We start from the raw sequence: 57671 nt of genomic DNA on the forward strand, positions 1-57671 counted from the left end.
GAAGCTGGCGACGCGTGCGGATATTGCGCTGCGGGTGGCGGGAGTGGTGGCTGCTGCGGTGTCGGGGGTGGTGGCAGTGATGGATTTTGTTGATGCGGCTGAGAGCGCACGTCAAGAAAAATGGGGCTTGAGATATCTCCAATTTCTTTCGGGGGGAATGGGTGCTCTTGCTGCAGGATTAGCAGGTTGGGCAGCATTTGCTGCGGCTGGTGGCGGCACGATGTTTCTCGGTCTGAGTTTGACTGGGTGGGGATTGATACTCGCAGTTTTGCTGGTGGGGATAGGTATGGCGATTGAGTATGTGAAAGGCAACCTTTTTTCTCAATGGCTTGAGAAAACCTACTGGGGCGTCCTGCCAGTCTCAAGTCGTTATGGAGAGTCCAAAGTCGAGCAGGCAGATTTCAACAAGATGATGGCGGGGGCGTGATGTTTACGACGAGCAAAAAGCAGCGTCTACTCACTGAGCAGGATCGTGAGTGGCACTTGTCCATCAAGCAACGTGCCGCTGATCCGCATGCATCGATGATGGCGATCCGGTTGAATTCGACCTATCTGGAATTGGTTGATGGCTATCACTCCAATCGTGGGCTGATGTCAATTATAGGGAGCGGAGCTGCCCTCCTGTTTTTATGGGCGGTTTTGTCTGGTTGGTATTCGATGGCGCGTGATTTTTTGGGGGCTGATAGATCGGCTTCAAATGATTGGTCTGAAAGAATATTCTATGAAATTATTTCTGATATCACATTGATAATTTTCTATCTTATTTTTGTTGCTTTTTATAGATGGGCGGGCGAGTGGTTTCGCTACACGCACTATCCGATCCGCCTGAATCGTCGGAATCGCACGGTCTACGTCTTTCGCGGTGACGGCACGGTGCTGAAGGCGTCGTGGGACGACGTGTACTTCGCCTTGCGCGTGAACGCACAGGTTGCCGGTATTCGAACGTTCGGCATATGCGGACTCGTGCTGAAGAACCCGACGACAGTCGAAGAAATGTTCGTATTCGGCTACGCATCCAGCAGCAAGGAATACTGCCTGCGCCATTGGGAGTTCATCCGCCGCTACATGGAAGAAGGGCCGCGCGCGGTACTCAACGCACCCGGACTCGATCTTTATCTCCCGATCGCGGACAAGCGTGAGACGTTGTACCAGGGCTGGATACAACTGGTATCGCACGATGCATGGAATCCGGTCTTCAAATGGGTGATGTTCCCGTTCCACGTGCTGTTCTTCATCGGCCGTCTGGTGCATCGCGCCACGAGCAAGGTACCGAAATGGCCGGCGGATGTGGAAGCCGAATGCCGCATTGAACCGGGCGACCCGTATGTGCGCGATTCCAGCTTGAACCCTCCGGGATATCAATAACCGACAGTGCGGATCTGCACTCAAATGACCACGGCGAAATTGAGCCAGGCGAAACCGGCGCTGCACCGAAGCTGTTGCCGGATTCAGTGGCGAGCGCGCTGACGCAGATTACGGACCCGTTGGCAAAAACGGCGAACCGTCGCACTCGATATCAGATAGAAACCACATCATTTATTAGACAAATAAAAAACCCGCTCGAAAGCGGGTTTTGGGTTTTCTTTCACCACCCCTTCAGATCAGCGACCGAGGGGGCTCAGAACCCCCAGTGCACGTCGGCCTGGCCGGCCTTCGCTTCGCGCAGCATCGTCAGGAACGGTGCGACGCGCTGCGCCAGGCTCGGCGGCACTTCGTGGTGCGCGTGGTCGGCTTCGTCTTCGTGGAAATGGCCGGCGTGCTCGGCGCGCTCCTGCTTCGCCTGCGCGACTGCGCCTTCCAGCTTCGCGATCGCGTGGTCCAGCTCGTCGTGCGTAATCACACCGCGCTCGCCCAGCTGCTTGCCGACGAGACCCAGCACATACACGGCGAAATCCTTCAGCACGTCGAGATCCTGTGCCGCCTTGCTCTTGAACGTAATCATGACAATTCCCTTTTCATCTTGTTGTGCCTGCGCGGCGAGGTTGGGGAACGCCGGCAGACCGGCGTCCGGCCTCGCGGACGCGGGCCGCCTGAGCGGCATATTAGCACCTGTTAAAATTCTGCGATCCCTGAAACGCGCGCTTAAAAAGCGCGCCGGCGGGCCGGCGTTTCCGGCCGCCACCAACGAAGCCTTCTACCAGCATGCTGCCAGCCCACAAACAGACCCTCGAAGCCCTGCTCGCGGATAGCGTCAAGCAGGTCGCACACGCGCTGAAAGGCGCCGACGCCGCGTTCGTCGCCCCGGCCATCACGCTGGAGCGCCCGAAGGTCGCCGCGCACGGCGACGTCGCGTGCAACGTCGCCATGCAGCTCGCGAAGCCGCTCGGCACGAACCCGCGCCAGCTCGCCGAGCAGATCGTCGCCGCCCTCACCGCCCAGCCGGGCGCGCAAGGGCTCGTCGAAGCCGCCGAGATCGCCGGCCCCGGCTTCATCAACCTGCGCCTGTCGGCCGCCGCGAAGCAGGCGGTGATCGCTGCCGTGTTCGAGCAGGGCCGCGCGTTCGGCACGTCGGATCGCGAGAAGGGCAAGCAAGTGCTGCTCGAATTCGTGTCGGCGAACCCGACCGGCCCGCTGCACGTCGGCCATGGCCGCCAGGCCGCGCTCGGCGACGTGCTCGCGAACGTGATCGCGAGCCAGGGCTACGCGGTGCACCGCGAGTTCTACTACAACGACGCGGGCGTGCAGATCGGCAACCTCGCGATCTCGACGCAGGCGCGCGCACGCGGCCTGAAGCCGGGCGACGCGGGCTGGCCGGAAGCCGCGTACAACGGCGAATACATCGCCGACATCGCGCGCGACTTCCTGCGCGGCGAAACGGTCGCCGCGTCGGACGGCGAGCCGGTCAAGGGCACGGGCGACGTCGAGGATCTCGACGCGATCCGCAAGTTCGCGGTCACGTACCTGCGTCGCGAGCAGGACATGGACCTGCAGGCGTTCGGCGTGAAGTTCGATCAGTACTACCTCGAGTCGTCGCTGTACAGCGAAGGCCGCGTCGAGAAGACGGTCGACGCACTGATCAAGGCCGGCATGACCTACGAGCAGGACGGCGCGCTGTGGCTGCGCACGACCGACGAAGGCGACGACAAGGATCGCGTGATGCGCAAGTCGGACGGCACCTACACGTACTTCGTGCCGGACGTCGCGTACCACGTGACGAAGTGGGAGCGCGGCTTCACGAAGGTGATCAACATCCAGGGTTCGGACCACCACGGCACGATCGCGCGCGTGCGCGCCGGCCTGCAGGGCCTGCACGTCGGGATTCCGAAGGGCTACCCCGACTACGTGCTGCACAAGATGGTCACCGTGATGCGCGACGGCCAGGAAGTGAAGATCTCGAAGCGCGCGGGCAGCTACGTGACGGTGCGCGACCTGATCGAATGGTCGGGCGGCGCGGCGGCAGGCCAGGAAGCGGCGCCCGACCTGATCGACGAAGCGACCATCACGCGCGGCCGCGACGCGGTGCGGTTCTTCCTGATCTCGCGCAAGGCCGATACCGAGTTCGTGTTCGACATCGACCTCGCGCTGAAACAGAACGACGAAAACCCGGTCTATTACGTCCAGTACGCGCATGCGCGGATCTGCTCGGTGCTCAGCGAGCTGAAATCGCGCTACAACGTCGACGTCGCGCAACTGCCGGGCGCCGACCTGTCGCAACTGACGAGCGCGCAAGCGGCGTCGCTGATGCAGAAGCTGGCCGAGTACCCGGACATGCTCACGCACGCCGCGAACGAACTGGCGCCGCACGCGGTCGCGTTCTACCTGCGCGACCTCGCTGGCGAATTCCACTCGTTCTACAATGCGGAGCGCGTGCTGGTCGACGACGAAGCGCCGCGCAATGCGCGCGCCGCGCTCCTCGCCGCGACCCGGCAGGTGCTCGAGAACGGTCTGGCGGTGCTCGGCGTGTCCGCGCCCGTCAAGATGTAACGCAGCAAGCGGCCCGACCGGGCAGCGAATGGCTGCGGCAGGAGCGCCCGCCGTCGGGTGCCCGCCGCAGCCTTTTCACGATTCTTTTTGCAGGTGACTCAAGCAATGGCACAACCACGCCGAACTTCGAAGCAATCGAAACAAGCCGGAGGGACATTTCTTGGAATCGTGCTGGGCCTGATCGTCGGCCTCGCAATCGCCGTGGTGGTGGCGCTCTACATCACGCGTTCCCCGTCGCCGTTCGTGTCGAAGGTCGCGCCGCCGCCGGCCGACAACGGCGCGAGCCAGCCGCAGCAGTTCGATCCGAACCGCGCGCTGCAGGGCAAGACGCCCGGCCAGCCGGTGCCGCAGGCCGCGCAGTCCGCGCCGCCGAACACCGCGCCCGGCCAGGCCGCGAACCAGACCCAGGGCGGCCTGCTGCCCGAACCGCAGATCGTCGAAGTGCCGCCGTCGGCCAACGGATCGAGCGGCTCGAACGACACCGGCAGTTCGGGCAAGCCGAGCGCGTCGAACAATGCATCGTCGGGCAACGGCGTCGCCGTCGCACCGAAGCCGGCCGACAACGTGCCGCCGCCGAAGAAGACGCAGCAGGCGCAGCAGCAACAGCAAGGCGGCGAAGACGACCTCGCACGCTTCGCCGCGCAGAAGCAGGCGCAGCAAGCCGCCGCGCAAAAGCAGCAACAGGCGGCGAACACGCCGAAACCGACGTCGTCGGCCACGGCCGCCGCGGCAGCGAAGCCGCCGACCGCAAACGACGCGAACACCGGCTACTTCCTGCAGGTGGGCGCGTACAAGACCGAAGGCGACGCCGAGCAGCAGCGCGCGCGCCTCGGCTTCCAGGGCTTCGAGTCGAAGGTGTCGAAGCGCGATGTCAGCGGCGTGACGTATTTCCGCGTGCGGGTCGGCCCGTTCTCGAAGTTCGAGGATATGAACTCGGCCCGCCAGCGCCTGTCCGATGCAGGTGTCGACACGGCGGTGATCCGTTTCACGAAGCAGTAAGCAACCGGCCGAGCCCACTCAGAACCCGTTACGTCCCGTAACCCGAGCAACTGATTCGACGTTCACAACATGAAAAAACTGCTTAGCACGCTCCTTCTGTCCCTGGGCCTGGCCGCCGGTCTCGCGCAGGCTTCGCCCGCCGCACCGGTCGCCGGCAAGGACTTCGAGGTGATGAAGTCGCCGCAGCCGGTGTCCGCGCCGGCCGGCAAGGTCGAGGTGATCGAATTCTTCTGGTACGGCTGCCCGCACTGCTACGAATTCGAGCCGACGATCGAGGCCTGGGTGAAGAAGCAGGGCAACAACATCGACTTCAAGCGCGTGCCGGTCGCATTCCGTGACGATTTCGTCCCGCACTCGAAGCTGTTCTACGCGGTGTCCGCGCTCGGCATCTCCGAGAAGGTCACGCCGGCGATCTTCAACGCGATCCACAAGCAGAAGAACTACCTGCTGACGCCGCAGGCGCAGGCCGACTTCCTGGCCACGCAGGGCGTCGACAAGAAGCAGTTCATGGACGCGTACAACTCGTTCAGCGTGCAGGGCGAAGTGAACCAGTCGGCCAAGCTGCTGAAGGACTACGCGATCGACGGCGTGCCGACGGTCGTCGTCCAGGGCAAGTACAAGACGGGCCCCGCTTACGCGAACAGCATCCCGGGCACTGCCCAGGTGCTCGACTTCCTCGTGAAGCAGGTTCAGGACAAGAAGCTCTGATCCCCGCCCGCGCGCCGGCATGACTACTCCGCTGAAGGTCTTCATCACCGGCGCATCGAGCGGCCTCGGCCTCGCGATGGCCGAGGAATACGCCCGCCAGGGCGCCATGCTCGCGCTCGTCGCGCGACGCACCGAGCCCCTCGATGCGTTCGCGCGGCGCTTTCCGAAGCTGTCCATCTCCGTGTATTCCGCCGACGTGCGCGACGCCGACGCGCTCGCGACGGCCGCCGCGTCGTTCATCGCGACGCACGGCTGCCCCGACGTCGTGATCGCGAACGCGGGCATCAGCCAGGGCGCCGTCACGGGCCAGGGCGATCTCGCGACATTCCGCGACGTGATGGACATCAACTACTACGGAATGGTCGCGACGTTCGAGCCGTTCGTCGGCCCGATGACGGCCGCGCGGCACGGCACGCTGGTCGGTGTCGCGAGCGTCGCCGGCGTGCGCGGTCTGCCCGGCTCCGGCGCGTACAGCGCGTCGAAATCGGCCGCGATCAAGTACCTCGAATCGCTGCGCGTCGAGCTGCGGCCTGCCGGCGTCGGCGTCGTGACGATCGCGCCCGGCTACATCCGCACACCGATGACCGCGCACAACCCGTACCGGATGCCGTTCCTGATGGATGCCGACCGCTTCGCCGCCCGCGCGGCCAAGGCGATCGCGCGGCAGCACGCGTTCCGCGTGATTCCGTGGCAGATGGGCGTCGTCGCGAAGGTGCTGCACGTGCTGCCGCGCTGGCTGTACGACCGTCTGTTCGAGAAGGCGCCGCGCAAGCCGAAGGCCGACACGCACTGACGCGCCGCGAGTGCCGGCCCGCGCGAAGCATCGCGGGCCGTCTCTCCGCTTAACCCCTCTCCGCTTAACCCCTCTCCGCTTCACCGCCTCTCCGCTCCTCCACCTCTTCGCCTCACCACCTCTCCGTCGCAGCGCCCCTTCAAAGCGTCGATTCACGGCAGGCCCGAACCGCCCCCGGCACCCACTCTTCCCAATCCGCCGCCCCAACACCCGTTCCGTCGCGAACGCGGCCGTTTTTCGGTCAATTCACCGCGTTCAGACGCCTTTTTTCACGCGTCGCGCGCTTTGACGGTATGCTATTCGCCAGCCGCGCCGGCCCTGCCCGCTTCCGGGCCGCGCCCGCATCCCGTCACCGAGCAAAAAACACAAGCCACGTGGGAGATCCTATGCAGGTCAAGCTGTTCGCCGCGGCAACACTCGCCGCCGCCCTCGCCGCCCCCGGCCTCGCCGCCGCGAAGCCGCTCACCGTCTGCACGGAATCGAGCCCGGACGGCTTCGACGTCGTGCAATACAACTCGCTCGTCACGACCAACGCGTCGGCCGACGTGATCTTCAACACGCTCGTGTCGTACGACGAAGCCGCGAAGAAAGTCGTGCCCGCGCTCGCCGACAAATGGGAAGCGAGCGCCGACGGCCTCACGTACACGTTCCATCTGCGCCCGAACGTCGCGTTCCAGACCACCGACTATTTCAAGCCGGGCCGCGCGCTAAACGCGGACGACGTGGTGTTCACGTTCTCGCGGATGCTCGACGACTCGAATCCGTGGCACAAGGTGGCCGGCACGAGCGGCTTTCCGCACGCGCAGTCGATGGGCCTCGTGAAGCTCGTGAAGTCGGTCACGAAAGTCGACGACAGCACGGTGAAGTTCACGCTGAACGAGCCGAACGCGACCTTCGTGCCGATCCTGACGATGGGCTTCGCGTCGATCTACTCGGCCGAATACGCGGACCAGTTGCTGAAGGCCGGCAAGCAGGCCGACCTGAACGCGAAGCCGGTCGGCACCGGGCCGTTCGTGCTGAAGAGCTACACGAAGGACGCGCTGATCCGTTACGACGTGAACCCGACCTACTGGGGGACCAGGCCGAAGGTCGACCGGCTGATCTACGCGATCACGCCCGACCCGTCGGTGCGCCTGCAGAAGGTGAAGGCCGGCGAATGCCAGATCGCGCTGTCGCCGAAGCCGCAGGACGTGCTCGCCGCGAAGGGCGAAAGCGCGCTGAAGGTCGTGCAGACGCCCGCGTTCATGACCGCGTTCGTCGCGCTGAACACGCAGAAGAAGCCGCTCGACAACGACAAGGTGCGCGAGGCGCTGAACCTCGCGTTCGATCGCGCGACCTACCTGAAGGTCGTGTTCGACAACACCGCGACGGCCGCGAACAACCCGTATCCGCCGAACACGTGGAGCTACGCGAAGGGCGTCGCGCCGTACGCGTACGATCCGGCGAAGGCGAAGCAGCTGCTCGCGCAGGCCGGCTTCCCGAACGGCTTCTCGACGACGATCTGGACGCGCCCGACCGGCAGCGTGCTGAACCCGAACCCGAAGGTCGGCGCGGAGCTGCTTCAGGCCGATCTCGCGAAGATCGGCGTGAAGGCCGAGGTCAAGGTGATCGAATGGGGCGAGCTGATCAAGCAGGCGAAGCTCGGCCAGCATGACATGCTGTTCATGGGCTGGGCCGGCGACAACGGCGATCCGGACAACTACCTGTCGCCGCTGTTCAGCTGCAACGCGGTGAAGTCGGGCATCAACTTCGCGCGCTTCTGCGACGCGCAGCTCGACAAGCTGATCGCCGACGGCAAGTCGACCGCCGACCAGGCCAAGCGCGCGAAGCTGTACGAAGCGGCGCAGAAGATCATCCACGACCAGGCGCTGTGGATTCCGCTCGGCTACCCGACCGCGGCCGCGCTCACGCGCACGAACGTGAGCGGCTATCACGTGAGCCCGTTCGGGCGGCAGAACTTCACGACCGTCGCCGTGCAGTAACGCGCCCCCGCGCGTGGCGCGCAAGCGACGGTGCGTCGGGCCGTCGCTTGCGGCCCGCGCGCCGCGCTTGCTACACTGCGCGCGCATTCCTCATACCGGACGCCAGCCAAAGTGAACAACTAAGCCTTCCCGAAATGTTTTCGCCGCCGTGCCACGCACGCCGCGCGCGAAGGTCTTCACGCATTTTCGGAGGTGCTGATGGCTGCTGCCACGCCCACCGGCGCGCTCGTCGCGCTTCATCACGTTTCCTTGCGCTTCGACGACGGCGTCACGCTGTTCGATTCGCTCGACCTCTCCATCGATCGCACGCCGACCGGCATCGTCGGCCGCAACGGCATCGGCAAGAGCCGGCTCGCGCAGCTGATCGCGGGGCGCTGCGCGCCAAGCGCGGGGACGATCGACCGGCGGCACACGCCGGTCGTCTACGTCGCGCAGCAGCATGACGACAACGCAGCCGCCGGCCCGCGGACCGTCGCGCAGATTGCCGCGCTCGATGCACCGCTCGGCGCGCTCGCGCGTGTCGCCGACGGTCGCGCGGAATCGCACGACTTCGACCTGATCGGCGATCGCTGGGATCTCGCGGAACGGCTGCGCACCGCGCTCGACGCAGCCGGCCTGCATGACGTCCACGCCGACATGCCTGCGCACGCACTGAGCGGCGGGCAACTCGCGCGCGTCGCGCTCATCGGTGCGCTGCTGTCGGGCGCCGGCCTTCTGGTGCTCGACGAACCGACGAACCATCTCGACGCGCAGGGCCGCGCATGGCTGCGTGCGGCGCTCGACGGCTGGCGCGGCGGCCTCGTGATCGTGAGTCACGACCGTGCGCTGCTCGCCGGCGTGCAGCGCATCGTCGAGCTGACGCCGCAAGGCGTGCGCTCGTACGGCGGCAACTACGCGTTCTACCGCGCGCAGCGCGACGCGGAAAAGGCGGCCGCGCAGTCCGCGCTGGACAATGCGCGTGCCGAACGCGGGCGCGTCAGGCGCAGGCTCGAACAGGAGCACGACACGATCCAGCGTCACGCGGCCGCGTCGCTGCGCGAAGCGAAGACCGCCAACCTGTCGTCGGGAGCCCGTCAGCGCCGCAAGGGCGCGGCGCGCAGCATCATGGGGCAGGTCCGGGGCCATCAGAACGCATTCAAGACGTCGCTCGACGAACGCGTGCAGGAGACGGCCGCGCGCGTCGAAGCCGATGCGCCCGTGCTCGTGTCGCTGCCGGGCACCGAGGTCAGCGCGCGCCGCCAGCTGTTCACGCTCGACCGCGCGCAACTGCCGTGGCGCATCGCCGGCCATGCGGACACGATCACGTGGTCGGCCAGCGGCCCCGTGCGCATCGCGCTGACCGGCCCGAACGGCTGCGGCAAATCGACGTTGCTGCGGATGCTCGCCGGCGAGCTTGCTCCGCGTTCCGGCGCATGCACGACATATGTGAGCGCCGCGTATCTCGACCAGCGGCTCGCGCTGCTCGATTCCGATCGTTCGATCGTCGAGCAACTGGGGCTGCTCGACACGCCGCTCGCCGAAGGCGATCTGCGCAGCCGTCTCGCGCTGCTGCAGCTCGATGCGGCGCGCGCGACGCAACCGGCGCGGCGGCTGAGCGGCGGCGAACGCCTGAAGGCCGCGCTCGCGTGCGCGTTGTGGCGCGGCACGCCCGCGCAACTGCTGCTGCTCGACGAGCCGACCAATCACCTGGACCTCGAATCGGTGCGGGCGATCGAAGCGGCACAGGCCGGCTTCCCCGGCGCGATCGTCGTCGCGTCGCACGACACCGCGTTTCTCGCGGCGCTCGACCCGACGCACACGATGCAATGGCATCGCGACGGGTGGCGCTACGAACCCGTCACATGAGGAAAACGCGGCGGTGTCAGCCGGCGGTACGGAACCGCAGCACGCCGTCGTCGCCCTGCTCGCGCACGAGTTCGCCCGCGAGCCACAGCAGGTTGAGGTGCGCGAGCGCCTCGCCGAGTGCGAACGTCATCTGGTGAATGTCGAGTTCGCGACGGCGGAACATGATCGGCACGATGTCGGCCGCGCTCATCGGCTTCTCCGCGCACGCGACGCGCACTTCGGCCAGGCGCGCGTCGTGGTGGTCGCGCAGTTGCGCGATGCGCGTGCGCACGCCGCGGAACGGCTTGCCGTGCGACGGCAGCACCAGCGTATCGGGCGCCATCGTCTCGTAACGGCCGAGCGACTGCAGGTACAGCGCGAGCGGGTTCGCTTCCGGCTCGAGGTCGAACACGGATACGTTCGTGGAAATGCGCGGCAGCACCATGTCGCCGGAGATCAGCACGCCGTCCGCGTCGCTGTGCAATGCGCAATGTTCAGGCGAATGGCCGAAGCCGGTCACGACGCGCCACGTGCGCGCGCCGATCGTCACCGCGTCGCCTTCGCGCAGGCGCCGGTAGCGCGGCGGCACGGCCGGCACGAGATCCGCGTAGTAGCTGCGGCGGTTGCGCAGCTTGTCGAGCGCGGCCGGATCGGTGAGCCCGTGGCGCGCGAAGTGATCGGCCGCCGCCGCGCCGCCCGCGTTCGAGCCGTTGCCGGCCGCCATCAGGCAGCCGAACATGTACTCGCCGAGCGTCATCCACAGCCGCACGTTCCAGCGGCCCTTGTCGCCGCCTTCGCACAGCCAGTTCGCGAGACCGAAGTGATCGGGGTGGCAGTGCGTGACGAGCACGCGCAGCACAGGCAACCCGTCGAGATGCGCGTCGAAGATCCGCTCCCAGTGCGCGCGGATCGCGTCCGACGAGATCCCGCAATCGACGATCGTCCAGCCGGCCTGCCCGTCGATCTCGTCGCGCAGCAGCCAGAGGTTGATGTGATCGAGCGAGAACGGCAGCGGCATGCGCAGCCAGCGCACGCCGGGCGCGACCTCGAACGTGTCGCCCGCAGCGGGCAGCGTGTCGGCGAAGGGATAGTCGAGTTGGTGTTCCAGTGCGTTCATCGGTGGGGCGTCTCGTCGTTATCGGTGCGAATGCGCGCCGGCGGCAGGCCGCGGCGGGCGGTGCGTCGATTCTATCGCCGTCGCGCGGAACGCGTGCCCGGCGCCTTTTCGCCCGTCAAAAAAAGTTCGTGCCAGAATCGGTCCCGTACCCGTATCTTTACGCGAAGATGCACCGAACGGCATCCAACGGCGGACAACCCGCCGCCTGCCGGCCAGCCGCGCCTCGCCGCAAAGTCCTTGAAACGCCCGCTTGGGCGCTAAAATGGCGAGTGCTTACAGCCCTCCCGAACGAGCCTGCACGCGATGAATCACTTCCCCAAACTGCTGTCCTCGCAGATCGGTTTCGACGTCGCCCAGACGATGCTCGAGAACTTCGACCGCCATTACCGGATCTTCCGCGAGGCGGCCGTCGAAGCGAAGACGCTGTTCGAGCGCGGCGACTGGCACGGGCTGCAGCGGCTCGCGCGCGAGCGGATCACGTCGTACGACGATCGCGTGAAGGAATGCGTCGAGGTGCTGGAAGACGAATACGACGCGGAGAACATCGACGACGAAGTGTGGCAGCAGATCAAGCTGCACTACATCGGCCTGCTCACGTCGCACCGCCAGCCCGAGTGCGCGGAGACCTTCTTCAATTCGGTGTGCTGCAAGATCCTGCACCGCTCGTACTTCAGCAACGATTTCATCTTCGTTCGCCCGGCGATCTCGACCGAGTATCTCGAGAACGACGAGCCGGCCGCGAAGCCGACCTACCGCGCGTACTATCCGGGCACCGACGGGCTCGCGACCACGCTCGAGCGGATCGTCACGAACTTCCAGCTCGAGCCGGCGTTCGACGACCTTTCACGCGACATCGGATGCGTGATGCAGGCGATCCACGACGAATTCGGCCACTTCGACGAAGCGCCGAATTTCCAGATTCACGTGCTGTCGTCGCTGTTCTTCCGCAACAAGAGCGCGTACATCGTCGGCCGCATCATCAACGCCGACCGCGTGCTGCCGTTCGCGGTGCCGATCCGCCACGTGCGCCCGGGCGTGCTGGCGCTCGATACCGTGCTGCTGCGCCGCGACCAGCTCATGATCATCTTCGGCTTCTCGCACTCGTATTTCCTCGTCGACATGGGCGTGCCGTCCGCGTACGTCGACTTCCTGTGCACGATCATGCCCGGCAAGCCGAAGGCGGAGATCTATACGTCGGTCGGCCTGCAGAAGCAGGGCAAGAACCTGTTCTACCGCGACCTGCTGCACCACCTGTCGCATTCGAGCGACCGCTTCATCATCGCGCCCGGGATCAAGGGCCTCGTGATGCTCGTGTTCACGCTGCCGTCGTTCCCGTACGTGTTCAAGATCATCAAGGATCAGTTCCCGCCGCCGAAGGAAACGACGCGCGCGCAGATCATGGAGAAGTACCAGCTCGTGAAGCGCCACGACCGCCTCGGGCGGATGGCCGACACGCTCGAGTATTCGAGCGTCGCGCTGCCGCTCGCGCGGCTCGACCACGCGCTCGTGCGCGAGCTGGAAAAGGAAGTGCCGTCGCTGCTCGAATACGAGGACGACAATCTCGTGATCAAGCACCTGTACATCGAGCGCCGGATGACGCCGCTCAACCTGTACCTGCAGAACGGCAGCGACGCGGACGTCGAGCACGGCGTGAAGGAATACGGCAACGCGGTGAAGGAGCTGATGAAGGCGAACATCTTCCCCGGCGACATGCTGTACAAGAACTTCGGCGTCACGCGCCACGGCCGCGTCGTGTTCTACGACTACGACGAGATCGAGTACCTGACCGACTGCAACGTGCGCCGCGTGCCGCCACCGCGCAACGAGGAGGACGAGCTGTCCGGCGAACCGTGGTATACCGTCGGCCCGCACGACATCTTTCCGGAGACCTACGGGCCATTCCTGCTCGGCGACCCGCGCGTGCGCGCCGTCTTCATGAAGCATCACGCGGACTTTTTCGATCCCGCGCTGTGGCAGGCCAGCAAGGACAAGCTGCTACAGGGCGAATTGCCCGACTTTTATCCGTACGACACCGCGCTGCGCTTTTGCGCACGCTACCCCGCGCGCTTCGGCGCGGCGGACCGGAACGATGACGCGGGCGGCGCGCAGCGCGCCGCCTGACGCCGATTTACCGCACCGATAGCGACCGATTTCCGCCAACGGAATCCACACCGATGAACACCCAAGACAATCCGCTTTCACACCTGTTCGACAACAACGACGCGTGGGTCAAACGCAAGCTCGAGGACGATCCGCAATTCTTCGCGCGCCTTGCCGACCAGCAGGCGCCGGAGTATCTGTGGATCGGCTGCTCGGACTCGCGGGTGCCGGCGAACCAGATCATCGGCCTGCCGCCGGGCGAAGTGTTCGTCCACCGCAACATCGCGAACGTGGTCGTGCACAGCGACCTGAACTGCCTGTCGGTGATCCAGTTCGCGGTCGACATCCTGCGCGTGAAGCACATCATGGTGGTCGGCCACTACGGCTGCTCGGGCGTGAACGCCGCGCTGCTCAACCGCCGTGTCGGCCTCGCCGACAACTGGCTGCATCACGTGCAGGACGTGCGCGAGCGCCACGCGAAGCTGCTCGACGAATGGCCGGTGGGCGAAGCGCGCTACCGCCGCCTGATCGAGCTGAACGCGATCGAGCAGGTGGTCAACGTGTGCCGCACGACGATCGTCAACGACGCGTGGGCGCGCGGCCAGTCGCTCACCGTGCACGGCCTCGTGTACGGCGTGCACGACGGGCGGATGCGCAACCTCGGGATGGCCGTGTCGAACTTCGACGCGCTCGACGCAACCTACAAGCGCTGCGTGGCCGCGCTGACCGCCGGCGGCCAACACGCACCGGACAACGACATGATCGCGGCGGACGCCGCGCGGCTCGAAGGCGTCGCGCAGGCCGTCGTCGCCACGCTGAAGCCGTGCGACGACGCGAAGTAACGCCGGCGCGCGGCCGCGCGCCTTCGAACGGATCTGATCCCGGCGCCGCCATCGCGGCGGCGCCAAGCAAAGGAGCGACGGGCATGAAAACCGTATTGATCGTCGGCGCATCGCGCGGCCTCGGCCGCGAATTCGTCAGGCAATACCGGCGCGACGGCTGGAACGTGATCGCCACCGCGCGCGACGACGCGTCGCTCGACGCGCTGCGCGCGCTCGGCGCGAGCGCGCATGCGCTCGACATCACGCAGCCGGAGCAGATCGCGGCGCTCGGCTGGAAGCTCGACGGCGAGCGGCTCGATGCGGCCGTGCTGGTGTCGGGCGTGTACGGGCCGCGCACCGAGGGCGTCGAGACGGTCACCGCCGAGGATTTCGACGCGGTGATGCATACGAACGTGCGCGGGCCGATGCAGTTGCTGCCGATCGTGCTGCCGCTCGTCGAGGACGCGCGCGGCGTGCTGGCCGTCGTGTCGAGCCGGATGGGCAGCATCGCCGAGGCGACCGGCACGACCGGCTGGCTGTACCGCGCGAGCAAGGCCGCGCTGAACGACGCGCTGCGGATCGCGTCGCTGCAGACGCGCCATGCCGCGTGCATTTCGCTGCATCCCGGCTGGGTGCGCACCGACATGGGCGGCGCGCAGGCCGCGATCGATCCGGAAACCAGCGTGACCGGCATGCGCCGCGTGATCGCCGAATCCGGCGCGGACGTGTCGCAGGCCAACGGCCGTTTCTTCCAGTACGACGGTATCGAGCTGAGCTGGTGAGCGGCCGACAACCTTTCGTCGTTAATTCCCGTTTCGCATGATTTTGAACCGACCTGACGCGTGCCCGTGCGGCGGCGCGTCTCCCGCTCCCGCCGGCAACGCACCGGCGCCGCGCTACGCGGCCTGCTGCGGCCGCTTCATCGACGGCGGCGAAGCCGCGCCGAGCGCGCTCGTGTTGATGCGCTCGCGGTACAGCGCGTACGTGCTCGGCGCGACCGACTACCTGCGCGCGACGTGGGCCGCGCGCACCTGCCCGCCCGACCTCGACGTCGACCCCGCAGCGCCCGACGCGCCGCGCTGGCTCGGTCTCGCGGTCAAACGCCATGCGCCGCTCGACGAACGGCACGCCGAGGTCGAGTTCGTGGCCCGCTACAAGGTCGGCGGCCGCGCTTACCGGCTCCACGAGACGAGCCGTTTCGAGCGCGACGAGCACGGTTTCTGGCGCTACGTCGACGGCGAAGTAAGTGAACGCTGACAAATAGTTGCTGTGTCAGACGCCGGGTAATTCCTGCATTGCACAACCCGAATTTGTCGGGCTACGATGGCCTCGTATTGGTCATGTTGCATGGCAGGGCTTACGAATGGCGTTCAGCAAGGTATTGGTGGGATGGATGGCGGCCTGCGCGCTGTCGGCCGCTCAGGCCGGTACGCTGCCGAACGCAAATACGGGGACGGGCGCCGGCGCCAGCGGGTCGCTCGCCCACGCCGAACGCTTCGACTACGGCGATTCGAACCTGCCGCCCGTCGCCGCCGACCTGAACGAACAGGTCCTGCGCATTCCGGCCGACGCATCGGGCGCCGTCACGCTCGAGGCCACGCTCTTCAAGCCGAACGGCCCCGGCCCGTTCCCGCTCGTCGTCTTCAATCACGGCAAGAACACCGGCGATCTCCATCTTCAGCCGCGCAGCCGGCCGCTCGCGTTCGCGCGCGAATTCGTGCGCCGCGGCTACGCGGTGATCGCCCCGAACCGCCAGGGTTTCGCGGGGTCGGGCGGCACGTACCAGCAGGAAGGCTGCAACGTCGGCAAGAACGGCCTCGCGCAAGCGGCCGACGTCGACGCGACGGTGCGCTACATGTCGCGCCAGCCGTATGTCGATGCGTCGCGCATCGTCGTCGCCGGCACGTCGCACGGCGGCCTCGTATCGGTCGCGTACGGGACCGAAGCCGCACCGGGCGTGCGCGGCATCATCAACTTCTCCGGCGGGCTGCGCCAGGACCTCTGCGACGGCTGGCAGCGCAACCTCGTCGACGCGTTCGACCAGTACGGCGCGCACACGGCCGTGCGGTCGCTGTGGCTGTACGGCGACAACGATTCGGTATGGACGCCCGGGCTCGTCGCGCAGATGCACGACGCGTACGTGTCGCACGGCACGCAGGCCCAGTTCATCGATTTCGGCCGCTACAAGGACGACGCGCACCGGCTGATCGTCGATCGCGACGGCGTGCCCGTGTGGTGGCCGGCCGTCAACGCGTTCCTCGCGCAGTTGAACCTGCCGACGTCGGTGCGCTACGCGGTCGCGAACCCGCACGAGCCGAAGGCGAGCGGCTTTGCGTCGATCGACGCGGTCGACGCGGTGCCGTACGTCGACGAAGCCGGCCGCGAAGGCTATCGCCGCTTCCTGAACCAGCATCCGAGCCGCGCGTTCGCGGTGTCGTCGGAAGGCGCATGGTCGTGGGCCGAAGGCGGCGACGACCCGATGGCGCTCGCGCTCGACAACTGCGCGAAGCAGGACGCGGGCGCATGCCGGCTGTATGCGGTCAACGACCGGGTCGTGTGGAACGCGACGCAGACGGCCGACAACGACGACGCCCACGCACGCGACACCGGTACGCCGGCGCTGGCTTCGCGCTAAACGCACGGCCGCATTTCCGTCCATTACCCGTCACGCCGACGCCATCGGGGCGTCGACAAGCGGGAAGCCTTCAAGCGGATGGTCTTCAACCTCGTCGTGAGCAACGACGAGGCCCTCGCTGCGCAACCACGGATCATCCACGCCTCCACGTCGATCAGGCAGCGCGAGACGCTCGATCTGTCGATCTCCCGCTGTCGCCGCACCCCACCCCCCTCATCATTCCCCATATTTCCGCGTCGTCGCGCACCGCCCGCCCCCACGATTTTTTTCGGTGGGGAAGGCTCACTCGAACGTCGTCATCTGCGGTCATTTCGGGATATCTGAACCGTACCGTTCCGAGCCGTCCCGATCTACGCCGAACTCCCGCCCAGCAAGGCTTTGCGGCGTTTGTAACCGGTAGTGCAACGGGTCGCGGAACACGCTAATCTCAGCGCGTTTCGTGTCCCGCCGCGCGGCATCCCTTCGATGCCGCGCGGCCGTTTTGTCCCCCGGAGTCGCCTTGAGTACGCCAGCCACCGACGACTGGGTCGCGCGCAGCCTGCGCGCGGTCTGGCATCCCTGCACCCAGATGAAGCACCACGAGCGCCTGCCGCTCATCCCCGTCGCGCGTGGCGCGGGCGTGTGGCTGTACGACCGTGACGGCCGCCGCTACTTCGACGCGATCAGTTCGTGGTGGGTCAACCTGTTCGGCCATGCGAACCCGGACATCAACGCGGCGCTGAAAGCGCAGCTCGACACGCTCGAGCACGCGATGCTCGCCGGCTGCACGCACGAGCCCGCGATCGAGCTCGGCGAACGGCTGCATGCGCTCACCGCGCGCACGCTCGGCCATGCGTTCTTCGCGTCGGACGGCGCGTCGGCCGTCGAGATCGCGCTGAAGATGAGCTTCCACGCGTGGCGCAACCGCGGCCGCGCGAACAAGCAGGAATTCGTCTGCGTCGCGAACGGCTATCACGGCGAAACGATCGGCGCGCTCGGCGTGACCGACGTCGCGCTGTTCAAGGACGCGTACGACCCGCTGATCCGCCATGCGCACGTCGTCGCGTCGCCCGATGCGCGCGGCGCGCTGCCGGGCGAAACGGCCGCCGACGTCGCCGGCCGCGCGCTCGCGGACGTGCGCCGCCTGTTCGCCGAACGCGGCGACCGGATCGCCGCGCTGATCGTCGAGCCGCTCGTGCAGTGCGCGGCCGGCATGGCGATGCACGATCCGTCATACGTGCGCGGGCTGCGCGCACTGTGCGACGAATTCGGCGTACACCTGATCGCCGACGAGATCGCGGTCGGCTGCGGCCGCACCGGCACCTTCTTCGCGTGCGAGCAGGCCGGCGTCTGGCCCGATTTCCTGTGCCTGTCGAAAGGCATCAGCGGCGGCTACCTGCCGCTGTCGCTCGTGCTCACGCGCGACGACGTGTTCGCCGCGTTCTACGACGACGACACGACGCGCGGCTTCCTGCACTCGCATTCGTACACCGGCAACCCGCTCGCGTGCCGCGCGGCGGTCGCGACGCTCGACCTGTTCGCGCGCGACGACGTGCTCGCGAGCAACGCCAGCAAATCGGCGACGCTGCGCGCGGCGCTCGCGCCGCTCGGCGCGCACCCGCAGGTGCGCCATCTGCGCGAACGCGGCACGCTGTTCGCATTCGACGTCGCGCTCGACGGCGACGCGGCGCGTGGCTTCTCGCGGCGCTTCTTCGAACGCGCGCTGGAACGCGAGCTGCTGCTGCGCCCGATCGGCACGACCGTGTACCTGATGCCGCCGTACGTGATGAGCGACGACGACATCGCGTGGCTCGCGCAACGCACGCGCGACACGCTCGACGCCACGCTGGAGGAAATCGGCCGATGACACGACCGCCCGCACACACGCTTCGTTCGCGGCTCCCCGACGGGGCCGCCGCTTCCGCAGGGACGGCCCGGCGGGACGCCGCGACGCACCCGCTGCTCGATACGCTGCAACGCGGCCTCGCCGATCTCGACGCGCAAGGGCTGCGCCGCGTACGCCGCACCGCCGATACCGCGTGCGATGCGCGCATGACCGTCGACGGCCGCGAGATCGTCGGCTTCGCGAGCAACGACTATCTGGGCCTCGCCGCGCATCCGGCGCTCGTCGCCGCGTTCGCCGAAGGCGCGCAGCGCTACGGCTCCGGCAGCGGCGGCTCGCACCTGCTCGGCGGCCATTCGCGCGCGCACGCGACGCTCGAGGACGACCTCGCGGCCTTCTCGGGCGGCTTCTGCGACGCGCCGCGCGCGCTGTACTTCAGCACCGGCTACATGGCGAACCTCGCCGCGATGACCGCGCTCACCGGCAAAGGCGCAACGATCTTCTCCGACGCGCTGAACCACGCGTCGCTGATCGACGGGATGCGGCTGTCGCGCGCGAACGTGCAGGTCTATCCGCATGCGGATACGGTTGCGCTCGCCGCGCTGCTCGATGCATCGGATGCCGAAACGAAACTGATCGTCAGCGACACCGTGTTCAGCATGGACGGCGACATCGCGCCGCTGGCCAAGCTCGTCGCGCTGGCCGAACGCCACGGCGCGTGGCTCGTCATCGACGATGCGCACGGCTTCGGCGTGCTCGGCCCGCAGGGCCGCGGCGCGCTCGCGGCCGCCACGCTGCGTTCGCCGCATCTCGTGTACGTCGGCACGCTCGGCAAGGCGGCCGGCGTCGCAGGCGCATTCGTGATCGCGCACGAGACCGTAATCGAATGGATGATCCAGCGCGCACGCAGCTACATCTTCACGACGGCCGCGCCGCCGGCCGTCGCGCACGCGGTCTCGGCCAGCCTGAAGGTGATCGCGGGCGACGAAGGCGACGCGCGGCGCGCGCATCTCGCCGCGCTGATCGAACGCACGCGCACGCTGCTGCGCAATACGCGCTGGCAGCCGGTCGATTCGCACACGGCCGTGCAGCCGCTCGTGATCGGCAGCAACGATGCGACGCTCAAGGCGATGCGCGCGCTCGACGCCCACGGCCTGTGGGTGCCCGCGATCCGGCCGCCGACGGTGCCCGTCGGCACGTCGCGGCTGCGCGTGTCGCTGTCGGCCGCGCATTCGTTCGACGATCTCGCGCGGCTCGAAGCCGCGCTGATCGAAGCCAGCGAAGGCGCCGACGTCGCGCTCGAAACGGCCCCGCGGGAGGCCGCAGCATGACCGCCCCGCTCTCGCTGTTCGTCACCGGCACCGACACCGAAATCGGCAAGACCTTCGTATCGGCCGCGATGCTGCACGGCTTCGCGCGGCACGGCCTGCGCGCAGCCGCGCTGAAGCCCGTCGCGGCCGGCGCGTATGAACGCGACGGCGTGTGGCGCAACGAGGACGCCGACCAGCTCGACGCGGCCGCGAACGTCGTGCTGCCGCCCGAGCTGCGCACGCCGTTCCTGCTGAAAGCACCGGCCGCGCCGCATATCGTCGCCGCCCAGGAAGGCGTGACGCTCGACATCGACACGATCGCCGCGTGCCATCGCGAAGCGCTGACGCGCGCGGACGTGGTCGTCGTCGAAGGCGCCGGCGGCTTTCGCGTCCCGCTGAACGACACGCAGGACATGGCCGATCTCGCGGTCGCGCTCGGCGTGCCGGTCGTGCTCGTGGTCGGCGTGCGGCTCGGCTGCATCAACCACGCGCTGCTCACCGCCGACGCCATTGCCGCGCGCGGCCTCAAGCTCGCGGGCTGGGTCGCGAATCACGTCGACCCGGCGATGTCGTTCCCCGACGAGAACGTCGCGACGATGCGCGACTGGCTCGCCCGCGAGCACGGCGCACTGCTGCTCGGCCGCATTCCGCACATGAGCCCGGCCGCCCCCGAATCCGCCGCGGCGATGCTCGACGTCGCCGCGCTCGTCGAGACGCTGCGCGCCGCGCAGCCTTGACCCCACCGAAACCGATCTCCCGATCCCCTCATCCCCGACCAGGACAGGAAAACGATATGACCCAAGCCCAGACTGCCGCCACCGTGCAACCCGACGCGATTCCCGTGGCCGCTCCGGCCACGCCGCGCTGGCGCGTCGCCGACGTCGTCGCGCTGTTCGAGCTGCCGTTCAACGACCTGATCTTCCGCGCGCAGCAGGTGCACCGCGAGCACTTCGACGCGAACGCGGTACAGCTGTCGACGCTGCTGTCGATCAAGACGGGCGGCTGCGAGGAAGATTGCGGCTACTGTTCGCAGTCGTCGCACCACGACACGGGCCTGAAGGCCGAGAAGCTGATGGACGTCGACGCGGTGCTCGACGCCGCGCGCGCGGCGAAGGCGAACGGCGCGAGCCGCTTCTGCATGGGCGCCGCGTGGCGCAACCCGAAGGAGCGCCACATGCCCGCGCTGACCGAGATGGTGCGCGGCGTGAAGGAACTCGGCCTCGAAACCTGCATGACGCTCGGCATGCTGGAAGACGAGCAGGCGCAGGAACTCGCGAACGCGGGCCTCGACTACTACAACCACAACCTCGACACGTCGCCTGAGTTCTACGGCCAGGTGATCTCGACGCGCACCTACCAGGATCGCCTCGACACGCTCGACCGCGTGCGCGACGCGGGCATCAACGTGTGCTGCGGCGGCATCATCGGGATGGGCGAATCGCGCCGCGAACGCGCGGGCCTGATCTCGCAGCTCGCGAACCTGAACCCGTATCCGGATTCGGTGCCGATCAACAACCTCGTCGCGATCGAGGGCACGCCGCTCGAAGGCACCGCACCGCTCGACCCGTTCGAGTTCGTGCGCACGATCGCCGTTGCGCGCATCACGATGCCGAAGGCCGTCGTGCGCCTGTCGGCCGGCCGCGAGCAGCTCGACGACGGCTTGCAGGCGATGTGCTTCCTCGCCGGCGCGAACTCGATGTTCTACGGCGACCAGTTGCTGACGACGAGCAACCCGCAGACGCAGAAGGATCGCGCGCTGTTCGAGCGCCTCGGCATCCGCGCGAGCGACGCGGACGCGATGTCGGCGAACGCGTAAGCGCAGCGCCCGGCGGATTCGTCCGCCTCATCGAGAAGCCGGGATGCGTCCCGGCTTGTTTGTGCGCGCGTTGCGCGCCCACGGTGTCCTGCCGTTACTTGATCGCGCGCGTCACACGTGCGATGCCGCGCCGTCGAGCGCCGCGCGCACACGCTCGACGCGCGCTTCGTCGACGGGCGCGAGCACCTCGCCGCGCGGGCGCACGCCCGAGCCGAAATGCACGGCGCGCACGCCGGTCGCGCGGACGAAATCGCCGACCGCGTCGATCGTGAGCCCGGAGCCCGCCAGCACCGTGCACGTCGAGCCCGCCGCCTGCCGCACGAGCCGCGTGATCGTCGCGACCGCGTCGAGCACCGACGGATGGCCGCCCGACGTCAGCACCGACGTGACGGCCGGCACGCGCAGCAGCGCGTCGAACGCGGCGTTGAGGTCGCGCGACACGTCGAACGCGCGATGGAACGTGAGCGCGCGGCCGTCGGCCGCGGCCGCGATGCGGGCCAGCGCGCCGAGATCGACGTCGCCGTGCGCATCGAGCGCGCCGAACACGACGCCGTTCGCACCGGCCGCGACGGCCGCGCGCACGTCGCGCTCGATCACGCGCAGATCGTCGGCGTCGTAGACGAACGACCGGCTGTGCGGGCGCACGATCACGTTGACGGGAATCGGCACGGCGGCCACGACGGCTTCGATCAGGCCGACGCTCGGCGTCAGCCCGCCTTCGGTGATCGCGGTCACGAGTTCGAGGCGGTCGGCGCCCGCGCGGGCGGCGGCCTTCGCATCGCCGACGGTCGTGGCGATCACTTCGAGGAGTACGGAGGAAGCGGCGTTTCGGTTCATGGGCGACCCGCGAATCGTCTGGACAATTCGCGCATCCTAGCCGAGCCGCGTGACGGACGCCAGCGTGCCGGCCACCGCGCGGTCAGTCGCGCCGGCGGTCGCACTGGCAGCCGGCCGCTCGCCGCCTTCGGTGCATCCGGCGTTCAGCCGGCGCCGGCTTCGTCGTCGTCCCAGTCGATGTCGCCGCACAGCACGCGCTGCGCATCGCCGACGCGCACGGCCACCGACAACGTCACGCACGGCTGCGCCTCGTTGATCGACAGGTACGGCCGCGTGACCTGCACGCGCCCCGGCTCGGCGATCGCCGAGCGGAAATACGGCCGGCGCAGCCAGTTCGCGCCCTGCGCATCCGCCAGCGGCGAGAAGCGCGCCTCGGCGAGCGCACGGTCGGCGCGCAGCACGACGTTGCGGCCCGACTGCCGGCCGTGCGCGTCGAGCAGGAAGCAGCGTGCGGCCGCGTGGAGCGCGAGGAAGTTCCAGCACACCTCGTCGAGCGGCTCGCCGGCCGCGAGGCGCTCGGCCGCGCGTTCGAACGCGCGCAGGTACGGCGCGAGCCGCTGCGCGTCGCGCCGCTCGCGCGCCTCGGTCTGCTGCCGGTAACGCTCGGTCAGTTCACCGATACAGCCCGTCGCGGCCTCACTGTCGGGCAGCCCCGGCGCCGGCCGGCCGAAGTAGTAGCCCTGCACGAAATCGGCCTCGCACGACAGCGCGATCTGCGCCTCGTGCTCGGTCTCGATGCCCTCGACGAGCACGAGCTTGCCGGCCTCGTGCAGCAGCGTCACGAGCCCGTGCAGGATCGCGGTGAGCCCGGTGCGGTGCGCCGCGTGCGACAGCATGATCCGGTCGAGCTTCACGATGTCCGGGTTCAGTTGCCAGATCCGCTCGATGTTCGAGTGCCCCGCGCCGAAATCGTCGAGCGCGATCAGGAAACCGTGCGTGCGGAATTCGCGCACGGCCTCGGCCAGCCGCTCGACGTCTTCCGCGCGCTGTTCGAGCACCTCGAGCACGACCCGGCGCGGCGGCATGCCGAGCCGCTTCAGGTTCGCGAGCAGCGCGGCCGCCTGGAACGGGTCGGTGAGTACGCCCGGATGCACGTTGAGGAACAGCCATTCGCGCTCGGCCCCGAGCAGCGTGAAGTTCTCCAGATGCAGCGCCTGCGCGAGCCGGTCGAGCTGCAGCAGTTCGCCCTGGCGCGCGGCTTCGCCGAACACGTCGAGCGGCGACACAGGGCGATCGAGCGCATCGTGCGCGCGCAGCAGCGCCTCGTAGCCCACCGCACGCTGGTGCGACAGGCTGAAAATCGGCTGGAACACGGTGGTGAGCGTCAGATCGCGGTGCTGCGTCGCCAGACGTTCGAAGCCGGAGCTCACTTCCCGCTCGAACCGGTACGGCGACGCGGCGGCCGGACGCTCCTGTTGCACGATCGTCATGCCTTCCTCCTGGTAGTGCCTTCGAACGCGGCGTCCGGCGAAGCGAACGGCGTGCGCAATGTCATGGTTGGACCCTCGGTTGCCCGGTCGACGCCGGACGGCTGGCCAACATCAAGCAAGCTCCGTGCAAGGTACCGAAGACCCATGCGCCGCGCGGACGCACCGGGCTGCCGCACCGGCGTGGCGCACGTCGCGCGCACCATTTTCGTGCGCGCGCACCGGCCGCTCGAACGCACCCGTCACGCTGTCACGCTACACTCCGTACGATCGTTTCATTCCCCGTATTCGCCGTATCGATGGAAATCGTCTTCACCGTCCTGATTTTGCTGCTGACCGTCGCGCTGTCCGGCGCCGTCACGCGCATCCTGCCGTTCCAACTGCCGTTGCCGCTGATGCAGATCGCGTTCGGCGCGATCCTCGCGTGGCCGAAGTTCAACCTGCACGTCACGTTCGATCCCGAAATCTTCATGCTGCTGTTCATTCCGCCGCTGCTGTTCGCGGACGGCTGGCGGATTCCGAAGCGCGAGCTGTACCTGCAGCGCCGCGCGATCCTGATGCTCGCGTTCGGGCTCGTGTTCATGACGGTACTCGCAGTGGGCTACTTCGCGCACTGGCTGATACCCGAGTTGCCGCTGCCGATCGCGTTCGCGCTCGCGGCCGTGCTGTCGCCCACCGACGCGGTCGCGCTGTCGGGCATCGCCGGCAAGGGCCGGATCCCGCCGCAACTGATGCACATCCTCGAGGGCGAGGCGCTGATGAACGACGCGTCGGGCCTCGTCGCGCTGAAATTCGCGATCGCGGCCGCGCTGACGGGCATGTTCTCGCTGCGCGACGCGTCGGTCACGTTCGTGATCGTCGCGGCCGGCGGGCTCGCGACGGGCGCGATCGTGGCGTGGGTGTTCAGCACGCTGTCCACGCGCTTCCTGAACGCCGAGCAGGAAGGCGACCCGGCGCCCGGCATCGTGATGACGCTGCTCGTGCCGTTCGCGGCCTACCTGTTCGCCGAGCACCTCGACCTGTCGGGCGTGCTGGCGGCCGTGTCGGCCGGGATGATGATGAACTACACGAGCTTCTCGCGCAAAAGCACCGTCGCGTCGCGCGTGCGCGCCGAGAGCACGTGGGCGATGATCGAGTTCGTGTTCAACGGCATGGTGTTCATCATGCTCGGGCTGCAGTTGCCGCACATCATCGGCCGCACGCTCGTCGACGCGCATCACACGAGCGACGCGCTCGTCGGCCGGATGATCTTCAACGTGTGCGCGATGATGCTCGCGCTGTATGCGATCCGCTTCCTGTGGGTCTGGCTGCTGCGCTGGTTCGCGAGCCGTCGCGCCGCGCGCCACGGCCTCGCGGGCACGATGGCCGGCATCCGCACGATCGCGGTGATGACGGTCGGCGGCGTGCGCGGCGCGGTCACGCTCGCCGGCGTGCTGTCGATTCCGGTCGCGCTGTCCGACGGCGTGCCGCTGCCGGGGCGCGACACGGCGATCTTCGTCGCGTCGGCGGTGATCCTCGGCTCGCTCGTCGTCGCGGTGATCGGCCTGCCGCTGCTGCTGCGCGGCGTGCGCTCGTCGCGCAACACGCTCGGCGACGAGGAACGCGCGGCGCGCGCGGCCGCGGCCCAGGCCGCGATCCGCGCGATCGATTCGTCGCACGACGCGATCTCGGCCGATCTCGACGAATCGGGCGCCGCGCGCTGCGCGGACATCTCCGCGCGCGTGATGGACCAGTACCGCCGCCGCCTCGCGACCCTCGCCGAGGACGGCCCCACGCCGCGCGCGGAAGCGAAGCAGACCGAAACGATGGAACTGCAGATGCGGATCGCGGCCGTGCGCGCGGAACGCTCCGCGCTGTACCGGCTGCGCAGCGAGAGCAGGATTTCCGACGAGACGCTGACCAAGCTGCTTCGCGAGATCGACCTGTCCGAAACCGCACTGTCCACGCGCAAGAAAGGCATTCTCTGACGGCCCGGCCGCGGCCGCAGCGGCCGCTCCAATGAAAAACGGCGACGCACCTGCGTCGCCGTTTTCACATCCGCCCGCGCGTGCGTTACTTCGCGACGACGACCGGAATCCCCTTCAGCATCCCCGCGCCCTTCATCTCGTCGAGCGCGTGCTGCACGGCCGCGCTCGTCGCCGCGTCGATGCCGAGCTGCAGCGCGAGTTCGCGCTCCGCGCGCTTCACGCCGGCCAGGTTGCGCACCTTCACGTGACCGAAGCCGCGCACGCGGGCGTGCAGGTCGGCCAGTTGCACGACCTGCGCGGCATTGCCGGCCGTCATCGCGGCGAACGCACGCGTGATCGTCGTTTCGTAGTCGTCGGCGAGCGCGCGCTCCATCTTCCGCTCGACGGTGCGGCCGAACGGATCGAGCCACGTGCCGCGCAGGCTGCGCACGCGCGCGAGCATGCCGAACACCGGCCACATCCACTGGCCGAACACGCGCTTTTTCGGCACGCTGCCGTCGCGGCCGACCTTCGCGACCGTCGGCGGCGCCAGGTTGAACTTCACGCGGTACGCGTGCCCCGGCACGCCTTCGAACTGCGCTTCGAGCGCGGTGCGGAACGCGTCGTCCGTGTACAGCCGCGCGACCTCGTATTCGTCCTTCACCGCGAGCAGCCGGTAGAACGTCGTCGCGACCGCGCGTGTCAGCGCGTCGTCGCCCTTCGCGGCCGCCGCGTTCACGAGCGCCCGGTAGCGCTCGACGTAGCGCGCGCCGCCGTATGCGTTCAGACGCGCTTCGCGATCGGCGATCAGCTCGGCGAGCGTCTCCGGTGCAGCATGCACGGCCACCGCGTGCCGCGCGTTCCACAACGCGTCGAGGCCCGCCGCGTCGCCGGCCGCCATCCGGCCGATCGAGAACGCGAGCTTGTTCATCGGCACCGCGACGTTGTTCAGCTCGATCGCGCGCATCATCGCCGCGAGCGACACCGGCACGAGGCCGAGCTGCCACGCGTAGCCGAGCATCAGGATGTTCGCGCCGATCGAGTCGCCGAGGAACTTTGCGGCGAGCGCCTGCGCATCGCAGCTCGACAGGTAGCCGTCGCCGGCCGCGTGATGCATCTTTTCGAGCAGCGCATCCGCGTGCAGGTTCGCATCGGGGTTCTGCACGAACGACGCGTTCGGGATCCGGTGCGTGTTGACGACGATCCGCGTGCGCTCGTGGCGCACCGTCTGCAGCGCCTCGGCGCTCGCGCCGACGACCATGTCGCACGCGAGCAGCACGTCGGCCTGCTGCGTGTCGATGCGCACCTGGTTCAGCCACCGGTCGCTCGACGCGATCCGCACGAACGACAGCACCGAGCCGCCCTTCTGCGCGAAGCCCATGAAGTCGAGCACCGACGCGCTCTTGCCTTCGAGGTGCGCGGCCATGCTGATCAGCGCGCCCACCGTCACGACGCCGGTGCCGCCGACGCCCGTCACGAGCATGTCGAACGGCGCCGCATCGAGATGCGTGGCCGGCACCGGCAGCGCATCGACGCGCGCGGCGAGCGCCGCTTCGTCGAACGCGGCACCGGCCGCCTTCTTCAGCGCCGCGCCTTCGAGCGTCACGAAGCTCGGGCAGAAGCCGTTCACGCACGAGTAGTCCTTGTTGCACGACGACTGGTCGATGCGGCGCTTGCGGCCGAGCGGCGTCTCGAGCGGCTCGACCGACAGGCAGTTCGACTGCACGCCGCAGTCGCCGCAGCCTTCGCACACCGCGTCGTTGATGAACAGGCGCTTGTCCGGGTCGGGGAATTCGCCTTTCTTGCGGCGGCGGCGCTTCTCGGCCGCGCAGGTCTGATCGTAGATCAGCACGGTGACGCCCGGCGTCTCGCGCAGCTCGCGCTGCACGGTGTCGAGTTCGCTGCGGTGATGGAACGTCGTGCCGGTCGGGAACTGGCCGTGATGGCCGTCGTACTTCTCCGGTTCGTCGGACACGACGACGAAGCGCGACACGCCTTCCGCCTCGACCTGCCGCGCGATCTGCGGCACCGAGATGCTGCCGTCGACCGGCTGGCCGCCCGTCATCGCGACCGCGTCGTTGTAGAGGATCTTGTACGTGATGTTCGCTTTCGCGGCCACCGCCTGGCGGATCGCGAGGATGCCCGAGTGGAAGTAGGTGCCGTCGCCAAGGTTCTGGAACACGTGCTTCGTGTTGGTGAACATCGCATGCGCGGCCCAGTCGACGCCCTCGCCGCCCATCTGGATCAGCCCCGTCGTGTCGCGCTCCATCCAGGACGCCATGAAGTGGCAGCCGATGCCCGCCTGCGCGATCGAGCCTTCCGGCACCTTCGTCGACGTGTTGTGCGGGCAGCCCGAGCAGAAGTACGGCGTGCGCTTCACCGCGTCGGCTTCGTTCGACAGGATCTGCGGCGCGACGAGATCGACGACGCGCTCGCGGCGATCGAGCGCCGGCTTGTGGCGTGCGAGCCATTCGGCGAACACCGGCAGGATGCGCGACGGGCGCAGCTCGCCGAGCTCGGACAGCAGGCACGCGCCGGCCGCATCGTGCTTGCCGAGCACGCGCGGGCGCGCGCCTTCCGTGCGGTTGTACAGGTAGTCCTTGATCTGCTGCTCGATGACGGGGCCCTTCTCCTCGATCACGAGCACTTCGGCGAGCCCGTCGACGAAGGTGTCGAGCCGTGTCGTTTCGAGCGGATACGACAGGCCGACCTTGTAGATCCGCACGCCGGCCGCGTCGAGGTCGGCCACCGTCAGGTCGAGGCGGCGCAGCGCTTCCATCAGGTCGAGGTGCGCCTTGCCGCAGGTGACGATACCGACGTTCGCCTGTGCGCTCGGTGCGATCCACTTGTCGATGCTGTTGGCGCGCGCGAAATGGCGCACCGCGTCGAGCTTCGCGGCGAGCCGCGCCTCGATCGTCAGGCTCGGCAGGTCGGGCCAGCGGTTGTGCAGGCCGCCGGCCGGCGGCGTGAAGCCTTCCGGCGCGGGCCAGCGCGTCTGCAGCGCGTCGAGGTCGACGGTGGAGCCCGACTCGACCGTTTCCGAGATCGCCTTGAAGCCGACCCACGCGCCCGAATAGCGCGACAGCGCCCAGCCGTACAGGCCGAATTCGAGCATGTCGGCGATGTTCGCCGGATTCACGACCGGCATGTGCCACGCGATCATCGCGAAGTCGCTCTGGTGCGGCATCGACGACGACACGCAACCGTGGTCGTCGCCCGCGACGACGAGCACGCCGCCGTGCGGCGACGAACCGTACGCGTTGCCGTGCTTCAGCGCGTCGCCCGCGCGATCGACGCCCGGGCCCTTGCCGTACCACATCGCATACACGCCTTCGACCGTGCGTTCGGGATCGGCTTCCACGCGCTGCGTGCCGAGCACCGCCGTGCCGCCGAGTTCCTCGTTGATCGCGGGCAGGAAGCGCACGCCGCCGGCGTCGAGCAGTTTCTTCGCCTTCCACAGCTGCTGGTCGACCATCCCGAGCGGCGACCCGCGGTAGCCGCTGACGAAGCCGGCCGTATTCAGGCCCTGTTCGGCGTCGACGGTGCGCTGCATCAGCAGCAGGCGGACCAGCGCCTGCGTGCCGGTCAGGAAGATCCGGCCGCGCGTCGCGGTCAGGTTGTCGGTGAGGCGGTAGTCGGACAGGGAGGGCGTGCCGTCGACGGGCAGGCGGGCGGTCATGGGGGGTGTCTCCTGATTGTGCTGTTCTGGGCTGCGCACCGGGGCGTCGGGCGACGCCGGCCGGAGGCGGCTGGATGGCTCTATTTTTTCGCGGGGAGACGAGAAAGTTTTTTCTCATCTTGCTCGGCCAGCCCCGAAGTGAGAAAAACCGCGTAGGTTTCGGGAGGGAATTGAGAGAATTTTCGCGCCGGGTGGTGGGCGGCGGTTGGGCGGTTGGGCGGTTGGGCGGTTGGGCGGTTGGGCGGTTGGGCGGTTGGGCGGTTGGGCGGTTGGGCGGTTGGGCGGTTGGGCGGTTGGGCGGTTGGGCGGTTGGGCGAGATGGGTGGGCGCTTGCCTCGACATCGCGGGTGACGAGCGGGACGTCGGCCGCTGGTACGGCGGCGGGTGCTCGGGGCCCGTGCGACAAGGTTTCGGCGGGGAAGCGGCGGCGTGCTCACCGATGGAATGCACAGCGTTCGGAGTGATTGCGGGCGCGGGATGTCCACAATGCCGGGGCTGCCGGCCGAGCGGGCGATCGCGCTCACCGTTCGATCGCACAGGGTTTCGAGTCGCGTCGTGCGCCGGATGTCCACACCTCGATCTGTCCGCCGTTCATGCGGACGCCGACGCTCACCGTCGAAATTCACAGCGCGACGAGTCGATGCCGGCAGGAGATATCCACACCGCTGGATCGCTGCGTGGCCGCTGCGACGTTCGCGCTCAGCGTCCGGATGCACAGGGGCGTGAGTCGATTCGGCGGCAGGATATCCACATGGCCGTGCGGCCTTCGTGCGCGCCGTTGGGCAGTCGAGCGAGACGCCGGTATGGGTGTGGATATCGCCACCCGCGGACACTCAAAGCCCTGTGAATTTCGACGGTGAGTGATGGTACGGACTCGAACGAGGGTGCCGATTCTGGTGTGGACAGCCCGATCCGCGACGACTCCAAACACTGTGAATTTCAATGGTGAGCGACGGTACGCACTCGAACAAGGGTACCGAATCGGGTGTGGATAGCCCGATCCGCGACGACTCTGAACACTGTGAATTTCAATGGTGAGCGAAGGTCCGCGCTCGAACAAGGGTGCCGAATCGGGTGTGGATCGCCCGATCCGCAACAACTCTGAACACTGTGAATTCCAGCGGTGAGCGACGGCACGACGATCGAACCAGGGCACCGATTCGAGTGTGGACAACCCAACCCGAGAGCAGTCGAGACGCTGTGAAATTCAACGGTGAGCGCGGGCGCCCTGTCGCACGAAGGCGGCACTTCGGCGCGATCAGCCGCCCCGCAACCACGCTGCGCCCCGTGGCTCCGGATTCGCGCAGACGCGGCCGAGCCGCACGCACGCGCCCCTCACCGCTGAAATACACAGCAGGTCGACTGGCTTCGGCGACCGGCTATCCAACTCGGTGCACGGACTCGAACGGAACGCGCGATCGCGTGTGCGGTTAGAATGCGCAACCGCTCGAAGCGATGCCGAAGATCACGAACGGGCACGCCGCTCGATCGGCCACCGACGCTCACCATTGAAATACACAGCGCTGCGAGTGAATTCGGCTGCGAAATATCCACACCGCGATACGCGCCCGGATCTATCGCCGACCCGCGCGTGCCGTTAGAATGCGCGGCGCCCCGAATTCCCGCGCGACGCGCGCTCGACTCCCGGAAGTCCACACCAGGCAAGCCTCACCCGCAATCGGTCGCCAACACTCACCCTTCGGAAGCACAGCATTTTTCGTCGTTCGGAGTCGCGGTTGTCCACACCCTGCATCACGCTCACCGATGAAAAGCACAGCGTGGCGAGTGATTTGAGAGCCGGGATATCCACAACCGACGCCGCGCAGGAATGTGCGGCCAGCGCATCGGCAATGTCGGCTCATGCATCTGCCCGCGACCGGTGTCGAATGCCGGGAAGTCCCGCCGATGCTGGCTCCAGCGATACACTCACCGTTCGCATCCACAGCGTTTCGAGTGGTCGGGGGGCCGGTTGTCCACATTCACGTCGCCGCTGAAGAGGCGCTCAGCCACCGTCACTCGGCAATCGATCGAATGATCCGCGCCGGATTTCCACCGACCAGCGTATTCGGCGGAACGTCCCGCGTCACGACCGAACCCGCGCCAACCACCGCGTTCTCGCCTACCATCACGCCGCCGATGATCGTCGCGCCGGCACCGATCCATACGTTCCGCCCGATCACGATCGGCTTCGCGACGACGAACTCGCGCCGCCGGGAAGGTTCGACGGGATGGCCGGACGTGATCAGGCTGACGTTCGGCCCGATCATCACGTCATCGCCGATTTCGAGCCCGCCGAGATCGTAGAACGTGCAGTTCTGGTTGACGAACACGTTGCGCCCGAGCTTCATGCCGGTACCGCCCGTCGCGTAAAACGGCGGGATCAGGACGAAGCGGTCGTCCACTGGCGTGCCGATCAGATCGCCGAACAACGCACGAACTTCGGCGGCATCGTCGAACGTCAGGCGATTGATCCGCGCAGTGATCGACATCGCCCGCTTGATCTCGGCCACCATCTCCGCAGATTCCGGCGTTCGTCCTGGAATGATTGTGGTGCGATCGTCGTTTGCCATGCGTGGGGCTCTCCGATTAATTCCATGTTTCGCGATGCGTCGGCAACCGCCGGCGGATGCCGTGTTGCCGTGTTGCCGTGTTGCCGTGCTTCCGTATGAGCCGACGCTGCCGGCTCCGCGATGCCATTCGCATAAGTCCGGCTCAAATCAAAATTGCAGGCGCCGTTCATAACTAGTATAAATATAACTAGTTATGAATAAACCTCCTTGCAACATAAGCCTTTGCCCCTCTTTCCGCCCGATCCACGCTCGACGTACCCCCCTCCAACCATCGCCCGCCGCTTGCCGCCGTCGACCGGCCGCCCCTGTCCGAACCTTCGGCGCTCGGGTACGCTTGAGCATCACCGGACCGACAGCTGCACCCGAACGCGGAGGCGCGATGAAGCTCTATTACTGGCCGAAGACCCGGGCATTCCGGGCGTTGTGGATGCTCGAGGAGCTCGGCGTGGTGTACGAACTCGTGCCGATCGACCTGCGCTCGCACGAACAGGGCAGCGACGCGTTCGTGCAGGTCAACCCGATGGCCAAGCTGCCCGCGCTCGACGACGGTAGCGTCCCGTTCGCCGAATCGGGCGCCGTGCTGCTCTATCTTGCCGACCGTTGTCCCGGTGCCGGGCTCGGCGTCGCGCCCGACGATCCGCTGCGCGGCCGTTTCCTCCAATGGATGTTCTTCACGCCGACCTGCCTCGAACCGGCGATGGCCGAAAAATTCACCGGCGCGTCGGGCAATCCGGTCGCGTTCGGCTGGGGCAACATCGCACGCGTGCAGCGCGCACTGGCGCAAGCGCTCGCCCATGATCCGTGGCTCGTCGGCGACCGTTTCACCGCGGCCGACCTGCTGCTCGCCAGCACGCTGAAAATCGCATTCGACGCGCATCTGCTGCCGCACGAAGGCGTGCTCGGCGACTACGTCGCGCGCGCCGAGGATCGCGACGCGTTCCGGCGCGCGGTCGCGATCGAACAGCGCGAGGCGGCCCGTCTGCTGCACGCTTGACGAGTAGACGCGTAATGCGCGAACGCGGGCGCAGGCGCCGCCCGACCACCCGCGCGCGCCATTACGCGGCCGGCCCCGACGCAGCGCCCGCATCGACCACCGCGCCCGGCGAGCCCCGTTCGTCGGTATCGACATCGACCGGCACCACGTCATGAAAATGCGTGTAGTCGATATGCGTGATGCCGTCCTCGTCGTGCATCAGGTCGACATAGCGGTGACGCCAGCGGATCTCGCCATGCGTCCACGAATGACGCGCCTGCATCACCTGCGCGGTCGTCTCGTCCGAGCCTTCGATCGTGATCAGCAACGACGCGTCGCGCGCGGCGAGCGATTCGGGCGTCTCGCCGAACAGCGCGCTCGATTCGTCGATCACGTGCATCAGGTTCCAGCCGAGCAGGAAGATCGGATGCTCGCTGCGCACGAGCGGCAGGTCGTGGATCTTGCGCAGCGTGTAGCCCTCGTGCGTGCCTTCGACGCGCATCAGCCGCAACTTCGCCTGCGCCTCGGCAATCACGTTCTGGCGTGCATTCGCGGCGCGCACCATCAGCGTCATCCGGCCGTTCAACGGCCGCACGACCGCATAGCGCGCGAACAGGATCTTCGCCTGCGGCCGTGAAAACCGCGCGAACACCAGCCCCGTGGCCATCGCGATGCCCGACATCCCGATGAAGATCTCGAGCGTCGCGACCAGGTGCGCATAGACGGTCTGCGGATGCATGTCGCCATAACCGACGGTCGCGAGCGTCTCGACGCTGAAGAAGAACGCGCCGCCGAACCCGGCCGGCGACTGGTTCGCGATCGACGCGTGGCCGAGCAGGTAGAGCACCGCGAAGACGCCGTTGAGCAGCAGGAACAGCGCAGCGAGCGCCAGGAAGAAGACGGGCCAGCTCACCGTCAGCGCGCGGTGATAAAGGTCGCGCCAGCCGGGCGGCGGCATCCCGTACGCGACGACCGGGCGCGTGCCCGACCAGAGCTTGCGGCCACGGCCGCGGGGAGCTGGGGAGGACGAATCGACGTTCATCGCGCGGCGCCGGAAGCAGGGAGGCGATGAGCGTAGCACGCGCGGCGGCGGCCGGGTATGCGTGCCGGTTCGGAACGGGCATCCGCCGCGCCGCCGGCCGCGCGGCGAAAAAAAACCGGCCGCGGAAGCGGCCGGCTGCGTCGTCGGCGTGCGGTGGAGCGCACGGCATGCGCGGCGCTTACTTGCGGTCGACGATCACCTGGTCGAACGTGCCGCCGTCGGCGAAGTGCGTCTTCTGCGCGTTCGCCCAACTGCCGAAGACCTGCTCGACGCTGAACGTCTTCAGCGGCTTGAATTCGGCCGCATGCTTCTTCAGCACGTTCGCGTCGCGCGGGCGCAGATGGTGCTGCGCGATGATCTCCTGCGCTTCCGGCGTATACAGGTAGTCGAGATACGCCTGCGCGACCTTGCGCGTGCCCTTCTTGTCGACGACCTTGTCGACGACGGCGACGGGCGGCTCCGCGAGGATGCTCGCCGACGGATACACGGCGTCGAACTGCGCGCCCGACGCGCCTGTGTCCATCAGCGCGACTTCGTTCTCGAACGTGACCAGCACGTCGCCGATGCCGCGCTGCGTGAACGTCGTCGTCGCGCCCCGGCCGCCGGAATCGAGCACCGGCACGTTGCGGAAGATCGCCTTCTCGAAGTCGATCGCCTGCTGGTCGGTCGCGCCCTTCTGCTTCTGGAAGCCCCACGCGGCGAGATACGCATAGCGGCCGTTGCCCGACGTCTTCGGGTTCGCGATGATCACCTGCACACCCGGCTTCGCGAGGTCGCTCCAGTCCTTGATCGCCTTCGGGTTGCCCTTGCGCACGAGGAACACCATCGTGGTCGAGTACGGCGAGCTGTTGTCCGGGAAACGCGCGCGCCAGTCCTTCGGCAGCAACTGGCCACGCTCGGCGAGCAGGTCGATGTCGTTCGGCTGGTTCATCGTCACGACGTCGGCCTGCAGCCCCTGCAGCACCGACAGCGCCTGCGCGCTCGACGCGCCGTGAGACTGCTTGATCGCGACCGTCTCGCCGGTCTTCTGCTTGTACGCGGCGGCGAAGCTTGCGTTGATGTCCTTGTACAGCTCACGCGTCACGTCGTACGACACGTTCAGGATCGACGTATCCGCGTGCGCGGCCGTCGCCGCCACGACCAGCGCCGCCGCCGCGCCCGTGTGCAGCCAGCGACCGATCCCCTTCATGCTTGCCATCGTGATATGCCCCGTTTCCAGTGGTGGTGAATGTGCGTGACGGCACGCGTACGCGCTGTCATCCAAACGTAAGCGGGCATTCTAGCGGCCGCGCGCGGCACGCTTTCCAATCAGTCGTGGAAAGCAAATCTCGAATTCTGCTAAACGGCGGCGCGCGCTCGCGCGCGGATCGTAACCGGTGTTAAGATCGCCGCTCAGCCCACTTACGGTTCCTCCATGTCCGCTACCCTGCGCTCGCTTCCGATCCTCGCCGCCGTCGCGGCAGGTGCGCGCGCGGCCGGGCTGAAACTGAAAAAACGACTCCTCGACTGACGGGGACGTCGCGTCCCGTCAGGCGAATGCCGGACGGGATGCCCGCAGGTCGTTTCTCTTTCCTTGCTTGCACGCCTCGCTCCGGCCCTGCGCCGGCGGAACGGTTCCTTCCCACTCCGTTTCCATCATGAGGCTTTGCATGAACACACGTTTCGAAGGTATCTGGCTGCCGATCATCACGCCGTTCCATCACGGCGAAGTCGACCATGCCGCGCTCGCGCGGCTCGCGCGCCACTATGCGGCCGCGGGCATCGCGGGCTTCGTCGCGGGCGCGACGACCGGTGAAGGCGTGCTGCTCGACGCGCGCGAACAGGACGCGGTGTTCGCGACGCTGCGCGAAGCGGCGCCCGGGCTGCCGATCGTCGTCGGGCTGACCGCGAGCGCGACGCATCTCGCGGCGGCCCGTGCGCGCGAACTCGCGGCGTTGCGGCCCGACGGGCTGCTCGTCACGCCGCCCGTCTACGTCCGGCCGACGCAGGACGGCATCCGCCGCCACGTCGAGGCGATCGTCGACGCGGCCGACCTGCCGGTGCTCGTCTACAACATCCCGTACCGCACGGGCGTGAACGTCGAACTGGAGACGCTGCAGGCGCTCGCGCGCGACGCGCGGGTCGCGGGCATCAAGGAGTGCGGCGGCACGCTCGACCGGATGAGCCGGCTCGTGCACGACACGCCGCTCGCGATCCTGTCCGGCGACGACAACCAGAACTTCGCGGCGATGTGCGCCGGCGCACACGGCGCGATCGCGAGCAGCGCGCACGTGCTGCCCGAATGGCACGTGCGCATCCATGCGCTGCTGCGCGACGGCCGGCTCGCCGATGCACGGCGCCTGTCGGTCGCGCTGCAGCCGCTCGTCGCGGCGCTGTTCGCGGAGCCGAACCCGGCGCCGGTGAAGGCCGTGCTGGCCGCGCAAGGCTGGTGCGAAGACGGGCTGCGGCTGCCGTTCGTGCCGGTGAGTGACGCGTTGAGGGCGCGGCTGGCGGCGATCCGGGCGGCACTGAACGAAGTCGAGCCGGACATCGCAGCGGCATGAATCCCGTCGGCGGCCAAGACTGCGCACCCGTGCGCTGAGCCTGGGGTCGTGGGTCACGACCCACAAAAAGATGCGCGTATCGAGCAACAACCGCATCAGCGCCCTTCGAAAGCATCCAGCAGGTCATCGGGCAGCGGAGCGTCGAAATCGTCCGCGATCCGGGCCTGCCCTTGCAGCACGCCGAACCGCACGGGCGCATCGGCCGTCACGCGCCGATCGGCTGAAGCCCTGTCGCCGTGAATCGCGGCATCTGTCCTTTGACGCCGATCGACGTCGCTGCCGCCGGGTGTATTCGCGTCTTGCATGATGACCTCCGTTTCAAGTGAACCCCACTGTAATCAGGTTCACGCGATCGATCCATTCGACCGATCGGCAGAGGGCTTGCCGAACCGCACCGCAACCCACGGCGCAAAGCGAGCGTCTTGTCACGCCGCCAGCACCGCCCCCTCCGTCGCCTCCCGCACCGCCTGCTTCACGATCCGCGCGAGCCGATCGACGGTCGGCGTCGCCGACGACGTGCGCCGCAGCAGGATCAGCGGCAGGCTGGGCAGCGCCGGCAGCCCGCACGAAGCCGCATCGAGCACGCGCACCGACGCCGGCAGCCCGTAGTGCGAGCGCACCGTCAGCCCGAGGCCGGCCGCCGCCGCGGCCCATAACCCGGCGAGACTCGGCGTCGTGAACGCAACGCGCCAGGGCATGCCGGCGCGGTCGAGCGCGGCGGTCGCCGCGCCGAAGAACCGGCACGGCCGGTCGAACACGACGAGCGGCAGCGGCTCGCCCGGCACGGCCATCGCGCCGATGCCCGTTTCGCCGCGCGGCGCCTCCGTGTCGTCGGCCTCCGTGCCGCCGCCCGGCGTGCCGAAACCGCCCGCGCCCGGGCCCGCCGCGCCGACCCACTGCATCGGCACGTGCGCGATCGCTTCGCTGTCGACGCCCGCGCGCGCCACCAGCGCCGCCGATGCCGGGTCGCCCCACACCAGCGCGAGATCGAGCTGGTTCGCGTCGAGCCGGTCGAGCAGGTCGGCATTGCGCGCGACGCGCGCCTCGATCCGCACCTTCGGATGCGCGCGCGCGAACCGCCCGAGCACGTCGGGCAAAATCGCCTCGCCGAAATCCTCCTGCAGCCCGACGCGCACCCAGCCGTCGAGATTCATCCCGCGCACCGCCGCGGCCGCCTCGTCGTTCAGCTCGATCATTCGCCGCGCATAGCGCAGCATCGCGTCGCCGGCGTCGGTCAGCGCCAGCCCGCGCCCGGCTTTCACGAACAGCGGCGTGCCGGCCTGCTCCTCGAGCTTGCGGATCTGCGCGCTCACCGCCGACGACGAGCGCGCGACGCGATCGGCCGCCTTCGCAAAACTGCCGAGATCCACGCCCGCGACGAGGCTGCGCAGCGCCGCCACGTCGAAGTTGGGCCGCACCCGTGCGGCATCGGCTTGCGCGAACGACTCGCCGTCGCCGCGCGGAACGTCTTGTCCGGACATCTCAACCATCCTGTTTTATCGAACGATCCATCAAGAACTTTCCGATTTTCAGGATGAATGTAGGCCGCCAGACTGTCGATGTCAATTTCCAACCGGGCCTGCCGTCATGGATACCTCGTACGTCGCTTCCCCCTCCTCGCCCGCCCGCGCTGCGCGCGGTCCCGCCCATCGCTGGCGCGTGCTGGCCGCCGGCGTCGCCGCGAACATGAGCTTCTCCGCGGCGGCGGCCGGCATTCCGACCACGGCCGTCTGGATGCGCACGGCCTACCACCTCGACAACCACGCACTCGGCCTCGTGCTCGGCGCGCTCGGCTTCGGCGTCGCGCTGTCCGAGCTGCCGTGGGGCATGGCCGCCGACCGCTTCGGCGACCGCCGCGTGCTGCTCGCCGGGCTCGTCGCGACGGCCTCGATGTTCGCGCTGATGGTGGCCACGATCGTTCCGACCGCGCACGGCGTGCCGCCGCTGCTGCGCGTCGTCGCGGCGATGTGCTGCGTCGGGCTGCTCGGCGGCAGCGTGAACGGGTCGAGCGGGCGCGCGGTGATGCGCTGGTTCGGCGAGCGCGAACGCGGGCTCGCGATGAGCATCCGTCAGACGGCCGTGCCGCTGGGCGGCGGCATCGGCGCGGCGCTGCTGCCGTCGCTCGCCTCGCACCTCGGCTTTGCTGCGGTATTCGGCGCGCTGATGCTGCTGTGCGCCGGATCGGCGGCGCTGACCTGGCGCTGGCTGCACGAACCGCCCGCGGCCCCGGCCGTCGCGGCCGCCGCAGCCATTGCCGCGCCACGTGCGACCGGGCCCGCGCATCGTGCCGCCCCGCGCAGCCGCGGCCCGCTGACGAGCGGCCCCGTGTGGCGCATCGTGCTCGGCATCGGCGCGCTGTGCGCACCGCAATTCGCGGTGCTCACGTTCGCGACGGTGTTCCTGCACGACTTCGGGCGGCTCGGCCTCGCCGGCATCAGCACGGCGATGGTCGCGCTGCAGCTCGGCGCGATGGTGATGCGCGTGTGGAGCGGCCGCCATACCGACCGGCACGGCAACCGGCGTGCGTACCTGCGCGGTTCGGTGCTCGTCGCGGCCGGGTCGTTCGCGCTGCTCGCCGCGGCGACGGCCGGCAGCCCGGCTGTCCCGCTCGCGGCGATCGTCGCGATTCTCGTGTGCGCCGGCGTCTGCGTGTCGGCGTGGCACGGCGTCGCGTATACGGAGCTCGCAACGCTCGCGGGCGCCAACCACGCGGGCACCGCGCTCGGAATGGCGAACACGATCGTCTATCTCGGGCTGTTCGCGACGCCGCTCGCGATCCCGCCGCTCCTCGCGGCCGGTTCGTGGAGCGTGGTGTGGCTCGCGGCCGCGCTGGTCGCGGGCGCGACCTATCCGCTGTTCGCCGCGCGCTAGCCGCCGCGCTTGCGTCAGGCCGCTTCCCGCGCCAGCGCGCGCCGGGCGGCCGGTCGTTCGGCCTCGCGCTGCGCATGAGCGGTCCACGCGGGATGCCGCGTCATGTCGAGCCCGATCGCGACACCCCAGCGATACAACACGAACAGGAACGGATCGACGATCGAGTGGGCGCCGGGCTCGGCCCACATACGGCCGTCGGCCAGCGCCGCTTCGATCGTGTCGTTTGCGGCTTCGATCACGCCGCGCCCGTGCGTGCTGACGGCGCCGTGCAGCGCCGGATCGCCGATGAAGCGGCCCGGCCGCCACAGCGCGCCGTAGCCGACGCCGTGCACCCAGCCGACCAGCCACGCGAGCCATTCGTGGCACCGCGCCTCGCGCAGCGGATCGCCGAGCGGCAGCAATTGCGTGTCGGGATGACGGCGCGCGAGATACGTGAGGATCGCCGGCGTTTCGGTCAGCACGCGCGGCTCGCCCGGGATCGCGAGCACCGGCACGCGCGCCTTCGCGTTGATCGCGAGATAGCGCGCTTCGAGATTCTGTTGCTGGCGCACGGAGACGATTTCGACGTCGAACGGCGCGCCGGTTTCCTCCAGCGCGATGTGGGCGGCAAGCGAGCAGGCGCCCGGCGAAAGATAGAGACGATATGCGTTCATGGTGGCGTGGCCCGACGGGCTGTGGAAGACGGAACCGAGTGTAGGAACGCGGGCCCGCGCGCCGCAAACGATGAATTGTCGTGCTCGGGCATTAGTGTTACTAATACCCGCATGCGACGCATCCACCTTCCTCCGCTGCAGACGCTGCGTGCGTTCGAGACCGCCGTGCGGCTGCAGAGCTTCACGCGCGCGGCCGACGCGCTCGCGCTCACGCAAGGCGCCGTCAGCCAGCACATCCGCGCCCTCGAGGCGCAGCTCGGCTATCCGCTCTTCACGCGCGAGCGCAACGGCGCGACGCCGACGCACGCCGCGCACGCGCTCGCGCTGCAGGTCCGCCAGGGCCTGAGCGTGCTCGAACGCGCGTTCGAGCCGGCCCTCGCCACGCGCAGCCGCCCGCGCACGTGCGACGTCACGCTCAACGTCAGCGTGCTGCCGAGCGTCGCCGAGCGCTGGCTCGCGCCGCGCCTGCCGCGCTTCTCGGCCGCGCACCCGCACATCGCGATCGCACTGCACCCGGAGGTCGCGCTCGCGCCGCTGCGCAAGCGCGACCGTATCGACGTCGCGCTGCGCTACGGGCCCGGCGCGTGGCCGGGCGTCGTCGCCGAGAAGCTGATGAACGAGACGATCTTTCCGGTCGCGAGCCCCGCGTACCGCAATCGCGACGGCATCGCGCCACGCGCGCCGGCCGACCTCGTGCGCGCGACGCTGCTGCGCCATCCCGCGCAGCCGTGGGAACCGTGGCTTCAGGCCGCACGGCTCGACCTCACCGAATCCGCGCGCGCCCCGCGATTCACCGATGCGAATGCGCTGATCGACGCCGCGCTGAAAGGCCGCGGCGTCGCGCTCGCGCGCCGCTCGCTGATCGAACCCGAACTCGCGAACGGCTCGCTCGTGCGCGTGTCGACGGTGCGCGTGACCGACGTGTATGCGCACTACGTGGTGTGGCGCCCCGGCCATCCGCACGAAGCGGCCATCCGCACGTGGCTCGACTGGCTGCGCAGCGAGGTGCGGCGACGCACGCCGCGGCGCTGACGCAACGCGACCGGCTGCACACGGTCATCATGAACGGCGACGCTGCCGCATACGCGATCGCATCCACGTAAAAGCGCCCTGCCCGCATCCGCATCCGCAAATATTGCGTGCCGCCGATCGCGCGAAAGCACTTGGTCAGGATGTCGAAAGCATCGTGCGATCACGCGCCGGTCGCAAACGATTCACCGAAACGTCGCATCGCATCGGCATACTCGAAAACGTTTCCCGATCAGCCTGCCAGGAGAGAAGTCATGCATCGCGTTTCCGTCGTCGTCGTTCTTTGTGCCGCCGCTCTCGTCGCCGCCTGCAGCGACGACGCGCCGCACGACGCACACGCGACCGACGCATCGCAGCAGGCCGGCGCATCGGCCGGCTCCGCCAGCGCGTTCAACAACGATGCCGCCGCGAACCGCGCCGCGTCCGATGCCGCGCCGCTCGCGCCGCCCGTCGTGCACTACCCGCCCGATGACGACGACGACGCGAAGCCCGCGGCCAATGCGGGTGCGTCGAGTGCCGCCGCGTCGTCGCCCGGCTGATCCCGCCGCTTTCGTCCCCCGACCGCAGCAGAACCGAGGTGAAACAACATGACGTCATCGAGCCGCCGCCGTTTCCTGCATACCGTCGCACAATCCGCGGGCGCCGCCGTCGCCCTGAACGCCTTCCCCGAATCGATCCGCCGCGCGCTCGCGATTCCCGCCGCGCGCGGCACCGGCACGATCCGCGATGTCGAGCACATCGTCGTGTTCATGCAGGAGAACCGCTCGTTCGATCATTACTTCGGACACCTGCGCGGTGTGCGCGGCTACAACGACCGCTTCCCGATTCCGCTGCCGAACGGCAAGCCGGTGTGGTACCAGCCGTCGAAGGCCGATCCGTCGAAACCGGTGCTGCCGTTCCGGCTGAACACGCTGACGACGAGCGCGCAGTGCGTCGGCGATCTCGACCACTCGTGGTACAAGACGCACGCGGCGATCGACGGCGGCCGCTACGACCAGTGGCCAGCAAACAAGACCGACATGACGATGGGCTATCACGTGCGCGAGGACATCCCGTTCCACTACGCGCTCGCCGATGCGTTCACCGTGTGCGACCACTACTTCTGTTCGCTGCCGGGGCCGACGCACCCGAACCGTTCGTACCTGATGACGGGCACGGTCGATCCGACCGGCAAGTTCGGCGGCCCGCTGCTCGACAACAGCGACTATGTGGACGGCGACGGGCCGCCCGCGTACCAGCTGCTGTCGTGGACGACCTTTCCCGAGCGTCTCGAAGCGCATGGCGTGTCGTGGCAGATCTACCAGCAGGGCACGACCGGCAACGATCCGTACAACGGCAACTACGGCACGAACGTGCTGCAGAACTTCGCGAACTTCATCAATGCGAAGCCCGGTTCGTCGCTGTACCAGCGCGCGCAGACGGCGCGCACGCTCGACAACCTGAAGGACGACGTGATCAACGACCGGCTGCCGCAGGTGTCGTGGCTGTGCCCGCCCGCCGCGTTCTCCGAGCATCCGAAATACACGCCCGCGTACGGCGCGAACTACACGTCGCAGATCCTCGATGCGCTCACGTCGAACCCCGACGTCTGGCGCAAGACCGTGCTGTTCATCATGTATGACGAAAACGACGGCTTCTTCGACCACATCGTGCCGCCGCAGCCGCCGACGTCGGCCGCGCAGGGCGCGTCGACCGTGACGACCGACGGCGAGCTGCACACGGTCGTGAATCCCGGCCGCGGCGGCAGCTACACGGCCGACGGCCTGCCCTACGGCCTCGGGCCGCGCGTGCCGATGACGGTCGTGTCGCCGTGGACGAAGGGCGGCTTCGTGTGCTCGCAGGTGTTCGACCACACGTCGGTGATCCGCTTCATCGGCGAGCGCTTCGGCATCGACGAGCCGAACATCACGCCGTGGCGCCGCACCGTGTGCGGCGACCTCACCGCCGCGTTCGACTTCCGTTCGTCCGACGCATCGTTCCCGCCGCTGCCCGATACCAGCCAGTACCGCTCGATCGCCGACCAGCAGTGCACGTCGCAGCCCGCGCCGACCGTGCCCGCGACGCCGTCGCCGGTCGAGCCGCAGGAGCCCGGCGTGCGGCCCGCGCGTGCGCTGCCGTACGAACTGCACGTGAATGCGAGCATCGACGGGACGCGCCTGCGCATCGAGTTCGCGAACCGCGGCAACCAGGGCGCGCACTTCCACGTGTATGCGACGAACCGCACCGACGGCCCGTGGCGCTACACGGTCGGCGCGCGCCGCGTGCTGCATGCGGACTTCGACCTGACGGCGACGCACGGCGCGTACACGTTCGCGGTGTACGGGCCGAACGGTTTCGTGCGCGTGTTCTCGGGCAACGTGTCGGCCCCGGCCGTGCCGCATCGCAATGCGGCGCAGCCGGAAGTGAAGGCCGGCTACGACGTCGCGAACGGGAACCTGTACCTGAAGCTGCGCAACCATGGCGGCGCGCACGTCACGCTCTCGCTGACCGACAACGCATACGGCGCGCCGCCGCGGCAGGTCACCCTGCACGGCGGCGACGAACGCGTCGAGCAGTATGCGCTCGCGTCGAGCCACCACTGGTATGACGTCACGGTGAGCGACGGTGCGAACGGCACGTTCTCGCGCCGGTTCGCCGGCCACGTCGAGAACGGCCGGCCCAGTTACTCGGACCCGGCCGCCGTCAAGCCCGTCTCCGCCGTGTAAGCCCGGCGCCGCGGCGTGGCGCGGCCCTCGCCGTGCCGCGCGCGCCGCCTGCCCGACCCGTCAGATCGCGTGCGCGAGCGCGCGGTCGACAAGCGCGGCTTCGAAGCCGTCGTCCGTATCGCGAAAGCGCAGCGGCGCCGCGCAGTGGACGAGCGTGTCGATGAAATACTTCGCGCGCGGCCACGGCCCGAAGCCGGCCGCGGTGTTGATGTGCCCGGCGTCGCCGAGGTTCACGAACGCGCTGCCCAGGTGCTGCGCGAGCGTGCGCGCGTCGGCGAGCGGCATCCACGGATCGGTCTCGCTGCCGATCACGATCGACGGCACGGCGAGCCGGCGCGCGTCGAACGGCCCGGCGAACGTGAATTTCTTCGGACTGGCCGGCGCGACGAGCAGCACGCCCGCGACGTCGCCCGCATGCGGCCACTGCGCGAGCGCATGCGCGGTCGCGAGGCAGCCGAAGCTGTGCGCGGCCAGCACGAACGGGCCGCGTTCGCGGTCGAGCAACGCGCGTACCGAGCGCGCCCAGCCCGCGAGATCGGGCGCGTCCCAGTCGTCCTGCTCGACGCGCAGCGAGCGCGGAAACTGCCTCTCGAGCCAGGTCTGCCAGTGAGCGCCTTCGCTGCCGTGCAGGCCCGGAACGGTCACGAGCCGCGGCGGCCACGCCGATTTGCTGCATGCGCGCATGATTGCCCTCGCTTGCCTGAAAACGGGATTCGATTGTGGCGCGGCGCGCCCGGCGGCCGAACCAATATTTTGTGCTTTGCTTTTGCGTGGCCCGGCGAGCGGGGGACGACCGCCCGCACCGGGCCGCCCCGCGCACCGGCGCGATGCGCCGCGAAACCGTAGAATGTGGGCTTCCCGTCAGCTTCACACGGAACCGGGGCCGGGCGCCGACGCGCCGGGCGCCCGGTCGTCAGGAGACGCCCCATGTCCGCTACGCCCGCCGGCGCGCCGCGCCCGGCTTCCGTCGCCGTTCCCGCTGCGCGCGTCGCCCGCACGCGCGCCGTCGTCCGATGAAGATCCTGTTCCATTCCCCGCACCAGGAAGCCGCGGCGTGGCGCGACGAGATCGCGCAGGCGCTGCCGGAAGCCGAACTGCGCGCGTGGCAGCCGGGCGACACGGCCGCCGCCGATTACGCGCTCGTGTGGCGCGCGCCGCGCGAATTCTTCACGCCGCGCGACGGTCTGCGCGCGATCTTCAACCTCGGCGCCGGCGTCGACGCGCTGCTCGCGCTCGAGCGCGCGCATCCGGGCACGCTGCCGCCGCACGTGCCGCTCGTGCGGCTCGAAGATTCGGGCATGGCGCGGCAGATGGTCGAGTACGTGACGCACGCGGTGCTGCGCTACCTGCGCCGCTTCGACGAATACGAAGCGCTGCAGCGCGCGCGCCGCTGGCAGCCGCTCGAACCGCATGCGCGCGCCGGCTTCACCGTCGCCGTGCTCGGCCTCGGCGTGCTCGGCACGCAGGTCGCGCTCGCGCTCGCCGCGCTCGGCCTGCCCGTGCGCGGCTACAGCCGCAGCCCGAAGCAGCTCGACGGCGTCACGACCTTCGCCGGCGACGGCGCGTTCGATGCATGCCTGGACGGCGCGAAGGTGCTAGTCAACCTGCTGCCGAGCACGCCCGACACCGACGGCATCCTGTCGTCGCACGCGTTCGCGCGGCTCGCGCCCGGCGCGTATGTCGTCAACGTCGCGCGCGGCGCGCATCTCGTCGACGCCGACCTGCTCGACGCGCTGTCGAGCGGCCGGATCGCCGCCGCGACGCTCGACGTGTTCCATCGGGAGCCGCTGCCGGAAGACCATCCGTTCTGGCACGCGCCGCGCATCACGATCACGCCGCACAGCTCGGCCGAAACGCTGCGCGACGAAGCCGTCGCGCAGATCGCCGGCAAGATCCGCGCGCTCGAGCGCGGCGAGCATGTTGGCGGCATCGTCGACTACGCACGCGGCTACTGAACCGACAGACCAATCAGGAGACAACCATGACCTTCCCCACCGCCGTCAAGATCGTCGAAGTCGGCCCGCGCGACGGGCTGCAGAACGAGAAGACCTTCGTGCCGACCGACGTGAAGATCGCGCTCGTCGACCGGCTGTCGCGCGCCGGCTTGCGCAACATCGAAGCCGCATCGTTCGTGTCGCCGAAATGGGTGCCGCAGATGGCCGACGGCGCCGACGTGATGGCCGGGATCGAGCGCCGCGCGGGCACCGTGTACTCGGTGCTCACGCCGAACCTGAAGGGCTTCGAGAACGCGCTCGCCGCGCGCGCCGACGAAGTGGTGATCTTCGGCGCCGCGAGCGAGGCGTTCTCGCAACGGAACATCAACTGCAGCATCGCCGAGAGCATCGCGCGCTTCGAACCCGTCGCGAAGGCGGCGAAGGATGCGGGCGTGCGGCTGCGCGGCAGCGTGTCGTGCGCGCTCGGCTGCCCCTATCAGGGCGACGTGCCGGTCGCGTCGGTCGTCGACGTCGTCGAGCGCTTCGCGGCGCTCGGCTGCGACGAGATCGACATCGCCGACACGATCGGCGTCGGCACGCCGAAGCGCACGCGCGACGTGCTCGCGGCCGTCACGCGCGTGTTCCCGCGCGAACGCCTGTCGGGCCACTTTCACGACACCTACGGCCAGGCGCTCGCGAACATCTACGCGGCGCTGTTCGAAGGGATCGAGATCTTTCACGCGTCGGTCGCGGGCCTCGGCGGCTGCCCGTACGCGAAAGGCGCGACCGGCAACGTCGCGACCGAGGACGTGCTGTATCTGATGCAGGGCCTCGACATCGACACCGGCGTCGATCTCGCGCAGGTCGTCGCCGCCGGCGACTTCATCTCGACCGCGATCGGCCGCGCCAACGTGTCGCGCGCCGGTCGCGCATTGCTCGCCAAGGCGCAGAGCGCGGCCGACGCCGCGAACTGCGCATGACCCCGGTATTCGACGGATTCCTCAACATGACGACACCCGCTTCATTCGATTCCCTCCCCGATTCCGCGCGACGCGTCGCGCTGCTGCTGCGCGAGCGCGGCCATGCGAAAGACATCGTGATGCTCGCGGAAACCGGCAAGACGTCGGCCGAGGCCGCGGCCGGGCTCGGCTGCTCGGTCGCGCAGATCGCGAAATCGATCCTGTTTCGCCGCCAGTCGGACGGCGCGCCCGTGCTCGTGGTCGCGAGCGGCGTCAATCGCGTCGACGAGAAGAAGGTCGCCGCGCAAGTGGGCGCGGTCGGCCGCGCGGATGCGAAGTTCGTGCGCGACAACACCGGCTACGCGATCGGCGGCGTCTGCCCGATCGGCCATCTCGTCGAACCGGTCACGCTGATCGACGCCGACCTGCTCGCGCTCGACAGCCTGTGGGCGGCCGCCGGTCATCCGCACGCGGTGTTCAACCTGTCGCCGAACGAACTCGTGTCGCTCACGGGCGCGCCGGTCGCGGACGTCGCGCTGCGGGAGCCCGCATGAGCGACGTGCCGGTGCACGCCGGCACGGTCGGCTCGCCGTGCACCGACGTCTGCCGGATCGATCCGCGCACCGACTGGTGCGCGGGTTGCCTGCGCACGCGCGACGAGATCAAGGGGTGGCGCGCATCGGACGACGACGCGAGGCGCGCGTTGCTCGCGCAGCTCGATGCGCGGCGGCGCCTGCTCGCGCGGAGCGGCGCATAAAAAAAAGCCGTTCAGCCTGGCGGGCGAACGGCATGAGATCGGAATCCTGTGAACGTGATCAACGTCACAGCCCGCATCATACGAGCGACGCGACGGCATCGCATCGGGTGTTTCCCTACAACTTCTTACAGCATCTTTCACGCGTGCGGGCGCGCGGCTTTTCGCTCGCGCGATCCGTGCCGTCCATGCGTAGTATGCGTTCCCGACATGCGGATTCGACGTACCGCGGCTACGCGCCGCGACGCCCCGCGGCAGCGCCGAATCGCACGATCGTTTCAGTTGCCGACCGCCGCGCGACGCGCGGGCACGATGCGCCAGCCGAGATTCACGCCGGCCGCCGCGAGCAGGATCAGCAGCGCGCCGACCACCTGCGTCCATGCGAGCGTCTGGCCGAACGCGACGCGATCGACGACGATCGCGACGACCGGATAGACGAACGACAGCGCGCCGGTCATCGCGGTCGGCAGCTTCTGGATCGCGCCGTACAGCAGCACGTACATCAGGCCCGTGTTGACGACACCGAGCACGACGAGGTCGAGCCATTGCGCGGCGGTCGCCGGCAACGTGCCGAAGTGCGCGAACGGCGCGAGCAGCAGCACGCCGAGGCCGGCCTGCAGCAGCGCGAGCAGATGCGGCGGCGTGCCCTTCAGGTGCTTCGTGACGATCGACGAAATCGCATACAGGAACGCCGCACCGAGCGACAGCGCGACGCCCTCCAGATATTCGCCCGGCACCGCGAGCACGGCCGGCTCGACGCGCACCACGGAGACGAGCCCGACGAATGCGAGCGCGAGCCACGCGATCGTCGACGCGGAGATCCGCTCCCGGAACACAATCGCGCCGAGCGCGACGAGCATGAACGGCTGCGTGTTGTAGACGGCGGTCGCCATCGAGATCGACGCGCGCGAATACGCGGCGAACAGCAGCAGCCAGTTCGCGACGATCGCGACGCTGCCGAGCGTCGCCAGCGCGAGCATCCGCGGCGAGAACAGCGCACGGCGCAGGAAGCCGAACGCCGCGCATACGATCGCGAGCGTCGCGGCGCCGAACAGGCAGCGGAAGAACACGACGTTCGTCAGCGGCTGCTGCGACGACATCACGAGCCAGCCGATCGTGCCGGACATCATCATCGCGACGACCATCTCGGCGGCGCCGCGGCGGATTTCATTCGAAGCCATCGTGACCTCTGTTCAGAAGAGTGGATGACTTCGATTCTAGAAACTTGCTTTCGCGACAGCCACGGCTAAACTGAAGTAAATCGACCGATTCACCTTCGAAAGAAAAGCGATCATGCCGAAACGCCTTTCCCCGCCCGCCGTCGCGTCGCTCGACGCCACCGACCGCGCGATCCTCGCGGCGCTGGCCGACGACGCGCGCATCGCCACCAGCGAACTGGCCCGCCAGATCGGACTGTCGGCGCCCGCGACCGCCGACCGCGTGCGGCGGCTCGAGGCGCAAGGCGTGATCGCCGCGTTCACCGTCGAACTCGACCCGCGCGCGCTCGGCTACACGCTGCAGGCGATCGTCCGCGTGAAGCCGCTGCCGGGCCAGCTGCATCTCGTCGAGGAGATGCTGCGGCGGATGCCGGAATTCGTGGAGGTCGACAAGGTCACCGGCGACGACTGCTTCATCTGCCGGCTGTACCTGCGCACGATCGAGCACCTCGACGGCATCCTGTCGAAAGTGACGGAGCGCGCCGAGACGAGCACCGCGATCGTGAAATCGACGCCGGTGCCGCGCCGGCTGCCGCCGCTCGTCGAGGACGACGGCGCGCACCGCTGAGCGGCGGGCCGCGCACGCCGGCCAACCGCACGCTCAGGCGGCCGCGTCGCGCGCGTCGAAGAACGCGAGCAGTTCGTCGATCAGCGCGGCGGGCGCCTCTTCCGGAATGTAGTGCCCGCAGTCGAGCGCGCGGCCGCTGACGTCGCGCGCGACGCGGCGCCATTCGTCGAGCGGATCGAAGCAGCGGCCGACGATCCCGTTCGCGCCCCACAGCACGCGCAGCGGGCACGCGACCTTGTTGCCGCGCTCGAGATCCGCACGGTCGTGTTCGAGGTCGATCGTCGCCGATGCGCGGTAGTCCTCGCACATCGCATGCACGGCGCCCGGCTGCGCGAGCGCGGCGCGGTACGCGGCGAGCGCCTCGGGCGCGAACGGCGCGAGGCCGGCGGACCGGTTGCCCATCACGCGCTCGATGTACGCGTCGGTGTGCGCGCCGATCAGCGTCTCGGGCAGCGGCTCCGGCTGGATCAGGAAGAACCAGTGGAAGTACGCGGTCGCGAATGCGCGATCGGTTTTCTCGTACATCGCGAGCGTCGGCGCGATATCGAGCAGCATCATCCGCTCGACGGCGTCCGCGTGATCGAGCGCGAGCCGATGCGCGACCCGCGCACCGCGATCGTGTGCGCATACGTGGAAGTGCTTGAAGCCGAAATGCCGCATCACCGCGACCTGGTCCGCCGCCATCGCCCGTTTCGAATACGGCGCATGCTGCGCGTCGCTCGGCGGTTTGCCCGACGCGCCGTAACCGCGCAGGTCGGTGGCGATCACCGTGAAATGATTCGCCAGCGTCGCCGCGACGCGATGCCAGATCATGTGGGTTTGCGGATGCCCGTGCAGCAACAGCAGCGGCGGGCCCGCGCCTCCTTTGACACCGAAGATGTCGGTGTCCTGCACCCTCACGCGAAACGGTGCAAACGCCTCAAACGACATGGTTTGTTTCTCGTTGGTTTGTTATGGCGGCTATTTTAGGAGCGCGCGCGCATCTTCACAGCGCGGTAAGCACCGGAAACCATAGAAAGAGAACACTCACTCGATTGCATGCACGCCGCACATTTTGTTAAGCTCGCGTAGAATCGCACGATCGTTCGTATTAATATGAACGAACGCGTTCGCAGCTACACTCAAATTACCGTTCGACCGCAACGCAGGGTATCGGCGTCAGGGCGCCGCCCCTCGAGACTGGAGACATCACATGGCCTTGCCCGCTGTCCTGCAGAACCTGACGCTGCCCGTCATCGCGTCGCCGATGTTCATCGTCAGCTACCCCGAACTCGTGCTCGCGCAATGCAAGGCGGGCATCGTCGGTTCGTTCCCCGCACTCAACGCCCGCCCGGCCGAACTGCTCGACGAGTGGCTCACGCAGATCCAGGCCGAGCTTGCCGACCACAAGGCGAAGCACCCGGACGCGGTGATCGGCCCGATCGCGGTCAACCAGATCGTCCATCAGTCGAATGCGCGGCTCGAGCACGACGTGCGCGTGTGCGTCGAGCACAAGGTGCCGATCTTCATCACGAGCCTGCGCGCACCGGCGCGCGAGATCGTCGACGCGGTGCACAGCTACGGCGGCATCGTGCTGCACGACGTGATCAACCTGCGCCATGCGCAGAAGGCGCTCGAAGCCGGCGTCGACGGGCTGATCCTCGTCGCGGCCGGCGCCGGCGGCCACGCGGGCACGACGTCGCCGTTCGCGCTCGTCGGCGAAGTGCGCAAGGTGTTCGACGGCCCGATCGTGCTGTCCGGCTCGATCGCGAACGGCGGCTCGATCCTCGCCGCGCAGGCGATGGGCGCCGACTTCGCATACATGGGCACGCGCTTCATCGCGACGCAGGAAGCGCACGCGATCGACGACTACAAGCACGCGATCGTGAACGCGAAATCGTCGGACATCATCTACACGAACCTCTTCACCGGCGTGCACGGCAACTACATCCGCGAGAGCATCGAGAAGGCCGGCCTCGATCCGGACGCGCTGCCGGAATCCGACAAGACCAAGATGAATTTCGGCAGCGACAAGACGAAGGCGTGGAAGGACATCTGGGGTGCCGGCCAGGGTGTCGGCCTGATGGACGACCTGCCGAGCGTCAGCGCGCTGGTCGAGCGCCTGAAGCGCGAGTACGACGACGCGAAGGCGCGACTCGGCATTCCGCGCTGACGGCGGCGGCGGCCATCGCGGCCGCCGGCACCGCGCATGCCGTCGGACATAAAAAAACGCGAACCGCAGCGGTTCGCGTTTTTTTCATCGTCCCGCCGCGGCGGGAACGGCACGCTCACACCGCGCGCTTCATCCGCGTGATCGGCAGCACGCGCAGGCGCGATTCGATCGACGGGCACAGCGACTGCCCTTCGAAACGCGCGGCCAGGAAGTCGACGAACGAACGCACCTTCGCGGACACGTGACGACGGCTCGCATAGACCGCATAGATCGGCGCCTCGTGCGGCGGCACCGCATCGAGCAGCACCGGCACGAGCCGGCCGGACTCGATGTCGTCGCCGACCACCTCGGTGCCGAGCAGCGCGATACCCGCGCCCGCGAGCACGGCTGCACGCAGCCCCTCGAGGTGATTCACGATCAGGTTGCCGTTCAGGTTCACGCGCGACGCGGCGGCCGCGTCGATCACCAGCGCGTCGAGCATCGTCGAATTCGAGTCGCGCCGCAGGTAGTTGTGATGCGCGAGATCGGCGATCGTCGCGGGCGTGCCGTGCTTTTCGAGATACTCGGGCGACGCGACCAGCAGGATGTGCGCGGTCGCGATCTGCCGCGCGACCAGCGACGACGATTTCAATCCGTTCGGCGCCGCGCGCACCGCGACGTCGTAGCCCTCCTCGATCAGGTCGACCACGCGATCGGACAACGTCATGTCGACGATCACGTCCGGGAACCGACCCGCATAGTCGGTGACGGCCTGCATCACGTGGCGCAATCCGAACGCGGACAGCGACGTCACGCGCAGCCTGCCTTGCGGCACCACGCTCGCGGCGCCGACGGCCTGCCCGGCTTCGTCGAGTTCCGACAGCGCCTGCACGAGGCGCTCATAGTATTCGCGTCCGGCCTCGGTAGGGGCGACGCGTCGTGTCGTGCGATGCAGCAGCCGCGCACCGAGCTGCTGCTCGAGATGCATCACGTGCTTGCTCGCCATCGCAGCCGACATCTGCATGCGTTCGGCCGCGCCGACGAAGCTGCCCACTTCGACGACGTAGCGAAACACATTCATGCTGACGAGGGTATCCATCGAACTAGCTCGTAATGACGGGGAATGGTCCAATTACGAGATAGGGTAGCAAAGGCGAGGAAACAGAAAGGTCAAGAAAGGCAAAACGGCGCCGCGGGTGGCGGCGCCGTTGTGGCGGGAAATCATGCAGCCCGGCCGCGCTTTTCGCGCGCGGCCGGCGCGGCGCTCGCGCGTGCGCGTCAGAACTTCGCGCGGATACCGGCGCCGAACGTGTTGCCGGTCGACAGGCCGCTGATGTGATCGTTCATGTACGCAGCGTAGACGTCCGTGCGCTTGGACAGCGGATAGTCGTAGCCGACGGCCCACGTCTGGCGCGTCTGGTCGAGGCCACCCGCATCGCGCGAGTACGCGTACGACGCCATCGCGTTGCCGACGCCGAGCGGCACCGACACGCCGCCTTGCGCGGTGTTCACGTGCCAGCTGCCCGCGACCTGGTCGTTCTTCGTGTACATGTACTGGCCGAACAGCTTCACGTACTTCAGATCGTAGGTCGCGCCGACTTGCGCGATGCCCTGGCTCTTCATGCCGGCCACCAGCGCGCTCAGGTCACGCGGGCCGTTGTTGAAGTTCACGTACTGGTAGACCGCGGTCGCCGCGAACGGGCCGTTCGCGTAGTTGAACTGCGCGCTCCACTTCTTCGAGCCGTTGTCGCCGGCCTGGTTGCCGAGTGCGTACATCGCGCCGAAATTCAGGCCACCGAACGACGGCGACGTATACGACAGCGCGTTGTTCCAGCCCGAATCGCCCACCGCACCCTGATCGCTCGGGTAGGTCGGGAACGTGCCGAGGCCGAGGAACACGTGGTACACCATCGGCGAGAACGTGTACGAGTCGTAGAACGGGTTGAACAGGATCGTCGACAGGAACAGGTGCGTCGTCAGGCGCCCGGCCGTTACCGTGCCGTACGGCGAATCGATGCCGACGTACGCGTTGCGCGCGAAGAACGTGTCGCCCTGGAAGCGGCCGAACTGGCCGTTCTGTGCGCGGAAGAAGCTTTCCAGCGTGAAGATCGCCTTGTAGCCGTTGCCGAGATCCTCGGCGCCGTGCAGGCCCCAGTACGACGTCGACATCCCGCCGCCGCTCACGTTCCATGCACGGTCGCCGCCCGGGAACTTGGTGGCGCCGATCCATTCGTCGACCTGACCGTAGAGCGACACGCTCGATTGTGCATGGACGGGTGCGGCCGCGGCCACGCAGGCGGCCGCGGCGATCAGCTTGACGGACGTGCGCGACGCACGGCGAGCGAGTGCTTTCATGGGATCTCCAGGTTTTGTCGAATAGTCGATAGGTGGCGCGAGCGTTGTTGTTTGGAGCCGAGTGCTTGCGTCGTATGGGGCGCAGCCATCTTTACGGATCATTCGTCCGGTCAAAATTGCGCACGCTTATTGCGGGTATAGCGGCAGCATTAACTTCGCGGATTTGATCCATGGCCGGCTGCCCGCCGGCGGCCGCGCGTGCGCGCGGTCGCGCGGCAGGGCGGCGGCGTGGCGCACCCGAACCGGGCGCGAAAGATAGCGCAATGCAGCGGGAAAATCAGCGGAAATCTGTGCGCGACTGTGGCGAATTCGCATCAGCCGGCGGAGGGACGCGCGCGGGGGCGGTCAGTTTCGGTAGAACGGGGAGAAAAACGGCGAATGCGCAGGCTCTTCCTGCGAGCGGGGCGGCGGCATCGGACGGCCGCCGCGCTCCTCGTTGTAGCGCGCGACGTCGGCGCGGATCGAACCGGCGCGCAGCGGCACGTTGCCGCCGCCCGGCGGGCGCGGCATCTGGCGCGCGTCGGCACTGATCGGGCGATACGGGCTTTGCGCGGCGTAATGGCCGTACGACGGCGTCGGCCGCAGCCCCCAGCGGGAGCCGTAGCCGCTCACGCCGCCGGCACGGGCACCGGCGGGAGGTGCGACGTGGCGCCAGATGGGCAGGCCGCCTGCCGGCTGACCGTACGCGCGCATGTCGCCGCCACCGAAGCCGTGGCCGCCGAACCCATGACCGCCGTGGGGCGGCTGCGCGAGCGCGAGCGGCATCAGCAGCGCGCCGAGCACGCCTGCCACCCATCGTCCGATCTTCCGTTTCACCCGTTCCGTCATCGTTCAGTGCCTGTCCACGCCCGCCGCCGGCTCCTTTCGGCCGACCCAAGGCTTTCAGCAGTAATTTATGAGCGGGCCGAAAGCGTGTCGAGCCAAAAAGTGTTATGTCGCCGGCATCGGTGTAACACCATGTTACTGCTAGGTTTTTTCACTTCGACGCCCGCCCCGGACGGAACATTCTTCTGCCGATTTGCGCGTACCGGGGCCGATGTCGTGGCCGTTTTTTCATGCCACCGATTCATCAATCGATTCACACAATGAATTTGTGTAGTGAATCGCCAACCGGGACAATGGCGCCATCCGCGCGCGCGACGCGCGCCTCCGTCGTTTTCGAATCGAGTTCCCGATGGCCCGTCCCCGTTTTCTTCCCGACAACTTCACGCTCGCGCTCGTCGGCACCGTCGTGCTCGCGAGCTTCCTCCCCTGCCGCGGCCCGGCCGCCCACGCGTTCAACTGGGCGACCAACATCGCCGTCGGCCTGCTGTTCTTCCTGCACGGCGCGAAGCTGTCGCGCGAAGCCGTCGTCGCGGGCGCGACCCACTGGCGGCTGCACGCGGTCGTGCTGCTCAGCACGTTCGCGCTGTTCCCGCTGCTCGGCCTCGCGCTGAAACCCGTGCTGCAGCCGCTCGTCACGCCAACGCTATATGCGGGCGTGCTGTTCCTGTGCACGCTGCCGTCGACGGTGCAGTCGTCGATCGCGTTCACGTCGATCGCGAAGGGCAACGTGCCGGCCGCCGTGTGCGCGGCCTCCGCGTCGAGCCTGCTCGGAATCTTCGTCACGCCGGCGCTCGTCGGGCTGATGATCACGTCGCAGTCGGCCGCCGCCGCGTCGCCGTGGAGCACCGTCGGCAGCATCGTGATGCAGTTGCTCGTGCCGTTCATCGCGGGCCAGTTGCTGCGGCCCGTGATCGGCGGCTGGATCGACCGCAATCGCGGCGTGCTGCGCTTCGTCGACCAGGGCTCGATCCTGCTGGTCGTCTACGTCGCGTTCAGCGAGGCCGTCAACGAGGGCCTGTGGCACCAGATCCCGCCGCGCGCGCTCGGCGGCCTGCTCGTGGTGAACCTCGTGCTGCTCGCGATCGCGCTGTTGCTGACCGCGTTCGTCAGCAAGCGGCTCGGCTTCAACCGCGCCGACCAGATCACGATCATCTTCTGCGGATCGAAGAAGAGCCTCGCGGCCGGCGTGCCGATGGCGAAGGTGATCTTCTCGGCGAACGCGGTCGGCGCGATCGTGCTGCCGCTGATGCTGTTCCACCAGATCCAGCTGATGGCGTGCGCGGCGCTCGCGCAGCGCTGGGGCGCGCGCGACATGAGCGGCGAACACGACGAGGGCGACGCGGCACGGGCGTCCGGCGCGTTGAACGCCGGCAAGCGCTGACGATCGGCGGGCGCCGGGACGGCCGCCGCGGGTGGCGCTGTCCTGGCGGTCGTGCTGTTCGCCGTTTTGCCTCCTGCCTTTCCGCAGCACCGCCTCCCGCCTCCCGCTTCCCGCTTCCCCGCTTCCCCGCTTCCCCGCTTCCCCGCTTCCCCGCTTTCTCGCTTTCTCGCTTTCTCGCTTTCTCGCCTTCCCGCCTTCCCGCCTTCCCGCCGTTCCGCCTTCCCGCCTTCTCGCCTTCCCGCCTTCTCGCTTTCCCGCTTTCCCGCTTTCCCGCTTTCCCGCTTTCCCGCCGTTCCGCCTCCTACCTTCGCGCTTTCCCTTCCCGCCGCCCCGCTCTTCCGGCTGAGCCACCACGCATATCCGCCGCGATGCACCAGCAGCGCCCGTCGCGTCACGAAATCTTCATTCAATTCTCCGCCGGCGGTGCCGTTATGTCGGTCGTCCCGTCGATTCGGCTGCCCTCGCCCATGCCCCCGCCTCCCTCCGACTCCGCTGCCGCCAGCACCTCGCGCCTGATCGCGGATCGCGCGCTCGCCGCCGTCTTCCAGCCGATCGTCGATCTCGGGTCGGGGACCGTCGTCGGCTACGAAGGCCTGATACGCGGCCCGCGCGGCACCGACCTCGAACTGCCCGCCGCGCTGTTCGCGCAGGCCGCCCGCGAAGGCGAGACCATCGCGCTCGAACAGGCCGCCGCACGCACCTGCCTCGACGCGTTCGCGGCGCTCGGCTGCGACGGCAAGCTGTTCCTCAATTTCAGCGCGGGCACGATCCTGCAGCTCGCGCGCGAACGCGAGCGAGCGCGCCTGCTGCTGGGCCGCGCGCGGGTCGGCGCCGAGCGCATCGTGATCGAGCTGACCGAGCAGAACGCGTCGACGGACATCGCCCACATCGGGCCGGCGGTCGCGTCGCTGCGCGACGCCGGCATCCAGTTCGCGCTCGACGACTACGGCACCGCGAACGCGAGCATGAACCTGTGGCTGCGCCTGCACCCGGACGTCGTGAAGATCGACCGCTTCTTCATCCACGACATCGCCCGCGACCCGCTGAAGTTCGAAGCCGTGAAGGCGATGCAGCACTTTGCGCAGGCGAGCGGCGCGCAACTGATCGCCGAAGGCATCGAGAACGAGTGCGACCTGATCGTCGTGCGCGACATGGGCATCTGCTGCGTGCAGGGCTTCCTGCTCGGCCGGCCGAACGCGCAGCCGTCGCCGGTCGTCGCGCCGGCCGCGCGCGACGCGATCCGCGCGCCGCACATCGCGGTGTTTCCGGGCGCGACGCGCACCGTGCGGCCGGCCGGCACGATCGCCGCGAAGATGCTCGTGCCCGCGCCGGCGCTGCCGCGCGACGCGACCAGCAACGACGTGCTCGACCTGTTCAACCGGATGCCCGACCTCCACGCGGTCGCGCTCGTCGAACGCGGG

At 68.3% G+C, this 57671-nt stretch carries 49 protein-coding genes (1 of these 49 running past the window's edge); 32 read left to right on the plus strand and 17 right to left on the minus strand.

The features are described from left to right. Both HWX08_RS33165 and HWX08_RS33170 read left to right on the plus strand, forming a co-directional pair. Positions 1-427 (plus strand): hypothetical protein (locus tag HWX08_RS33165; RefSeq protein ID WP_208454971.1); only part of this gene is annotated, 427 nt, incomplete at its 5' end. A 56-nt stretch (positions 428-483) separates the two neighbouring features. Beyond that, a complete protein-coding gene (locus HWX08_RS33170; protein WP_174922367.1) occupies positions 484-1365 on the plus strand; it encodes a DUF6708 domain-containing protein in 882 nt (293 codons plus the stop codon). A 253-nt stretch (positions 1366-1618) separates the two neighbouring features. Here the strand turns inward: HWX08_RS33170 and HWX08_RS33175 are convergent, their stop codons facing one another. Beyond that, the gene (locus HWX08_RS33175) at positions 1619-1942 is read right to left on the minus strand and encodes a DUF1840 domain-containing protein (protein WP_006489103.1); all 324 of its coding nucleotides are present in this window, start codon (positions 1940-1942) and stop codon (positions 1619-1621) included. Positions 1943-2142: 200 nt separating this feature from the next. Between HWX08_RS33175 and argS the strand changes: the two genes are divergently transcribed. From argS to HWX08_RS33205, 6 genes are all read left to right on the plus strand, one after another. Further along, positions 2143-3924 (plus strand): arginine--tRNA ligase, encoded by a 1782-nt coding sequence (gene argS, locus HWX08_RS33180; protein ID WP_069257695.1) that lies wholly within the window; start codon positions 2143-2145, stop codon positions 3922-3924. 105 nt (positions 3925-4029) lie between these two features. Then, entirely contained in the window at positions 4030-4923 is an 894-nt protein-coding gene (locus tag HWX08_RS33185) for an SPOR domain-containing protein (protein ID WP_174922368.1), read from the plus strand. A gap of 69 nt (positions 4924-4992) precedes the next feature. Continuing rightward, positions 4993-5631 carry a thiol:disulfide interchange protein DsbA/DsbL gene (locus HWX08_RS33190; protein WP_011353364.1) on the plus strand — a complete coding sequence of 213 codons (639 nt, stop codon included), beginning with the start codon at positions 4993-4995 and terminating at the stop codon, positions 5629-5631. A 19-nt stretch (positions 5632-5650) separates the two neighbouring features. Continuing rightward, positions 5651-6424 carry an SDR family oxidoreductase gene (locus tag HWX08_RS33195; RefSeq protein WP_174922369.1) on the plus strand — a complete coding sequence of 258 codons (774 nt, stop codon included), beginning with the start codon at positions 5651-5653 and terminating at the stop codon, positions 6422-6424. Positions 6425-6810: 386 nt separating this feature from the next. After that, positions 6811-8406: an ABC transporter substrate-binding protein gene (locus tag HWX08_RS33200; RefSeq protein ID WP_069257698.1), complete on the plus strand. Its 1596-nt coding sequence runs from the start codon at positions 6811-6813 to the stop codon at positions 8404-8406. A gap of 198 nt (positions 8407-8604) precedes the next feature. Continuing rightward, positions 8605-10251, plus strand: a complete 1647-nt coding sequence (locus HWX08_RS33205; protein WP_174922370.1) for an ABC-F family ATP-binding cassette domain-containing protein — start codon at positions 8605-8607, stop codon at positions 10249-10251. Positions 10252-10267: 16 nt separating this feature from the next. Here HWX08_RS33205 and HWX08_RS33210 read toward each other — a convergent pair whose 3' ends face one another. Further along, positions 10268-11347 carry an MBL fold metallo-hydrolase gene (locus HWX08_RS33210; RefSeq protein WP_069257700.1) on the minus strand — a complete coding sequence of 360 codons (1080 nt, stop codon included), beginning with the start codon at positions 11345-11347 and terminating at the stop codon, positions 10268-10270. A 303-nt stretch (positions 11348-11650) separates the two neighbouring features. On the opposite strand from HWX08_RS33210, the gene aceK reads away from it, so the two are divergent. From aceK to bioB, 9 genes are all read left to right on the plus strand, one after another. Then, positions 11651-13468 (plus strand): bifunctional isocitrate dehydrogenase kinase/phosphatase, encoded by a 1818-nt coding sequence (aceK, locus tag HWX08_RS33215; protein ID WP_069257701.1) that lies wholly within the window; start codon positions 11651-11653, stop codon positions 13466-13468. Positions 13469-13521: 53 nt separating this feature from the next. Further along, positions 13522-14289, plus strand: coding sequence for a carbonate dehydratase (gene can, locus HWX08_RS33220; protein ID WP_069257702.1), 768 nt, complete (start codon positions 13522-13524; stop codon positions 14287-14289). 83 nt (positions 14290-14372) lie between these two features. Then, the gene (locus HWX08_RS33225; protein WP_069257703.1) at positions 14373-15050 is read left to right on the plus strand and encodes an SDR family oxidoreductase; all 678 of its coding nucleotides are present in this window, start codon (positions 14373-14375) and stop codon (positions 15048-15050) included. Positions 15051-15087: 37 nt separating this feature from the next. After that, entirely contained in the window at positions 15088-15525 is a 438-nt protein-coding gene (locus HWX08_RS33230; RefSeq protein ID WP_107313844.1) for a YchJ family protein, read from the plus strand. A 106-nt stretch (positions 15526-15631) separates the two neighbouring features. After that, positions 15632-16903 carry a dienelactone hydrolase family protein gene (locus tag HWX08_RS33235; RefSeq protein WP_069257705.1) on the plus strand — a complete coding sequence of 424 codons (1272 nt, stop codon included), beginning with the start codon at positions 15632-15634 and terminating at the stop codon, positions 16901-16903. Positions 16904-17402: 499 nt separating this feature from the next. Beyond that, a complete protein-coding gene (bioA, locus tag HWX08_RS33240; RefSeq protein WP_174922371.1) occupies positions 17403-18749 on the plus strand; it encodes an adenosylmethionine--8-amino-7-oxononanoate transaminase in 1347 nt (448 codons plus the stop codon). Next, positions 18746-20056, plus strand: coding sequence for an 8-amino-7-oxononanoate synthase (gene bioF / locus HWX08_RS33245; RefSeq protein WP_244122809.1), 1311 nt, complete (start codon positions 18746-18748; stop codon positions 20054-20056). Before bioA ends, bioF begins: the two co-directional genes overlap by 4 nt. After that, complete coding sequence (bioD, locus tag HWX08_RS33250) at positions 20053-20772, plus strand: dethiobiotin synthase (RefSeq protein ID WP_174922372.1); 720 nt, start codon at positions 20053-20055, stop codon at positions 20770-20772. The genes bioF and bioD overlap by 4 nt, the downstream gene beginning before the upstream one ends. A 56-nt stretch (positions 20773-20828) precedes the next feature. After that, positions 20829-21851 carry a biotin synthase BioB gene (bioB, locus tag HWX08_RS33255; RefSeq protein WP_174922373.1) on the plus strand — a complete coding sequence of 341 codons (1023 nt, stop codon included), beginning with the start codon at positions 20829-20831 and terminating at the stop codon, positions 21849-21851. Between the two features lie 111 nt (positions 21852-21962). On the opposite strand, the gene HWX08_RS33260 is transcribed toward bioB, so the two are convergent. Both HWX08_RS33260 and HWX08_RS33265 read right to left on the minus strand, forming a co-directional pair. Further along, on the minus strand, positions 21963-22688 hold the full coding sequence (locus HWX08_RS33260) for a copper homeostasis protein CutC (RefSeq protein ID WP_069257710.1): 726 nt from the start codon (positions 22686-22688) through the stop codon (positions 21963-21965). A gap of 143 nt (positions 22689-22831) precedes the next feature. Then, positions 22832-24118 carry a sensor domain-containing phosphodiesterase gene (locus HWX08_RS33265; RefSeq protein ID WP_174922374.1) on the minus strand — a complete coding sequence of 429 codons (1287 nt, stop codon included), beginning with the start codon at positions 24116-24118 and terminating at the stop codon, positions 22832-22834. A 296-nt stretch (positions 24119-24414) separates the two neighbouring features. Here HWX08_RS33265 and HWX08_RS33270 point away from each other — a divergent pair, with 296 nt between their 5' ends. Continuing rightward, positions 24415-26082 carry a Na+/H+ antiporter gene (locus HWX08_RS33270; protein WP_069257712.1) on the plus strand — a complete coding sequence of 556 codons (1668 nt, stop codon included), beginning with the start codon at positions 24415-24417 and terminating at the stop codon, positions 26080-26082. A gap of 85 nt (positions 26083-26167) precedes the next feature. On the opposite strand, the gene HWX08_RS33275 is transcribed toward HWX08_RS33270, so the two are convergent. After that, on the minus strand, positions 26168-29740 hold the full coding sequence (locus HWX08_RS33275; protein WP_174922375.1) for an indolepyruvate ferredoxin oxidoreductase family protein: 3573 nt from the start codon (positions 29738-29740) through the stop codon (positions 26168-26170). A 2012-nt stretch (positions 29741-31752) separates the two neighbouring features. After that, the gene (locus HWX08_RS33280) at positions 31753-32310 is read right to left on the minus strand and encodes a sugar O-acetyltransferase (protein ID WP_069257714.1); all 558 of its coding nucleotides are present in this window, start codon (positions 32308-32310) and stop codon (positions 31753-31755) included. A gap of 379 nt (positions 32311-32689) precedes the next feature. On the opposite strand from HWX08_RS33280, the gene HWX08_RS33285 reads away from it, so the two are divergent. Next, positions 32690-33304 (plus strand): glutathione S-transferase family protein, encoded by a 615-nt coding sequence (locus tag HWX08_RS33285; protein WP_069257715.1) that lies wholly within the window; start codon positions 32690-32692, stop codon positions 33302-33304. Between the two features lie 61 nt (positions 33305-33365). On the opposite strand, the gene HWX08_RS33290 is transcribed toward HWX08_RS33285, so the two are convergent. Together HWX08_RS33290 and HWX08_RS33295 are read right to left on the minus strand one after the other, a co-directional pair. Then, the gene (locus tag HWX08_RS33290) at positions 33366-34325 is read right to left on the minus strand and encodes an ion channel (RefSeq protein ID WP_069257716.1); all 960 of its coding nucleotides are present in this window, start codon (positions 34323-34325) and stop codon (positions 33366-33368) included. A gap of 178 nt (positions 34326-34503) precedes the next feature. Beyond that, positions 34504-35523 carry a sulfate ABC transporter substrate-binding protein gene (locus HWX08_RS33295; RefSeq protein WP_069257717.1) on the minus strand — a complete coding sequence of 340 codons (1020 nt, stop codon included), beginning with the start codon at positions 35521-35523 and terminating at the stop codon, positions 34504-34506. Positions 35524-35974: 451 nt separating this feature from the next. Here HWX08_RS33295 and dapA point away from each other — a divergent pair, with 451 nt between their 5' ends. Next, the gene (dapA, locus tag HWX08_RS33305; protein ID WP_174922376.1) at positions 35975-36868 is read left to right on the plus strand and encodes a 4-hydroxy-tetrahydrodipicolinate synthase; all 894 of its coding nucleotides are present in this window, start codon (positions 35975-35977) and stop codon (positions 36866-36868) included. 95 nt (positions 36869-36963) lie between these two features. Here the strand turns inward: dapA and HWX08_RS33310 are convergent, their stop codons facing one another. Further along, positions 36964-37173, minus strand: a complete 210-nt coding sequence (locus tag HWX08_RS33310; protein WP_069257719.1) for a hypothetical protein — start codon at positions 37171-37173, stop codon at positions 36964-36966. A 120-nt stretch (positions 37174-37293) separates the two neighbouring features. Then, positions 37294-38349 (minus strand): LysR substrate-binding domain-containing protein, encoded by a 1056-nt coding sequence (locus HWX08_RS33315; RefSeq protein WP_069257720.1) that lies wholly within the window; start codon positions 38347-38349, stop codon positions 37294-37296. Between the two features lie 106 nt (positions 38350-38455). Between HWX08_RS33315 and HWX08_RS33320 the strand changes: the two genes are divergently transcribed. Beyond that, positions 38456-39739 carry an MFS transporter gene (locus tag HWX08_RS33320; protein ID WP_174922377.1) on the plus strand — a complete coding sequence of 428 codons (1284 nt, stop codon included), beginning with the start codon at positions 38456-38458 and terminating at the stop codon, positions 39737-39739. 14 nt (positions 39740-39753) lie between these two features. On the opposite strand, the gene HWX08_RS33325 is transcribed toward HWX08_RS33320, so the two are convergent. Further along, on the minus strand, positions 39754-40392 hold the full coding sequence (locus HWX08_RS33325) for a glutathione S-transferase family protein (RefSeq protein WP_174922378.1): 639 nt from the start codon (positions 40390-40392) through the stop codon (positions 39754-39756). Positions 40393-40503: 111 nt separating this feature from the next. On the opposite strand from HWX08_RS33325, the gene HWX08_RS33330 reads away from it, so the two are divergent. The 3 genes from HWX08_RS33330 (at position 40504) to HWX08_RS33340 (ending at position 44126) form a co-directional block, all read left to right on the plus strand. Continuing rightward, a complete protein-coding gene (locus HWX08_RS33330) occupies positions 40504-41424 on the plus strand; it encodes a LysR substrate-binding domain-containing protein (protein WP_069257723.1) in 921 nt (306 codons plus the stop codon). Between the two features lie 251 nt (positions 41425-41675). Further along, on the plus strand, positions 41676-41960 hold the full coding sequence (locus HWX08_RS33335) for a hypothetical protein (protein WP_174922379.1): 285 nt from the start codon (positions 41676-41678) through the stop codon (positions 41958-41960). 48 nt (positions 41961-42008) lie between these two features. Then, on the plus strand, positions 42009-44126 hold the full coding sequence (locus tag HWX08_RS33340; RefSeq protein ID WP_174922380.1) for a phosphocholine-specific phospholipase C: 2118 nt from the start codon (positions 42009-42011) through the stop codon (positions 44124-44126). Positions 44127-44186: 60 nt separating this feature from the next. Here the strand turns inward: HWX08_RS33340 and HWX08_RS33345 are convergent, their stop codons facing one another. Continuing rightward, on the minus strand, positions 44187-44810 hold the full coding sequence (locus tag HWX08_RS33345) for an RBBP9/YdeN family alpha/beta hydrolase (protein ID WP_069257726.1): 624 nt from the start codon (positions 44808-44810) through the stop codon (positions 44187-44189). A gap of 329 nt (positions 44811-45139) precedes the next feature. On the opposite strand from HWX08_RS33345, the gene HWX08_RS33350 reads away from it, so the two are divergent. The 4 genes from HWX08_RS33350 to HWX08_RS33365 are packed head-to-tail and all read left to right on the plus strand — an operon-like array spanning position 45140 to position 47776. Continuing rightward, positions 45140-46081: a 2-hydroxyacid dehydrogenase gene (locus HWX08_RS33350; protein ID WP_069257727.1), complete on the plus strand. Its 942-nt coding sequence runs from the start codon at positions 45140-45142 to the stop codon at positions 46079-46081. Between the two features lie 26 nt (positions 46082-46107). Beyond that, a complete protein-coding gene (locus HWX08_RS33355; protein WP_174922381.1) occupies positions 46108-47040 on the plus strand; it encodes a hydroxymethylglutaryl-CoA lyase in 933 nt (310 codons plus the stop codon). A 26-nt stretch (positions 47041-47066) separates the two neighbouring features. Then, the gene (locus HWX08_RS33360; protein ID WP_069257729.1) at positions 47067-47573 is read left to right on the plus strand and encodes a YbaK/EbsC family protein; all 507 of its coding nucleotides are present in this window, start codon (positions 47067-47069) and stop codon (positions 47571-47573) included. Next, complete coding sequence (locus HWX08_RS33365) at positions 47570-47776, plus strand: DUF1289 domain-containing protein (protein WP_174922382.1); 207 nt, start codon at positions 47570-47572, stop codon at positions 47774-47776. The genes HWX08_RS33360 and HWX08_RS33365 overlap by 4 nt, the downstream gene beginning before the upstream one ends. Positions 47777-48051: 275 nt before the next feature. Here the strand turns inward: HWX08_RS33365 and HWX08_RS33370 are convergent, their stop codons facing one another. Beyond that, positions 48052-48954, minus strand: coding sequence for a DMT family transporter (locus HWX08_RS33370; protein ID WP_174922383.1), 903 nt, complete (start codon positions 48952-48954; stop codon positions 48052-48054). A 112-nt stretch (positions 48955-49066) separates the two neighbouring features. Here HWX08_RS33370 and HWX08_RS33375 point away from each other — a divergent pair, with 112 nt between their 5' ends. Further along, complete coding sequence (locus HWX08_RS33375) at positions 49067-49558, plus strand: Lrp/AsnC family transcriptional regulator (RefSeq protein ID WP_069257732.1); 492 nt, start codon at positions 49067-49069, stop codon at positions 49556-49558. 33 nt (positions 49559-49591) lie between these two features. Here the strand turns inward: HWX08_RS33375 and HWX08_RS33380 are convergent, their stop codons facing one another. Beyond that, complete coding sequence (locus HWX08_RS33380; protein ID WP_174922384.1) at positions 49592-50488, minus strand: alpha/beta fold hydrolase; 897 nt, start codon at positions 50486-50488, stop codon at positions 49592-49594. A gap of 262 nt (positions 50489-50750) precedes the next feature. On the opposite strand from HWX08_RS33380, the gene HWX08_RS33385 reads away from it, so the two are divergent. Beyond that, on the plus strand, positions 50751-51710 hold the full coding sequence (locus HWX08_RS33385; RefSeq protein WP_069257734.1) for an NAD(P)H-dependent flavin oxidoreductase: 960 nt from the start codon (positions 50751-50753) through the stop codon (positions 51708-51710). Between the two features lie 115 nt (positions 51711-51825). Here the strand turns inward: HWX08_RS33385 and HWX08_RS33390 are convergent, their stop codons facing one another. The 3 genes from HWX08_RS33390 to HWX08_RS33400 all read right to left on the minus strand — a co-directional run bounded on the left by HWX08_RS33390 (position 51826) and on the right by HWX08_RS33400 (position 54872). After that, the gene (locus tag HWX08_RS33390) at positions 51826-52788 is read right to left on the minus strand and encodes a LysR family transcriptional regulator (RefSeq protein WP_069257735.1); all 963 of its coding nucleotides are present in this window, start codon (positions 52786-52788) and stop codon (positions 51826-51828) included. A gap of 179 nt (positions 52789-52967) precedes the next feature. Continuing rightward, a complete protein-coding gene (locus tag HWX08_RS33395; protein WP_069257736.1) occupies positions 52968-54044 on the minus strand; it encodes a porin in 1077 nt (358 codons plus the stop codon). A gap of 345 nt (positions 54045-54389) precedes the next feature. Next, complete coding sequence (locus HWX08_RS33400; protein WP_174922385.1) at positions 54390-54872, minus strand: peptide-binding protein; 483 nt, start codon at positions 54870-54872, stop codon at positions 54390-54392. Positions 54873-55218: 346 nt separating this feature from the next. Between HWX08_RS33400 and HWX08_RS33405 the strand changes: the two genes are divergently transcribed. After that, positions 55219-56250 (plus strand): bile acid:sodium symporter family protein, encoded by a 1032-nt coding sequence (locus HWX08_RS33405; protein WP_069257738.1) that lies wholly within the window; start codon positions 55219-55221, stop codon positions 56248-56250. A 467-nt stretch (positions 56251-56717) separates the two neighbouring features. After that, positions 56718-57671: the 5' portion of an EAL domain-containing protein gene (locus tag HWX08_RS33410; RefSeq protein WP_069258086.1), read on the plus strand. 885 nt of this gene lie beyond the right edge of the window; the window shows 954 of its 1839 coding nt (coding positions 1-954); it begins with the start codon at positions 56718-56720; the stop codon falls past the right edge of the window.

Source organism: Burkholderia metallica (genome assembly GCF_902832845.1).
In the GTDB taxonomy this organism is placed as follows: domain Bacteria; phylum Pseudomonadota; class Gammaproteobacteria; order Burkholderiales; family Burkholderiaceae; genus Burkholderia; species Burkholderia metallica.

Excerpts from the sequence above, each read along its gene's own strand:
- can (WP_069257702.1), top strand. The coding sequence starts at position 13,522 with ATGAACACCCAAGACAATCCGCTTTCACACCTGTTCGACAACAACGAC.
- HWX08_RS33205 (WP_174922370.1), top strand. The coding sequence starts at position 8,605 with ATGGCTGCTGCCACGCCCACCGGCGCGCTCGTCGCGCTTCATCACGTT.
- HWX08_RS33375 (WP_069257732.1), top strand. The coding sequence starts at position 49,067 with ATGCCGAAACGCCTTTCCCCGCCCGCCGTCGCGTCGCTCGACGCCACC.
- HWX08_RS33360 (WP_069257729.1), top strand. The coding sequence starts at position 47,067 with ATGACGACACCCGCTTCATTCGATTCCCTCCCCGATTCCGCGCGACGC.
- HWX08_RS33315 (WP_069257720.1), bottom strand. The coding sequence starts at position 38,349 with ATGTCCGGACAAGACGTTCCGCGCGGCGACGGCGAGTCGTTCGCGCAA.
- HWX08_RS33200 (WP_069257698.1), top strand. The coding sequence starts at position 6,811 with ATGCAGGTCAAGCTGTTCGCCGCGGCAACACTCGCCGCCGCCCTCGCC.
- HWX08_RS33385 (WP_069257734.1), top strand. The coding sequence starts at position 50,751 with ATGGCCTTGCCCGCTGTCCTGCAGAACCTGACGCTGCCCGTCATCGCG.
- HWX08_RS33190 (WP_011353364.1), top strand. The coding sequence starts at position 4,993 with ATGAAAAAACTGCTTAGCACGCTCCTTCTGTCCCTGGGCCTGGCCGCC.
- bioB (WP_174922373.1), top strand. The coding sequence starts at position 20,829 with ATGACCCAAGCCCAGACTGCCGCCACCGTGCAACCCGACGCGATTCCC.
- HWX08_RS33175 (WP_006489103.1), bottom strand. The coding sequence starts at position 1,942 with ATGATTACGTTCAAGAGCAAGGCGGCACAGGATCTCGACGTGCTGAAG.
- HWX08_RS33335 (WP_174922379.1), top strand. The coding sequence starts at position 41,676 with ATGCATCGCGTTTCCGTCGTCGTCGTTCTTTGTGCCGCCGCTCTCGTC.
- HWX08_RS33325 (WP_174922378.1), bottom strand. The coding sequence starts at position 40,392 with ATGAACGCATATCGTCTCTATCTTTCGCCGGGCGCCTGCTCGCTTGCC.
- HWX08_RS33350 (WP_069257727.1), top strand. The coding sequence starts at position 45,140 with ATGAAGATCCTGTTCCATTCCCCGCACCAGGAAGCCGCGGCGTGGCGC.
- HWX08_RS33370 (WP_174922383.1), bottom strand. The coding sequence starts at position 48,954 with ATGGCTTCGAATGAAATCCGCCGCGGCGCCGCCGAGATGGTCGTCGCG.
- HWX08_RS33395 (WP_069257736.1), bottom strand. The coding sequence starts at position 54,044 with ATGAAAGCACTCGCTCGCCGTGCGTCGCGCACGTCCGTCAAGCTGATC.
- HWX08_RS33285 (WP_069257715.1), top strand. The coding sequence starts at position 32,690 with ATGAAGCTCTATTACTGGCCGAAGACCCGGGCATTCCGGGCGTTGTGG.
- HWX08_RS33290 (WP_069257716.1), bottom strand. The coding sequence starts at position 34,325 with ATGAACGTCGATTCGTCCTCCCCAGCTCCCCGCGGCCGTGGCCGCAAG.
- HWX08_RS33295 (WP_069257717.1), bottom strand. The coding sequence starts at position 35,523 with ATGGCAAGCATGAAGGGGATCGGTCGCTGGCTGCACACGGGCGCGGCG.
- HWX08_RS33225 (WP_069257703.1), top strand. The coding sequence starts at position 14,373 with ATGAAAACCGTATTGATCGTCGGCGCATCGCGCGGCCTCGGCCGCGAA.
- HWX08_RS33270 (WP_069257712.1), top strand. The coding sequence starts at position 24,415 with ATGGAAATCGTCTTCACCGTCCTGATTTTGCTGCTGACCGTCGCGCTG.
- HWX08_RS33230 (WP_107313844.1), top strand. The coding sequence starts at position 15,088 with ATGATTTTGAACCGACCTGACGCGTGCCCGTGCGGCGGCGCGTCTCCC.
- HWX08_RS33235 (WP_069257705.1), top strand. The coding sequence starts at position 15,632 with ATGGCGTTCAGCAAGGTATTGGTGGGATGGATGGCGGCCTGCGCGCTG.
- HWX08_RS33390 (WP_069257735.1), bottom strand. The coding sequence starts at position 52,788 with ATGGATACCCTCGTCAGCATGAATGTGTTTCGCTACGTCGTCGAAGTG.
- HWX08_RS33340 (WP_174922380.1), top strand. The coding sequence starts at position 42,009 with ATGACGTCATCGAGCCGCCGCCGTTTCCTGCATACCGTCGCACAATCC.
- HWX08_RS33310 (WP_069257719.1), bottom strand. The coding sequence starts at position 37,173 with ATGCAAGACGCGAATACACCCGGCGGCAGCGACGTCGATCGGCGTCAA.
- HWX08_RS33405 (WP_069257738.1), top strand. The coding sequence starts at position 55,219 with ATGGCCCGTCCCCGTTTTCTTCCCGACAACTTCACGCTCGCGCTCGTC.
- HWX08_RS33380 (WP_174922384.1), bottom strand. The coding sequence starts at position 50,488 with ATGTCGTTTGAGGCGTTTGCACCGTTTCGCGTGAGGGTGCAGGACACC.
- HWX08_RS33265 (WP_174922374.1), bottom strand. The coding sequence starts at position 24,118 with ATGACGATCGTGCAACAGGAGCGTCCGGCCGCCGCGTCGCCGTACCGG.
- HWX08_RS33275 (WP_174922375.1), bottom strand. The coding sequence starts at position 29,740 with ATGACCGCCCGCCTGCCCGTCGACGGCACGCCCTCCCTGTCCGACTAC.
- aceK (WP_069257701.1), top strand. The coding sequence starts at position 11,651 with ATGAATCACTTCCCCAAACTGCTGTCCTCGCAGATCGGTTTCGACGTC.
- HWX08_RS33355 (WP_174922381.1), top strand. The coding sequence starts at position 46,108 with ATGACCTTCCCCACCGCCGTCAAGATCGTCGAAGTCGGCCCGCGCGAC.
- HWX08_RS33260 (WP_069257710.1), bottom strand. The coding sequence starts at position 22,688 with ATGAACCGAAACGCCGCTTCCTCCGTACTCCTCGAAGTGATCGCCACG.
- HWX08_RS33400 (WP_174922385.1), bottom strand. The coding sequence starts at position 54,872 with ATGACGGAACGGGTGAAACGGAAGATCGGACGATGGGTGGCAGGCGTG.
- HWX08_RS33185 (WP_174922368.1), top strand. The coding sequence starts at position 4,030 with ATGGCACAACCACGCCGAACTTCGAAGCAATCGAAACAAGCCGGAGGG.
- bioF (WP_244122809.1), top strand. The coding sequence starts at position 18,746 with ATGACACGACCGCCCGCACACACGCTTCGTTCGCGGCTCCCCGACGGG.
- HWX08_RS33365 (WP_174922382.1), top strand. The coding sequence starts at position 47,570 with ATGAGCGACGTGCCGGTGCACGCCGGCACGGTCGGCTCGCCGTGCACC.
- HWX08_RS33320 (WP_174922377.1), top strand. The coding sequence starts at position 38,456 with ATGGATACCTCGTACGTCGCTTCCCCCTCCTCGCCCGCCCGCGCTGCG.
- dapA (WP_174922376.1), top strand. The coding sequence starts at position 35,975 with ATGAACACACGTTTCGAAGGTATCTGGCTGCCGATCATCACGCCGTTC.
- HWX08_RS33330 (WP_069257723.1), top strand. The coding sequence starts at position 40,504 with ATGCGACGCATCCACCTTCCTCCGCTGCAGACGCTGCGTGCGTTCGAG.
- bioD (WP_174922372.1), top strand. The coding sequence starts at position 20,053 with ATGACCGCCCCGCTCTCGCTGTTCGTCACCGGCACCGACACCGAAATC.
- HWX08_RS33280 (WP_069257714.1), bottom strand. The coding sequence starts at position 32,310 with ATGGCAAACGACGATCGCACCACAATCATTCCAGGACGAACGCCGGAA.
- HWX08_RS33345 (WP_069257726.1), bottom strand. The coding sequence starts at position 44,810 with ATGCGCGCATGCAGCAAATCGGCGTGGCCGCCGCGGCTCGTGACCGTT.
- argS (WP_069257695.1), top strand. The coding sequence starts at position 2,143 with ATGCTGCCAGCCCACAAACAGACCCTCGAAGCCCTGCTCGCGGATAGC.
- HWX08_RS33195 (WP_174922369.1), top strand. The coding sequence starts at position 5,651 with ATGACTACTCCGCTGAAGGTCTTCATCACCGGCGCATCGAGCGGCCTC.
- HWX08_RS33210 (WP_069257700.1), bottom strand. The coding sequence starts at position 11,347 with ATGAACGCACTGGAACACCAACTCGACTATCCCTTCGCCGACACGCTG.